This window comes from Fischerella muscicola PCC 7414, from assembly GCF_000317205.1.
Classification (GTDB): domain Bacteria; phylum Cyanobacteriota; class Cyanobacteriia; order Cyanobacteriales; family Nostocaceae; genus Fischerella; species Fischerella muscicola.
In genome coordinates this window covers 1-57,671 of record NZ_AJLK01000131.1, presented here as the reverse complement: position 1 = coordinate 57,671, position 57,671 = coordinate 1, and the positions used below count along the sequence as shown (strand labels likewise).

Sequence of the window (57,671 nt, the reverse complement as noted above, 5' to 3'; positions counted from 1 at the left end):
TCATCTCTTATCACAATACTCGGAAAATCATTGAAAATGAGCAGTGGGTAAGCCATACATACCAGGTTTTAACTGAATTGGAAAAAACCCTGTCAACTATAAAAGACGCAGAAACCGGACAGCGCGGTTATCTGTTGACAGGAAAAGAAAAATATTTAGAACCTTATCAAACAGCGATCGCTCATATCAATGAACAATTGGGTAGATTACGGCGACTGACTGCCGATAATCCCCAACAACAGGCACGAATTCAAGAATTAGAAAAGTTAATTGCTGTTAGACTGGCGATCTCGCAACGAACCATCGATTTGCGACGACAGCAGAGTTTGGCTGCTGCCTTGCGAGTAGTGGAAACCGACAAAGGCAAGCAAACGATGGATGAGATCCGGCAAAAAATAGCCCAGATGCAAGCCAAGGAAAATCAGCTTTTAAGCCAGAGGATAAAAGAATCTCAAGCCAGCATTCGCCGAACAGTATTCACTTTCACCATTGCTACCTGTGTCAGTTTACTGTTGTTGGCAGCCATATATTATTTGATCAGGCGAGATATATTTCAGCGTCAGCAAGAAGCAGACAAACAGAATCAACTGCTGATGCAGCTACAACAAGAACAGCAACAAATTAGGCAAAGCGAAGCCCGTTATCGTTCCTTAGTAACTGCCACCGCCCAAGCAGTTTGGACAACAAATGCCCAAGGAGAAATAGTTGAAGATATCCCCTCTTGGCGATCGCTCACAGGGCAAAATGAAGCAGAATTCAAAAACAGCGGCTTTTTGGGAGTCATTCACCCCGAAGAGCGAGAGCAAGCCTTACAATCGTGGCGAAATGCGATCGCCACCAAGAGTGTTTATGAAAATGAGCATCGCGTTCAGGTAGCCGATGGTTCCTATCGATACTTTAATGTCCGGGCTGTACCCGTTTTAGATGACAACGGGGAAATCCGCGAGTGGGTAGGCATCCATACTGATATTACACAACAAAAGCAGGCAGAATTAGTAATCCAACAAAGTGAAGAACGGTTCCGGCGTGCTGTACTTGATGCCCCATTGCCAATTATGCTTCATACCGAAGACGGAGAGGTATTACAAATAAATCACACTTGGGAAGAACTCACAGGCTACACTCATTCAGACATTTCCACAATTGAGGATTGGACAGAAAAAGCCTACGGTAATCGCAAAGTCCTAGTAAGAGACGACATTGAGCGATTGCACAAATTAGACAAAAGAATATCTGAAGGTGAGTACACAATTACCACAGCCACCGGCAAAACACGAATTTGGGAATTTTATTCTGCTCCTTTAGGTAAACTCTCTGATGGTAGAAGCTTAGTAATTAGTACAGCTATTGATATTACAGAACGCAAGCAAGCAGAAGCAGAAATTCTCCAACTTAACGCTACCCTAGAACAACGAGTAGCAGAACGCACAGCCCAGCTACAAGAAGCTAACGAGGAACTAGAAGGTTTTGCTTATTCTGTCGCTCATGATTTGCGTGCGCCCCTGCGGGGAATGCAGGGATTATCTGAGGCACTGTTAGAAGACTATGGCAATCAACTTGATGAACTTGGTCGGGAATATGCCCAACATATCATTAATTCAAGTGAACAATTAGAAGAACTGATCGAAGACTTACTAGCATACAGCCGCCTTAGTCGTGCCGAATTAAAGCTGCAACCTGTAGATTTAAACGCAGTCGTAGAAGAAGCCATTAGCCAAGTAGCAACCGAACCAAAATATCCACACGCTAACATCACAGTGCGATCGCCCCTGCCCTTGGTACAAGCTCATCGTACTACGCTCATACAAGTCATAACAAATTTACTCAGTAATGCCATAAAATTTGTTGCAGTCGGTGTAGAACCGCAAATTCAAATCTGGGCAGAAGCAGTGGAAGAGGACAGGTTGACAAGGGGACAAGGGGGACTAGGAGGACAAGGAAGACAAGGAGGACAAGGGAGAGGGGGGAGTGTGGGAAGTGGGCATTGGAAACAACTACATAGTCAACCATCAACAACCAACCACCAACTACTAACCACCAACCCTACCCTTACCTTAAGCCACTACGTGTCTACGGGTTCGCCAGTCCCCCTACCCTTACCTTAAGCCACTTCGTGTCTACGTGACGGAGACCGCCTTTTTGGGGGGCTGGTCTCACCAACAGCTAACAACCAACAATCAACAACCAACTAACACCCCTCCGTCGAAATTTATTCGCCTCTGGGTAGCCGACAACGGTATTGGCATTTCTCCAGAACATCAAAAACGTATTTTTCGCGTTTTTGAACGCTTACACGGAGTAGAAGCTTACCCAGGAACAGGGATTGGATTAGCAATTGTCTACAAAGGAGTCGAACGAATGGGAGGCCTAGTTGGAGTTGAATCTCAATTAGGAAAAGGTAGCCGATTTTGGATTCAGTTAAAAAGTGTTAGGTAGTTGGAGGAGGTGGGGTGATGGGGAGGTGGGGAGGTGGGGAGGTGGGGTGATGGGGAACTCGGGGTCCCCTCTGGGGATTAGGGGCGGTGGGGTGATGGGAGTGTGAGGAGTGTGAGGAGTGTGAGGAGTGTGAGGAGTGTGAGGAGTAAGTATTAAACAACTAACAACCAACCACTAACAAACAACAAACAACAAACAACAAACAACCACCAACCAATGACAAATGACAAACACAATTTTATTGATCGAAGACAATCCTACTGACATTTTGTTAATCCAACGAGCTTTTCGCAATGAAGAATTAGCACATATTTCACTGCAAATTGTTAAAGATGGAGATACAGCGGTTTCGTACCTGAGTGGGGCAGGGGAGTATGGCGATCGCACTCGTTACCCTCTACCAAGCATTATTTTACTGGACTTAAAATTACCCCGTCGTTCTGGGCATGAAGTTTTGGCATGGATTAAGCAGCAGCCAGAATTGAAACTTTTGCCTGTGATTATTCTGACTTCTTCTCGACAGAAAGTAGATGTAAATCAGGCTTATGAATTAGGAGTTAATTCATATTTGGTAAAGCCAGTCAAGTTTGCTGCACTGTCAGAGATGATCAAAAGTTTCAGCGACTATTGGCTAAGAATTAATGAGCCACCAGAACTTTTGTTGGAATTTTAATTTTTTGTTAATTTTACTACGAAATTAAAACGCTAATATGTATATTCGTGCTTTTATATCAAAATATATAATGAAAGCTAATATAACTTTTTTGCTTTTATAAATAACTTAGTATAGAACTTGTGCTACATATTCTCATTGTTGACGATAACCCAACTGATCGCCTGCTCGTTAGACGGGAACTAGAGCAAGAAATCCCAGAATTACAAGTTACAGAAGTTGCAGATCACAAAGAATTTTTTCATGCGATCGCCAACAAAAGTTTCGCTCTTGTCGTCACAGATTACCAGCTACGTTGGACTAATGGTTTAGAAATTCTCACAGCCATTAAATCTCGTTACCCAGATTGCCCTGTAATTATGTTTACCAACTCTGGTAACGAAGAAATTGCTGTAGGCAGCGATGAAAGCTGGACTGGATGACTACATCGTCAAATCGCCTCGACACTTTGTTCGCTTACGAGTCGCGGTTCAGGGTGCTTTGGAACGAGTAGCTGCTCGACGTCAGGTAGCACGGTTAGAAAATAGGTTACAATTATTACTTGAAAATCTTAACGTTGGGGTTTTTTCCTCGACTCTTGATGGTTATTTGTTAGAAAGTAACCAAGCTTTTTTGAATTTACTAAGTGTAAATAATTTAACAGAAGCGCAAGCAGTAAATTTGCGCCAACTATGTTCCCAGCTTTCTCCGCCTGGAACACCTCTACTTACCAGCACCGAAGTCAGCAGAGGGAAGTCACAAAAAGCACAAGAAATCCGCATCCCCCAAACTGATGGGCAATCCAAATGGGTACTCTTGACGCAATACTTAAATACTAACGACGATGAAGGTGTTATTGATGCCATAGTTGAAGATATCACCGCTCTTAAGCAAGCAGAATTAGCTCTGCGTCAACTCAATGAAACTCTTGAATTACGAGTTCAACAACGTACAGGCGAATTAGAAGATGTCAATTCCCAGCTAGAGGCATTTGCTTACTCAGTTTCTCACGATTTGCGTGCGCCTTTGCGAGCAATTGAATCATTTGCTCAGATTTTGTTGGATAGTTACAGAACTCAATTGGATGCTAGTGGACAGAATTACTTAGACCGTATCCGCCGTGCTGCGGTGCTAATGAATACCTTAATTGAAAACTTACTCGACTACAGCCGCATCACCCCACCTCCCCATCACCCCATCACCCCACCTTCCCACTCCCCACCACCCCATCACCCCATCACCCCACCTTCCCACTCCCCCCTCCCAATTTATTCGCCTGTGGATAGAAGACAACGGTATTGGAATTCCTGAAAAATATCAACAGCAAATTTTTGGTGTTTTTGAGCGTTTACACGGAGAAGAAACCTATCCTGGCACTGGTATAGGTTTGGCGATTGTCAATAAAGGAGTAGAACGTATGGGTGGTCGAGTCGGTGTCGAGTCTCGCTTAAATCAAGGCAGTCGATTTTGGATACAATTAAGCAAAGCTTAAGGGCAAAACTCGATTAATGCTACATATTCTCCTCGTAGATGACAATCCTAATGATCGCCTCATCGTCATGCAGGAACTGAGGCGGAGTTTTGCCGATCTCGAAGTTGTCTGTGTGTTCGATGCTGATTCGCTTCAACAAGCATTGACCACAGGTGGTTTTGATATAGTAATCACTGACTATCAACTGCGTTGGACTAATGGCTTGCAAGTGTTAGCAGCAGTGAAAGCCATCTACCCAGACTGTCCAGTGATTATGTTTACCGATAGTGGTAGCGAAGAAATAGCAGTGCAAGGCATGAAAGCGGGTTTGAGTGACTACGTACTCAAGAAGCGAAATCATATACACCGTTTAACTATTGCCGTGCGTGAAAGTTTGGAAAAGCAAAGATTACGGCAAGAGTATGCCAATGCTATTGAAAAAGTGAGAGTTTCAGAGGAAAACTTACGCTTTGCCTTAGAAGCTGGCAATATCATTGCCTTTAACTGGAATATTCAAACAGGAGAAGTACGCCGATCGCTCAATGCAGATCAAATCATCGGTTTAAAGCCAGAGGAAAGTTATACTACCTCATTTCAAGCAACTCTAAATTTAGTTCACCCAGAAGATCGCGATCGCTTTCAAGAAAATATCAGAACTGCCCTAGAACAAGGCACACCCTACGAGTAAGAATATCGGATGTTGCGCCCGGATGGCTCGATTGTATGGTTGTATGACAAAGGCCAAGTCAGTTTTGATGCATCTGGTCAGCCATTGCAGATGTCTGGCGTTGCAATGGATATTACTGCCCGTAAACAAGCAGAAGCAAGAGAACGCAGATATCTCAATCGCCTCAAACAACTAACAGCAGCCTCGCCTTTGATTAATTCCACCCTATCTCTTGATAATTTGCTACAGTTGATTGCAGACAAATCTAGGGAAATTATCGAAGCACATATGGCGATCGTACATATTACCCTAGATGGGAACTGGACAAGTGCCAATAGTAAGATTTCTCTCTCAAAAAAATACGCTCAATGGCGCGACTACCAAGCATCTCTGGATGGTTCTGGTATCTATCACATCGTCTGCCAAAACCAACAACCCATGAGGTTGACACAAGCACAACTAGAAGCCCATCCTGCTTGGCATTCTTTTGGCAAAGCCGCAAGCAAACACCCTCCTCTGCGAGGCTGGCTAGCCGCACCAGTTACTTTTGTGAATGGTAAAAGCTTGGGAATTATCCAGCTTTCTGATAAGTACGAGGGTGAATTTACGGAAGAAGACGAAAACATTTTGGCGCAACTAGGACACATGGTAGGAGCAGCCATTGATAACGCCCGGCTTTACGAAGAATCTCAACAAGCCAATCGCGTCAAAGATGAGTTTCTCGCCATCCTCTCCCATGAATTGCGATCGCCTCTCAACGCGATTCTAGGTTGGTCAAAATTGTTACTGTCTCGCCAGTTAGAACCAGCAGCAACCAGGCGAGCCTTAGAAACAATCGAGCGCAATGCCCGTTTGCAAACTCAACTCATTGGAGACTTACTAGATGTTTCCCGCATTCTCCAAGGCAAGTTACGTCTGAATGTTTGTCCAGTTAACCTCACTGTATCAATAGAAGCAGCAATTGATACGATGTCCTTAGCTGCTCAATCAAAATCAATTCAAATCAAATCAGTATTAGACCCGACTGTAGGCTTAGTATTAGGTGATGCCAGCCGCCTCCAGCAAGTAGTTTGGAATTTACTTGCCAACGCCATCAAATTTACCCCCAATGGCGGTAGGGTGGAAGTGCGCCTAGAAGTAGTCAACGATTGGCAGATGGGGAGATGGGAAACTCGGGGTCCCCATTCCGCCAAGGGAGTGGAGATTAGGGGCAATGGGGAGAAAGTAGAATCAAACTCTCCCCACCACCCCACCACCCCATCGCTCGATCACAAAAACCGCTACGCCCAAATCACAGTCAAAGATACAGGCATTGGCATCAAACCGCAGTTTCTCCCCCACGTATTTGATTATTTTCGCCAAGCTGATGGCTCGATTACCAGAAATCATGGTGGATTAGGTTTAGGTTTGGCAATCACGCGCCATATAGTAGAACTACACGGTGGGACAGTCAGTGCAGAAAGTCCAGGAGAAGGACAGGGAGCCACGTTTACAGTCAGACTACCTCTGCTTCCTACTGCCCCATCTCCCCATTGCCCCATCACCCAATCACCCCATCACCCCATCTCCCAATTTCCTCTGGCTGGCTTACGAGTACTTGTTGTTGATGATGAGTTAGATAGCCGGGAATTTTTGGTTTTTGCTCTAGAAGAATATGGAGCAGTGCCAATGGCGGTTTCTTCAGCCGAGCAAGCACTGCAAGCACTGCATACCTTTAAACCAGATGTTTTGCTTAGTGATATAGGTACGCCAGAAACAGACGGTTACACATTAGTCCGGAAAATTCGCCAGATGAAGCAAGAACAGGGAGGAAAAATTCCAGCGATCGCTCTGACTGCTTATGCTAGAGAAGAAGATAAAAACCGAGCAATCAGCGCAGGCTTTGAGCCATATTGCCAAACCAGTAGAACCAACCGAGTTAGTTACAGTGATTCTAGAGTTAATGGAGAGCAAGGATTTAGGCGTAACACACTGATCAGGCGATCATTAATCTACAGTAACCTAACGACGACTATCAGCTATTCTTCTCTCTAAAGCCGCAATCCGTTCCCGTGGGTTTGGGTGAGTACTAAAAAACTCTGGTGGAGAAGGACGAGACGCTAATTTCTTTAAGAAAGCAGGCATAGCATTAGGATCATAACCAGCCTGTTGCAGATACTGCAATCCCTTAGCATCAGCGTTAAACTCAGCCTCGCGGCTGTTAGGTAAGTCTATAGCCAACTGATAAGCTATGGCAGCTAACTTACTTCTATCCAAACCAGCAAGAGAAGCTGCACCTTGAGCTAACTGCGTTTGTCTAAGTCTTTTCACCAAATCGTCATTACAAATGTGAGCGATTTCGTGTGCGATTACCGACGCCAACTGATCTTCATTATCCGCGGCATTGATCAAACCAGTGTGGACATAAACATAACCACCAGTAGTGGCAAAAGCATTAATGCTTGGATCTTGAACTACATAAAATTTAAAAGGAGTTTGAGAACAGCTACTAACTCGTGCTAATCTTTGACCAATTCTAGTAACAGTTGCATTCGTACCAACTCTATAATTTCCACGTACCTGTTGATGTATATTACTGCCCAATTCAACCTTTTGCTTGGTTGATAAATTAGAAAGTTGAAAATATTGGATTCCCGGAACAATTAAATCCTGAAATGGAAGCGCTTCCGCAGGTTTCGGAGCAGATAATCCTACACTTGCAGCGCTTCCTAAACCCAGTATCAAAGAAAGACCTTTATTTAATTTCTTAGGCAAACGAGAAAAATCTTCCTTCCTTTGTGTACTTTGTGTACTTTGTGGTTTGTGAAAGAGGTTCATTTCTCCAACTCGAATAATATAACCGTATATCATTTTTTACTAATTATATGATAAACAATTAAAACCGTGAAAAATCCTCTATCTTGGGTTGGGAATTTTATATATTGCTGAGTATTTCATAAAATAGTTAACCAATAATTAATTCCAGCAATCACTTTATTTTACAACCCCAAATCACCCAACTTATCTGAGGGATAACCGACATCAGCCCAATGGAGTACATGATCATTTCACAGTCCAAAACCAAGCATTTGGATTTCAAACTTTGATACTTTTATATTTAGATGCACTAGTAAGGGCAATTGTTACCAAAATTTTGCTCTAGTGAAATTACGCAAAGTGTCTTTTAACTAGTATCAAAAATGCTATGGCAAGAAAAACAATATCCCCGACTTTTGAGAAAAGTCGGGGATCTGGGCGATGTGATTGTTTACAACTCAGCACATTGTTAACTTAGATTTTGCACCTACTTTTTCGTCCGCTAAGAAATAAATGTCTTGGCTCAAAGCTCAAGTAAGCTAAAGTTTACTGGATATACATTTGAGTCCGTTTTAACGGACTTGGGCTATAAGCCTTGAACTAAAGTTCAAGGCATACTCAGGGCGAGGTGCAAGTTAGGAGTTAAGTAAATATTGAGTTGCTTGTGGTGATTGTCAAGATTCCTCCTTGATCCGGATAAATTCAGCCAGAGCATTCCCTAACAGCAGGCTGAGGAGTGCCAAAAAAGCACTACCAAGCCAGTAAACCAAATCAACTTCTAAGCTTTGTTCTTGGAACAACTTGGCTGTATCTAACTCATAAGTTGAGAAAGTAGTATAAGATCCTAAAAATCCTGTGGTCACTAATAGCCGGATATCAGGATGAATCGCGATGAATCGTCCCAGTGTCAGCGTCGTAAAAAAACCCATGACAAAACATCCACTAACATTAATAATCAGTGTGCTGTAGGGAAACTCTGTACCAAAAAGCTTAGTAAACCACAAACCGAGATAATAACGCGAGAGCGCGCCAGCAATTGCACCGATACTGATACCAACAGGGGTACGAACCGCAGGATTTTGCAGCATGGTAAGTAGTTCAAGGAAATTAGGTTATTTACGGATACGCCCATCTTCAACTAAGATGACGGGAATTGGACTTGATTCCAGGACTGCTTGGGAAACTGAACCCACTAAAACCTCATCCCAAGGTTGATGTCCTCGCTTGCCAATGACAATATCAGCAACTCGATATTCCTGAGCAACACGAACTATTTCCTCTGGAACCGAGCCTGTGATGGTAATGAACTTATGGCGAATGTCTGCTAGAAGTCGTTGAGATTTTTCTCGCAAATGCTCTACTCCCCTGGGATCATTTGTGCGGATAACGTGTAATACAATCACCTCACCATCACTACGACGAGCAAGATCAGCAGCTTTAGTCAACACCTGACTAGCTAAAGGGGAGGTATCAACGGCGGCTAGCAGCACAAGGCGACGAGCGATCGCTACCTTGGTTGGATCAACTTCGCCTCGCTCTAGCAATTTGGGTGCAAAGGTAGGGATTGCCCAGGCTCCCAAAGGCGCAGTGACTAAGATAGATAAGGCAGCGATCGCTAGAATCGTCTCTCCACCCTGAATACCCTGTGTCAAGGGAATCGCCCCAATTGCTGCTTGAACAGTGGCTTTAGCAGAGTTCCCTGGTAGCAAAAACAGCCGCTCTCGCCAATTCCAGTTACTCCCCAATGTAGATAAATACCATCCGAGAGCGCGTCCAATCAGCGTCCCAATTACCAGAATCACCAATCCTGGAAGCAGAGTTTTTTCTAACACTTGTAGTTGAATACTTGCCCCTAGCAACACAAACAAAACGATTTCTGCTACAGTCCACAAGCTGTCGAAGCCAGAACGCAACCGTCGTGCTAAAGGAGCATCCAACTCAATCAAGAAAAATCCCGTCGCCATCACTGCTAGATAGCCAGAGAAGAAGGGGAACTTCTCTGCTAGCACCACCAGCAACAACGCCAAACTTGCTGCAACCAAAGTATCCTGCACTGCATTTTGAGTCCAGTTCTGCTTCGCCAGCAATAAAACCACAAGACGCGCTGTCGCGAAACCCAGCACAACTCCAAAAACAATCTGACAAACAATCTGAATCGGAAGCAGTTGAACCACACTGAAGCTGAAGCCAAAAGGCAATGTCACCCCGGAAGTTGCCCCCTGTACTAAAAAGCTCAGCAACAAACTAAACACTAGCAGTAGTAACACATCTGACAAAGCGCTGCCAGTAAGAATTGCATCAGGAATCCCCTTAGTAACTCCCCAACCCAAGCTTTTTAGCCGCAGCATTCCCGGTACAATTACTGCGGGTGACTCTGCCCCAATAATGCAACCTAACAACAGTCCCGTAGGAAAATCAAACTTGAAAATCCACATAGCAGCTAGGGCAATGAGCAAAGCTTCACACGCCGCAGGCAAAAAGCCTAATCGTAATGCTACTGTTCCTTGCTGTATCAATTTTTCTCGGTCTAACCCCAACCCAGCCTTCATCAAAATTACCATGACAGCGATCGCTCGTAAGGGAGCAGACGCAGCCAGTACATTAGGGCTAATAGCATCGGCAACTTGAGGCCCCAGTATAATTCCCACCAAAACCATACCTACCAGTGCAGGGGCTTGCAACCGCCGGGCAATCTGCCCCACGAAAAAGCCCATCAGCAAGATCCACAGAATACTTTCTAACATCACGCAGCTTGAGAACAATATCAAGAGCAAGCGTGACTTGCTGACGGAAGATAAAGACAAACAGCCCTACTCTTCCGTAGCAAGCCGGAGAAGTAGGAGCCATCAGCCTTTTAATTAAGTGTTAAATATCACTAAAAGGCGGTTATGGCGAGCTCCATCGCCTTATTATTACTTTACCAGGACTTACGCAAAATACCTCTCCAACTCTTATTCCTCCGTGTCCTCTGTGCCTCTGTGGTTTTATTCTTCCGTGATTAGTGCGTAAGTCTTATTTACATTTTTTTCACCCACCTTGAAGGGGCTGGTTTTGCAGGAGAATTTTTGAGCGATGATCGTCAAATATGGCTAATGGCTATGAACAATCAACAATCAACTATTAACAACTATGCTCAAACGCTTAAGTGTGACAATTACTGCTACTACTGCTTTGTGGTTATTTGGCACTTCCTTAACTATGGCGGCTACTAAAAAGCCTCAACCACCAGATGAGTTTCCGCCATCACCCTTAGAAATTACCACACCCGATCCACTGTTGCCACGGAATCCAGACAAAGACAAACAGCCGTTATCTGTAAGTGAACAGCAACAGTTGGAGGTGGAGTTGGATAAGTTGAATCAACAAGCTACGGCGAAATTGCAAGCAGGTGATGAGGTGGGAGCATTTGATATCTGGAACCGGGAACTGCGGTTGCGTCGATATTTGGGTGCTGTGAAAGAGGTGCAAGCACTAGGAAGGGTGGGTGCTGTAGCTTATCAAAAAAGCAATCGCCCAGAGGTACAATACATTACTCAGCGATTACAAGCAATTCAAAAGCAGGTACAGTCTCAAAAAACTAATGATTTAGAGTTATTGCAAGCACTAGGATTAGCTTACCGACAAGTGCGCTCGCCTCAAAATGCAGTGGAAGTTTATGAGCAAGTTTTAGCTGCGGCGCGACAGCAGCAAGATACAGCTAAAGAAGTACAAATTTTACAGACTATCGGGGAAGTACATCTGAGTTGGTTTGATTACAGCAAAGCAGGAGCAACTTATCGGGAGTTGTTAAAATTAGCTACTGCTAGGGGTGATAGTGTCAATGAGCTAGTATACTTGCAAAAATTAGCCTACATTTACGAACAAGGGAAACAACCCCAGCAAGCAATAGAAATACACAACCGACTCACAGAAATATACCAAAGACAGAATAATCCGACTCAACTACCAGCTTTAAAACTAGCGATCGGTTCAGATTATGAATCCTTGGCAAAGGAAAATCCTAATCTTCTCCAAGAAGCTTTCAATAACTATCAACAAGCTTACACAATTGCTTGGCAATCACAACAATATGTGCGTGCAGGTGAAGCTTTGCAAAAATTAATCGCGCTCTACCGTTCCCAAGGACAAATACAAGAGGCGTTACAAGCTAGCGAAATTCTTGTACAGACTCAACAATTAGCCTCGAATTTTTATGGTTTGATGAATGCTTATGATCTAATCGGAAAAATGCACTTGGAACGCAAAGAGTATCCGCAAGCACTAAATGCTTTCCAAAAAGGGTTGGAAGTAGCCCAACAATTAAAGTACGAAGAAGATTACTTTTCTGGACAAATTCAAAAACTTTCGGGACAAATTCCACAATAACTTTGTAGTAAGGGTTTTAGCCTTTTTTTGAGGACTAAAGTCCTCACTACAAATCTTTATATCATGTTTGCTTGAATACTTATACTGTCGCGTAGGCTGGTAATAGGTAATTGGTAATTGGTAATAGGTAATGGGAAAAACCAATGACCAAAAGCGAAGTATAATATCGTAATCAATTAGCCGAAATTGATATTAATTATTTATGCTGTCCTACTATACCTAGTCACTCTCTCTTTTTACCGATGCAGTTTGCTGTCAAGTTTGCTATCTTTATTTAACTTATTTTTTGTCAAGAATTAATGATTAATTTAAGTAATTTAAAAGGTATATAAACCTTAAATTGATGCCTTTTTTTATCTATATATATGGAATTTTTCATAATTTAAAATATTGCATAAAAAAGTGTAAAAATAATGAGACTTGTGTTTTAATTAAATTAAATTAGCAATTAATAGCCAGAAGAGTGTCAACTTCAAAAAGTGTGCTGAGAGCGTTTAGGGGAAGTAAGCGTAATAAGACACTAAATTTGTTGTTAATTGCATATGCTCTCAGAGTATAGATAATTATTGATGATGAATGTTCTACTGAAGTGAAGTAGGGCAGAGTTATTTCTTGTCTTTTGTTGGCATAGATTTGAGTCCACTTGAGTGAACTTGAACTCTGAGCCAAGAAATTTATTTATTGGCGGAAGATTAGGTTGGTGCAAGATTTCAAGATAAAAACAACCAACAACCAACCATCAACAATCAACAATTATCAACTAATCATGAAAAATCTTGCAGGTAAGACAGTAGTTTTAACTGGTGCTGCGGGTGGTATAGGAGCATTTATTGCTCGGGCGCTAGCGAAAGAAAAAGCAACTGTAGTTGGTGTTTCTCGTTCCCAAGAAAAATTAGAAAATATCCGTGCTGAAGTAGAAGTTGCTGGTGGTACATACATTAGCATTCCCTTTGATATCAGCAAATTAGAAGAATTACCATTACTTGTCCAGCAAATTAATCAAAATGCAGGTCGAATTGATGTTTTGATTAATAATGCTGCAATTGAAAAATACCGACCTTTTCAAAATTACTCTCTCCAAGATATCCAGTCAATACTAATAACTAATCTGCTAGCAGGAATGGAATTAACTCGGTTAGTATTGCCGAATATGTTAGAACGTAATAGTGGTCACATTGTCAATATTTCCTCTGGTTCTGGAAAAAAGGGAGCCCCTTATAACAGCATTTATTCTGCCAGTAAAGCTGGTTTAATTATGTGGACAGACGCGATGCGGCAGGAATTAATTGATACTAACGTAGGCGTTTCTGTGATTTGTCCAGGATATACAAAAGCAGGGATGTATTTGAAATTTGGCTTACCAGCACCCAAATTAGCGCGTGTTTCTGAACCAAAAACCGTAGCGATCGCAGTTATAGATGCCATCAAAAACAACAAAGCAGAAGTAATCCTTGACGGGTTACTCACAAGACTTCTATTTTCTAATGTACAACTTTTTCCAGAATTTGGAGATGCTATTTACCGTTGGATTGGTTTAACCAATCTCAATCAAACCTGTGCAGAAAATCAAATGCTAGCCGAAAGACGTTCACATCAGTAGTATTCTTTTACACCAACTTTCAATTGTTTGTAGTAAGCACTTTAGTGCTTACTACAAACCCTTATACCAATTCAATTAATGATAGCAACACATCCTTGGATAAAGACGCGATGAATCGCGTCTCTACAAGATGGCCCATCTGTCGCATTCTTTTGGCGAATTGGTATTACATACATTTGATATCAAGTTTTTAATGTCTTGAGCAGCGTATTTAATAAAAGTTGAATAAAAATCATATTTTTTACATTAAAACTGCAAAATTCCTCACTGAAAATTCTGATTATTTGATTTTTTATAAATTTACTTCTCTTGATAGATTACACTTGACAAACATAATTAGCAGTATGTCATCTTTATAAAGATGCTGAAATAACTCATATGGCTGCTATTTATACTTGTCATCATGTTTTTTATTTAGCGTTGTTTATTATTATTCTCTTCTCTCCTCACACCTGATGCATTACCACGAACTCAACCGACGGAGAAAAAATGGCTGATAGTCATTATGATGTCATCATCATTGGTACGGGTGCTGGTGGTGGAACGCTAGCATATAAATTAGCAGCAAGTGGAAAGAAAATTTTGCTGCTAGAAAGAGGCTCTTTCGTACCTAAAGAAAAAGCAAATTGGGATTCTCGGCTAATTTTTCAAAAAGAATGTTATCGCCCCCAGGAAGTTTGGTACGACAAACATGGTAAAGTAATTCGTCCAGTCACACACTACTATGTTGGTGGTAACACTAAATTTTATGGTGGAGCATTATTTAGATTTCGTGAACACGACTTTAATAGAGTTTTTCATCAAGATGGTATCTCTCCCGAATGGCCATTAAAATATCAAGATTTTGCCCCATATTATACAGAAGCTGAAAAACTATACGAAGTACATGGTCAACGACATCTAGATCCTACCGAACCTCAAATCAGTGAAGACTATCCCTTTCCTCCTATTAGCCACGAACCATACATTCAAGAAATTAATAATGGTTTAAAAGACAAAGGCTTACATCCGTTTTATCTACCCCTTGGTATTAAGCTCAATGAAACTAATCGTTTTTTAAGTACTTGTATTCGTTGTGATACTTGTGATGGTTTTCCATGTTTTATAAATGCTAAAGCTGATGCTGATATTAACTGTGTGCGTCCAGCCATAGCTAATCAAAAAGTGACTTTAATTACTCAAGCCAAAGTCTTACGTCTGCATACAAGTGCATCAGGTCGAGAAGTTAACGGAGTAGTAGCAGAAATTGCAGGTAAACGACATATTTTTTCGGGAGATATTGTTGTTCTCGCTTGTGGTGCAGTCAACTCAGCAGTATTATTACTGCAATCTGCCAATGATCGACATCCCAATGGATTAGCCAATAGCTCTAATCTAGTAGGGCGAAATTACATGGCTCATAAATTTGGGGTAGTCATGGCCTTATCTACAAAATTTAATCCTACAGTTTTTCCCAAAACAATAGCTGTCAATGACTTTTATTGGGGTGAAAAAGGTTTCCCTTTCCCTATGGGAAGCGTCCAATTGCTAGGGAATGTCACTACAAATAGAGTTGCTGCTTATGCACCACCTTTAACACCCAAATTTATTGCCCAAGCAGTAGCAACCCATTCTATTTCTTGGTTGCTAATTACTGAAGATTTACCAAATCCTAATAACCGTGTATATGTTAAAGGTGAGCAAATTTATATTGATTATACCAAGAATAATGAACAAACCTTTAATCGTTTCATGAAACGCTGGGTTGCAGTTTTACAATCAATAAAACTACCATCTCATCAAGGACATATTTCTGTTGTCTTCCCTCAAAAAATGACTTTGAAAGAAGTTGGACATCAATGTGGGACTTGTCGTTTTGGTGAACACCCTAGAAATTCTGTACTTGATCTTAATTGTCGCACCCACGATGTCGATAATCTTTATGTTGTTGATAGTAGCTTTTTCCCCTCAAGTTCTGCTGTGAATCCATCACTGACGATTATGGCAAATGCATTACGAGTCGGTAAGCATTTGTTGGAAAGGATGGGTTAGTGGTTAGTAGTAAGCACTTTAGTGCTTGAAGATTTAAGGACTAAAGTCCTTACTACGAACCTGTATTTCTACGGACATTTTTAATAGGCACTCCACCAGTCAAAGCAAAGGGAATACTGCCACAGTTCATTGACCCCATGCTTCATAATTGAGGTAACGTGTGAACCATTGACTCGCCAGTCGCGCTACTTCTTCAAGTGCGCCTGGTTCTCCAAATAAATGGGTGGCTTTGGGAATAATCTCCAACCGTTTTGGCGATCGCAGCGGTGCAATTCTCTAAATTCCAATGCTGTAAAGCTGAAACCCTTTTCCATTGGGTTAATTTTTTTGTTCAATTTAGCTTTAGCTAACTTGAAATAGGTGTTGCTGCTAAATTATTTGATTTTTCCACTATCTGATATAGTCTCTGTTCAAACTTTTGCATACATACAGACCAATCATATTCGAGAACGGAAAAGCGAGCGTGGAGAGACATTTCTTCTTTGAGGTCGGGATTTTCTAAAATTCTAATTACTTTGTTGGCAAAATCCCAAGGACTATTCGGTTGAGCTAAAAAGCCGTTGCGCCCAGGGACTACTTGTTCTGAGGTTGAGGGTGCTTTGACTGCAACTACGGGAGTTCCCGAGGCTAAGGCTTCGTTGGTGGAGGTGCAGAAGTTTTCGGTAGCGGATGGATTGACAAAAACATCGGCTCGTGCATACCATCCCAATAGTTCTGTACCGTGGGATTCTCCCCAAACAGTTACACCTTTGCCAAATTTAGCTGCACGTTGACGGATTTCTTCTTGCTGGGGGCCACTACCGACGATCACTAGATGGGCATCAGGTATTTTAGCAGCGACGATTGGGTATATATCTAGAAGTTGAATGACACTCTTTTCGGGAGCAATGCGTCCAACGAACAAAAGGGTGGGACGATTATCGTTGGGGATGGGATTGTAGCTGATATTGGCAGGATTAAATTTTTGGCAATCTATGCCTTGATAAGGTAAGTATTCGCTGCGTTGGGATTTCAAGTTTTTGTATTTCTCAAGCTGTTCCCGGGAAGGAAAGAAGTTATAGTCGTAAGCTTCACTGAATTGCTTGATTAACATGGGTAACATGGGACGAATAAAGCTAAAAAATTGATTGCCCATGTAATAGCGAATATAAGCAACGATATCGGTGTGGAATAGGGATATGATTGGTGTGCCAGTTTTTTTAGCGTATTCAATACCTACAGGGCGACCGTAACCTTGTAAATAAAGTGAGTAAAATCCTCGCATTTGTGGTGCTTCTTCAACTACCACGATATCTGGTTTAAAGTTCTCCAATAATTTGGTATCGCTCCAATGGCGATAATGTAATGGTTGGGGAAGAGATTTATAAAATATCAGTGGTTGGGTGGGAAATGCATAGGAAGAAAATTTGGGGAAAGATTGGAGTTCTTTGAGTCCCGCCATCGGACGACTACCAACCTCTTCAGGATACTGGTCGTTGATTTCTGGGTGGATAAGAAATACTTCGTGTCCTTGTTGTAGTAACCAGCGCACCCGTTGGTGTACGGCGATGGAAACCCCTGTCAAAAATGGCGCATACAATCCTGTAATGAGTGCAATGCGAAGAGGTTGTTTTTTCATAGTTAAGGGAGTATTTGGAGGGATGGGGAGATGGGGAACTCGGGGCCCCCTCTGGGGATTAGGGGCTGTGGGGTGATGGGGTGATGGGGAGATGGGGAGATGGGGAGATGGGGAGATGGGGAGGTGGGGAGGTGGGGAGTAAGTAGTTTAAAGAATAGGTAACAACTAACAACTAACCACTAACGACTAACCAGTTAGATGTTCAAAGAGATACTTTGCTATCAATGGGTTGATCTAATTTTTGATAGGGGCGGTATTGAATGAGGCGGATGTGCCAAGGCCCTTTAATTTGGTAGGTGACGCCGCGCCAGGTAACTTTTGGCATCCAAAAAGACAATATTAATGCCAACCCATAAAACCAGTGTGTTAGAGGTATGCCAAATAGCATTCTGATGATCGTGGCTGGTGATAGTTTGGTTTTGACCTTGGCGTTGTGCTGAATTATAGGTTTTGCGCCAATTTCGAGAGCGATCGCCAACAACATCAATGCTACTATATAGCCACTATAGCTAGCAAAAGCTAGAGTAGCAGCATCCCATTGTTGCGTCCATAATGCAGCTACAGACAACACCAACAGCAGATTTGGAAGTAGTACTGTTTGCAATGCGTCAGCAATTACCGCCCACCATTGAGGATGATACAGGCGCGAAGATAACATTTGACGTTTCATCCAGTCAAATAGTCTTGGTAAGTCGCACTCTTCACGATTGAGAATCAACAGAGATGGTACAAACTTTACCTGGAATCCATAATTTGCCAGAACTGTGCGGATTATAGTATCGTCAGCATATGATCTTGCCCATCTTTCTAGTAGTTCGGTTTCGCGAATCACTTCTGTTTTCAGTGCCAAACTACCCCCCCAAGGAATGTGGTAGAGACTCATTTGCACCACAGCAGAGGAATTCCAGAAATACCGCAACAGCGAACCCCAATATTTACCTGTGGGTAAGTACCAGCGATTACCAGTAGTTGCCCCTACTTTTGGATCAGCTAGAGGACTGACTAATTCGCGTAACCAGTTGGGATGAACCACTGCATCGGCATCTACTAATGCAACTACTTTGTAGGATTCATCCAATTCTGAGACAGCTTGCACTATAGAACTGCATTTGAGGCTACAGTTATATCGTCTGATACTCAAAGGGCTAATTTGGACGTTGGTTGCACCTAGCGCAGCTATCGTCTCGCTGGCAATTTTCCAAGCTGGATCTTCACGGTTATCAATAACTATGTTTAAATCATATCTTGGATAATTTTGTTGCAGAAGTGATTCTAAACAATTGGCTAGAAAAGGATCGCCTCCCCGTAGACAAAGAATAACTGCTGTTTTGGGAAGTTGTTCATCTGGCAAGGAATTTCTGCGATGGGTTTTTAATGTCCATAAAAAAGCTAGTGCAACCAATGTTTGAATGACCAGCCAACTTAGCAACATTCTAGACAGAGATATCGCCAATTCTTTCATTTGTGAGGAGTGGGGGGGTGTGAGGAGTGGGGGGAGTGTGAGGAGTGGGGGGGGTGTGAGGAGTCGAGGAATTACTACTAACTACTAACCACTAACTAACAACAAATATTTTATGGATCTAGTCCATACTTCATTTCGATGTTGATAGTTGTATTTTTCTGCAATGGAAAACTCGCCTTATTAAATTTTGGTGTACCAGTTATGACTGATATAGTTGGATTATTGGAAAGCCCAAAACCTTCCTGGGGAATGCCTAAAAAATCTCGGTTAAGTTTGTAATCTCCATTTTGATCATCAACTACAGCAACTGCATAATTTCCCGGTTTCAAACCAAAAAATTGTTTTTTTACAGAACTTCCTGTGATTTTGATACAGCCACTTTGTATTCCGCTAGTTTCACTGAGAGGAAATCCTTTTTCATTGGCATATACTTTCAGGCAAATCTGACCTTTTTGGTGTTTGATACCATTTACTACTACAGTCAGTGTAGTTGTAGGTTCTGCCCGTACTATATTAGATAGACTAATACTTACCAAACTTGGAAGTAAAAATGTCAAAACTTTAGAGGCTTTCGCTAACATTGTTTTTGCCATGATAAATATATTGTTCGTAATGACTGTTAGTGGTTAGTGGTTAGTGGTTAGTGGTTAGGCTGTAGAGACGCTTCAAACAGCGCTTCTCTACAGAGTTTAAATGTCAATAGATTTGTTTTATTCGCGCCAGATCTATGTGCAAGATCTAAGCCGACCACTAGCGGCGTTCGCGTAGCGTGCCGCAAAATATAGAAAAAACACAATTTTTCTCTTACACCCTTACACCCCTATACCCCCTGTGTTTCTTAAGAGTTTCACTGCTAACCACTAACTACTAACTATTAACCATTTTCTTAAGGTCTGTTTTTCTCAGCCATTCTTGGGTTAAACACATTCCTTCTTCTAAGTTAATTTTGGGTTCATAGCTTAGTTTTTTGCGCGCTTTTTCAATTGAATAAGCATAGGGACGAGTCATAAAATCTACAGCTTCTGGTAAAATATCAGCCTGTTTGCGAAAGAGTTTCTGTCCCTGGTAGCGTAGCTTGAGAAATAGTTTGAGTTCGTCTTTTGGTAGTGAGAAAGGTGCAGGTAAACCTGCCATTTCTGCTAGGCGAGTAAAATATTCTTTCCAAGTAGTTTCTTGCCCGTCGGTGATGTTAAAGATTTCGCCGTGGGTTTCTTTTTCTATTGCCAAAAATATGGCTGTGACTAGGTTATCAATATATACGTGATTGATTACTCCCATGCCATCACCTGCATAGGCAAATAATTTTTGCCGCATCATTAGTAATGGTCGGACTATCCAAGGAATACTACCTGGGCCGTAAACATCACCTGCTCTCAGAATAATGGTGCCAAAATCGGGTGGATTATTCAGTTCCAAAAGTGCTTTTTCAGCTTCTATTTTTGTCTGACAATAAGGATTATTGTCGCCTGAGAGTGGCCCTTCTTCTGTGATGTTTTTCGGATAATTAAAGCCATAAACTAAGGCACTGGAGATATAAACAAAGGTCTTGACACCAGCACTTTTGGCTGCTTTAGCTATGTTGAGAGTACCATCAACATTTACTTTGCGAAATTCTTCTAGTGAACCACCTTCTTTAGCAATTTCATCTGTGTGTACAACTATATCTACTCCCTGGCAAGCTAATTCAGCACTAGCCGAATCGGTGATATTACCAATGATGACTTTAGCGCCTAAATTCTGTGCTTTTTTAGCTTTATCTGCGGAACTTTGCATTCCACAGACTTTCATTTCTTTCGCGATCGCTAATTGAGCAGTACGCAAACCAATAAATTCACCAATTCCTGTGATGAGGATAGTTTTATGCTTGAGATCCATGTTAATCCTGTGAATGTTGTCAATTTTGTGAATGCTGGTTATTGGTGGTTAATGATTTTTACCAATTACCAATTACCCATTACCCATTACCAATTTAAAAAATATCTGCTGGGTCTGTGGAGCGGAGTTTGTTAATAGCTAATGCACCAGATGTCATACACATTAATATTGTTGAAATGAAAACAATTACTGCATTTTGAGTACTCATCATAATGGGTAGTTTAGTTGCTTCCATAGCAAAATCATATAAGAAGATGGAGATAAAAAACCCTGGAATATAACCCAGTACTGATAATATGAAAGCTTGTTGAAATACAACATTCAATAAGTAATTATTTTCATAGCCGATGGCTTTTAATGTTGCATAAGCGACGAGTTGAGTGGAGATATTACTGTAAAGAATTTGATAAACAATCACAATACCAACAACTGAAGCCATTGAAAGCATAAGATTGAGGATGAAACCAATTGGTGTTCTTGTCGCCCAATATTCTTTCTCGAAATCAATAAACTCTTGGTGAGTAAAAAGTTTCACGTCGTCAGGTAAATTACTTCGCAATTCTGCTTTTACCTTTTGGGGATTAGCACCTGGTTGCAGTGAAATCACACCTACATCAATCATTTCTGAGGGACGGCTGTTAGGAAATATCCTCAAAAAAGTTGTGTCACTGACTATCAAGTTTCCATCCACACCGAAGGATGGACCTAAACCGAATAAGCCACCAACTCTAACTCTATAACCTCTTAATGAATCAAAGGGAAATATTTCTAGTATCTGTTCGGTATTTTCCTGAACAAATTTCTGGGCAACTGGCCCAAATTCTGGGCGGGAATTACGGTCAAAAAGTACAACGTCAGGCACTTTAATTTTATCGATATTCTTCTCCACCTCTGGCATGTTCATGATTGGTCTTCCTGGTTCAAAACCAATCACATAAATTGAATATTTCTCACCGTTTTCGGGGTTTTTAAATTTAGCAAATCCCAAGTATATGGGGCTAACTGACTCTACACCATCAAAACCCAAAGCTTGATACAATCTAGTCCGAAAGAAGCTTTGGATTGCTGTCAAAGATTTATATTGAGAGCTGACTAAAAATAAATCGCCTTGGAGATTACGATGCACTTGGGTAGCACTGGAGTAAAGAGCATCTTGAAATCCAAGCTGCATAAACATCAAAATCACAATAAAACCAATGCCAGCCACAGCTACTAGAGAACGAATTCTGTTTCTGACTAGTTGCAACCATGCCAGAGGAATTTTAAACACCATGATTTGGTAATTGGTAATTGGTAATTGGTAGTTAGTGGTTAGTGGTCGGTAGTAAAAAACCAGCTTAGCTACTTTGTTTTTTGGGTGATTTAACTGCTGGGAGTAGCTAAATTTTAATAGCCACATCTACCTGTAAGTTAGTTAAACCAGAGACTAGTTGACTATCTGCTGGGTTATCAATGCGAATTTTTACTTGCACGACTCTGCGGTCTGTATCTGCGCCTGGATTAATACTTAAGATATTTTGTCTGTCAACAAGTAAACCGATTTCGCTAACGGTTCCTTGCAATTTTTTACCAGGGAAGGCGGTGCTGGTAATGGTCGCTTTTTGACCTATACGTACTTTCTGAATATCTGTTTGGTAAACTTCTGCGATCGCGCACATTTGAGAAGTTTTGCCTATCTCTACAATACCGCTAGTGGCGACTACTTCTCCTGATTTGGCGTGAGTTTTCAAAACTTTACCACTTACAGGAGATTTTACGTAAGTTAGTTCATGTTGGGCTTGTGCTTGTTTCACAGCAGACATTGCACTCTTGAGTTCGGCTTCTGCTAATCGTACGTCTGTGGGACGTACCTCTTTTATACTTCCTAGTCTGGCTTTAGATTCTCTTAGTTGTTCTTGGAGAGTATCAACAGTGCGGGTTAGGGCTGCTTTACCTTCAGCTAGTTGTTGTTGCAATGTTTTGAGTTGTAAAGCTTTGCTCTCTGCTGTAGACGCGGAAATAGCACCTTCTCTATATAGTTGTTGATAGCGATTATTTTCGGTTTCAGCATTTTGTACTTGGGCTTGAAGACTAGCGATCGCTGCTTGCTGAGTGTTGACTTCTCCTTGTAATTGCCATTCTACTTGAGCGATCGCTGCTTTTTGGGCATCAATATCACCTGTTTTCGCCCCAGCTTTTACCTGTGCTAGCTTAGCTTGAGCAACCGTTACACTGTCTAAGGCTTGTTGTACAGCTACAAGAGTACGGGTGTATCCTTCCAGCAATGCTATTACTTGACCTGCTTTTACTTGATCTCCTTCTTTCACTAACAGTTTTTCTACTCGTACACCAGTTAATGAACTCGGAGCAGACAGTTGAGTGATTTCGCCATCAGGTACTATCCGCCCTAAAGCAGTCACTGCAACTCTTGCGGGCGCAGCCTTAGTAAGCTTTTGTGGTTCAGTTTGAACTTGAGAACGAAGCAAGAACAAACTGAAGAAAGACACTAAGCCAGTAGCAAAAGCAATAGAAACCGTCAAAAAAATTCCCCACATAGTTACAGGTTTTGCGAAGAACAAGTTTTTCTTGTCTACTGTCATATTTTTGTTGGTTGATAGTTAATAGTTGATGGTAGTTAGTAGTTAGTAGAGACGAGAGGAACATCGCGTCTGTACATTAGTAGTTAGTAGTTAGTAGTTAGTAGGTAGTTCTTTAACACTAACCATTAACCACTATCCATTAACAATGACTGCGAGAAATATCAGTTATTAGTTATTGATCACTGTTCACTGAATTAATTGAGAAACCCAACAATACAAGAATACTGTTTTGGTATAAATGTAATTGTTTGCACAATCAACAGCAGCTTTACACCAAAATTTTCTCAATTTTACTCTTGCTAGACAACAGGTAAAGTAACCCCTGAACAATATAAAACTAAACTAAAAAACTTTAAGTCCAAACAGAAACTGAAATTAAAACGAAGCGGCAATGGTATGGGCATCAAAAAACTTGCCTCCCAATATGGCAAAAAAGTTTGATTTTGTCAAGCTAGTAATTGGGGATTGAGAATCGGGGAAGGGGACAGGGGAGACAAGGAGGACAAGGAGAATTAGTTACTATATTACTCTCCCCACACTCCCAGACGCGATTCATCGCGTCTCTACATTACTCTCCACACTCTCCATCTCCCCACACCTCATTATCAATTTTCTTTATTAACTAAAAGTTCCTATGGGGAACTTTTTTCGGATTATTGGCTTCAATAAGGTCGTAGGAAGAAGGATACAACCCCCAAATTTATCTGTGGAATCAATCCAAAATCAAATGTCCATGAATCATAAGACATCCTCATCAGAGTTCTTACAAAATTTATGTTTGTGATCACACTAGTGGAATAAAATCAGGTTTATCGTCTTGCGGGTATTCTCACTGACGACTTAGAAAAACAGCAATTATGCCTAAAATACCTATAGCAAAAATCAAAATTGGTGTGAATCGTCGTCCATTAAATGGCGAAAAAGTTAAGGATTTAAAAGAATCGATTCAGGCAAATGGGCTTTTAAACCCAATCACAGTAGATCAAAATCATAACTTGATTGCTGGGCTGCACCGTTTGACGGCGTGCCAGATGCTGGGTTTAGAGGAAATTGAGTGCAATGTTGTTAATTATGAAGATGCGGAACAATCTCGTCTAGCGGAAATAGACGAAAATTTGATTCGCAATGAGCTAGAACCTTTAGAACGTAATGAGTTGTGGTTAGAACGGGAACAGATTCTCCAGCGTATGGGACTGAGGGCGAAACCAGGAGATAATCAATATACCCTCAAAGGTAGTGCAACCATTTCACCACCAGCCAAAACTACCCGGGACATCGCAAAACAAACAGGTTTCTCTGAACGTACTTTGCAGCAAGGTTTACAAATCGCTAAGGCGATTCATCCAGAGGTAAAACAGCTTATTAAAGACACACCATTGGCTAAAAGTACTACAGCACAGCTAGAAATAGCCAGAACTGCCACTGCTGAACGTACCTTAGCAGAAAAAGCGGAAGAAGCTGCACTATTAGCCAAAGCCAAGGGAGAAGAACAAGAAGCCGAACGACAAGCACAATTAGCAGCGCAAGCACGAGCCAAGCAAAAAGAGTTACAATTATTAGCTTTCAAAAGTGCGATCGCCCAAAAACAAGCGAAGTCAGCTGTGAAAAAAGTGCCAAATCGGGTAGAACAGATAGATCACAAAGCAAACATTATTCTTAAAGAACCGGAAGTAAAAGTTGGTGATGAATTCATACTGGGTAGACATTTAGTTTATTGTGGCGATACCAGTAGTCAAGGTTTTAGACAACTATTACCCTCAAATGCAGCTTTAGCGATCGCTACTCTATCACCTACTTGGAACCATGATTACTTGGTCGATGAAGCAAGAATTGTGGCGGTGATACGTTCCCAAGATAACATTTATGAGTTTTGCAGCCAAACTCGAATGCCATATCAGTATGAATTGATCATTAGTAACATGTATATTGGCATCTTTTCTCATCAATCAATATCAAAGCCACAAACACCAATTCATATTGAAGGTATAGAGGGAATAATCAATTACCTCATCAATCTTTATACAAGTCACAAAGATCAATTTGTCATTGCGCCATTTATGGGAAATGGTGAAATTCTAAATGCTTGTGAAAGGATGGGGCGTATCTGTTTTATCGGAGATCAAAACCCAGAATTAGTCAGTCGCGAAATTATCCGTTGGGAAAAGTGGACTGGGAAAAAAGCCAGCAGAGGTGGGGTAATGGGGTGATGGGGTGATGGGGAAGGAAGACAAGGGGGACAAGGTGGAGTGTGAGGAGTAGTAACGCAATAACTACTAACCACTAACTACTAACCACTAACTACTAACAACCAACAACTAACCACTAACCAATCCCAATAATGTAAATAAATATTGACTTAAATAACCTCTTAATATGTCTAGTTGATTTTTATTAAAAAAACAGCATCATGTCTAGCTGAATCATCAGCTTGTCATGAAAAATATACTGATGTTCATCACCTACAAAAAATAATTAATAACCTTGTTAATTTAATTTCCAAACCAATAGTTATTGAGGAAATTTATAAATTTAATCACCAAATTTATCTCTAACTCATAATAGCTTTCTACTTCCTCTTTTCTTCAATAGTAATAAATGCTACTTTTTGATAATTTTTCAAGTTTAGATGAGATTTTTTGCAAAATTGCCTTCTACGAACAATCCAGTTCATGCTGCTTATGCTAATCTTGGTATTAATTGTCATTCTTTTAGGCAATAAAGCTTATTAGTGAGTTAATAATTAATTTATTGAGAGTAAATAACTAATCACTAAAAAAGCTCCAATGCCATCATTAATGATTCAGTAAGTGGACATAATTAAACGTAAAATGCCAACTATTGAAATCAAATCAAGAAGCAGCTTTTTTCTTCTGTCTTCTGACTTCAAAGTAACCTCACCCCGTATCGGACACCCCTCTCCTTAGCCAGGAGAGGGGCTGGAGGTGAGGTTTTTGTTCATGCCTGGCGGTGAAACTTGTTTCAGAGATACTGCCTTCTACTTAGTTCAATCATTTGTACAAGTGGCTTATGAATTTAGATGAAAAGAGGTGTTTTTCTGTAACAAATTTGTCAAATAATGTTTGACAAAATTCATAGAATATATTATCTTGGAAGTCGAAACTGCTATGGCATTCATCAAGATTCAGAACGTTATTATTAACACAAATTACATTGCCGCAGTTAAGCTAGATAATCAAACTGGCTCAGAAGTAAAAAGCGTTTCTGTCCTCTTAGTTACTCCTAAGTTTCCACTATTCCAGTGTGAGAGCATCTCCCCCAATCTCCATAATTACGAATGGATAGAGTTCACAGGTCAGGCTGCTAACGCGCTACAAGACTACTTTACTAGTTACAACAACGTCATCGACTTATTACCACAATCTCAGGAGTCGAGCGTTGTGTAATATTTTGGTTTTAATTGCAACAGACGCAAGCAAAATTATTTTCATTTAACGAACCGATTTGAGATTTTAGATTTGCGATTTTAGAATTGATGTTCCGAAAACTATTAATCCAAAATCCAAAATCCAAAATCCAAAATTCTCAGGGTGACATTTGCTATTGGGTGCTGATGTCCATACAAGTATTTAGCTCTTGTGCATAGGATAACTGCTGCATTAATTCGCTACAGAAATTGTAGCAGTTCTATCATCCACATTACCAAAAATTAATCTATCTTCTATGTCTGCTCATTCAATTGAGATTGCCTTAGCGCAATTGGAAGAACAGATAAACAATTGCGAAAAGGCAGTGACGAGGTTTCTTGAGGTCAAAAAAAGGATGTCGGATAATTCTATGGGAATCGAAAAAATAAACAGAAAATTGCAGCATAATCCTATTGCTATTATTGGTATGGCTTCTTTGTTTCCCCAAGCTAAAAACTTGCGGGAATATTGGCAAAATATTGTTAATAAATTTGACTGTATAACCGACATTCCACCCACACACTGGAGTGTGGAAGATTACTACGACCCAAACCCCAGAACACCAGAAGACAAAACCTATTGCAAAAGAGGCGGATTTCTCCCCCATGTTGATTTTAACCCAATGGATTTTGGGATTCCGCCAAATATCTTGGAAGTTACAGATGTTTCGCAACTATTGAGCTTGCTAGTTGCCAAACAAGCAATGGAAGATGCTGGCTACAGCGAAAGCCGGGAATTTAGTCGCGAGACTGTTGGCGTTATTTTAGGATCAGCAGCCCTCAAATTAGGAATTCCTCTTTCTGCCCGTCTACAATATCCAATTTGGAAAAAAGCCCTCAAAAGCAGTGGCTTATCTGATGAAGATACCCAAAAAGTGATTGAGAAAATCAAAAGTGCTTACGTCAAGTGGGATGAAAACGCTTTCCCCGGTATGTTAGCGAACGTCATATCCGGACGTATTGCCAACCGTTTGAATTTAGGCGGGATAAATTGTACAGTTGACGCTGCTTGTGCTAGTTCCTTCGCCGCCTTAAAAATGGCAATTAGCGAGTTAGTTGAGCATCGCTGTGACATGATGCTGACTGGCGGTGTTGACACTGATAACTCTATCACAGCTTATATCAGTTTTAGCAAAACCCCGGCGGTGACTCCCAGTGGGACTGTGAGACCTTTCGATGCTCAATCCGATGGCATGATGTTGGGTGAAGGTATCGGTATAGTTGTTCTCAAACGCTTAGAAGATGCAGTCCGAGACAACGATAAAATCTATGCAGTCATCAAGGGCATTGGTACATCCAGCGATGGACGCTATAAAAGTATTTACGCTCCTCGCCAGGAAGGGCAAGTACAAGCATTGCGTCGTGCTTATGAAGATGCAGGGTTTCCGCCAGAAACTGTCGGTTTAATTGAAGCCCACGGTACAGGGACTATGGCGGGTGACCCAACCGAATTTAGCTCTTTACGAGAATTTTTTACCGAAAACAACTCTAAAAGACATCACATCGCCCTTGGTACAGTCAAATCCCAAATTGGGCATACAAAAGCAGCGGCTGGTGCGGCGAGTTTAATCAAAACAGCTTTGGCACTCCACCACAAGATTCTACCAGCCACAATTAATGTCACTGAACCCAACCCCAAACTTAACATCAAGAATTCCCCCTTTTATTTGAACACGGAAACAAGACCATGGATTCGCTCAGAAGGGGAAGCGCCAAGACGGGCGGGTGTCAGTTCCTTTGGCTTTGGTGGTACAAACTACCATGTCGTCTTGGAAGAATACGAAGGCGAACACAACCAAGCTTATCGCTTGCACACTGCGCCTAGTGAAGTAGTCCTGTTTGCTCAAACTCCGGAGGAGTTATTAAGCAGTTGTCAGGAAACTTTAGCTCAATTGCAGTCTGAGGTGGGTAATAAGAATTATGTAGAATTGGTCGAAGCTTGCAAAACCAAAGAAATTCCCCAAGGTGCTGCTAGGGTTGGTTTTGTAGCTGAGAATAGTGCTGAAGCCTGCAAGTTACTGCAAATTAGTATTGACTTGCTGAAAAACAAACCGACTGCAACATCCTGGGAACATCCCCAAGGTGTTTACTACCGCGCTTCTGGTATGGAATTAGCCGGAAAAGTAGTAGCTTTATTTTCCGGGCAGGGTTCACAATACTTAAATATGGGTCGGGAATTAGTCATGAATTTCCCGGAAATGCGGAATCTCTATGGCTACATGGATAGCTTGTTACGCAAAGATAACTTACAGCCACTATCTGAGATCGTTTTTCCCCATCCCGTATTTGAAGAGACAGAAAAGAATGCCCAAGTTGCGGCATTACAACGGACACAATATGCTCAACCTGCAATTGGGATGTTGAGTGCAGGGATGTATAAAATTCTGCAACAATCTGGATTTAAGGCAGATTTCGTTGCTGGACACAGTTTTGGTGAACTGACAGCATTGTGGGCGGCGGGAGTGTTGAGTGATGCAGATTACTGTTTCCTTGTGAAAGCACGGGGACAAGCAATGGCAGCACCCCAAGATCCCAATTATGATACAGGAGCGATGCTGGCGGTCAAAGAAGACCTGAGTAAGGTAGAAGCTGTAATCAGGAATTATCCCCAGGTAGCGATCGCTAACTTTAATTCACCCCGCCAAGTCGTATTAGCAGGCCCCACCAATGCCATTACCCAAGTGCGGGATGCATTACACAAACAAGGATATGCAGCCGTTTCCCTACCAGTATCCGCAGCATTCCATACACCGTTAATTGCCTTTGCTCAAAAATCCTTTGCGATCGCCATTAAAAACGTTAACTTCCAAATACCCCAAATCCCTGTTTACACCAACGTCACAGGTAAGGAATATCCCAAAGAACCAGCATTAATTCAAAAAACCCTCGAAACCCACCTCTCTAACTCCGTACTATTCAAGCAAGAGATCGAAAATATCTACGCAGCTGGGGGTTACTGCTTTGTGGAATTTGGCCCCAGAAACATTCTCACCAACCTCATCAAAGACATATTAGGCGATCGCCCCCATATGGCGATCGCACTCAACCCCAGCGCCCAAAAGAACAGCGATCGTTCTGTGCGCGAAGCCGCCGTACAACTTCGCGTTGCGGGTATGTCTCTGAAAAACCTCGACCCCTACCAACTACCACCAGTAATTGCTGAACCGCCGAAAAACAAAGCTTTGAACGTTAAATTATGCGGTAGTAACTACGTATCAGACAAAACGAAAATGGCATTTGAGCAAGCTTTGCAGAATGGGCAAACAGTGAAATTGCAACCCAGTGAAACAACCATAACTGTACATTCTACTCCTGTTCCCACTCCTGCGATCGCATTACCACAAACTAACGGCACTAACGGACACAGCAAACAACCGCACTCAGTAAAAGACACAGTTCAGATGGTTAAAGGGAAAGAAATAAAAAGTAACGGTAACGGTAATTCCCAATCTCTAATCCCTACCTCCCACACTCCCCATCTCCCCATTCCCGAGTTCCCCGCTTCCCGATCCCCAATGCAGCCAGAAATCCCAGACAAACTTGTAAATTACCAAAAAGTTTTAGAAAGCTTAGAATACGTCCTGACACAATTTCAACAAAATCAAAGCGAGAATTTACAAGTTCATTCCCACTATCTCAGTCATCAGGTGGAATATGCCAAAACCTTTTTCCAACTGATGCAGCAGCAGAATTTCCTGCTTGCTAACGGCAAACATTCACCAGATGCAGCCCAGTTGAAACCAAGCATCATCGAAAGCTTAGACCGTAGTATGATGCAGTTTCACGCCCAACAAGGTGAAACCCTACGCATTCATGAACAATATCTCAAAGATCAGGTAGAATACACCAAAAACTTTTTCCAACTCCTTCAGCAAGAATACTCCCAACTCATCAACGAAGGTGCAACTACTCAACCAGTAATTTCTACAAATGGGAAAATAGGGACACCAGAAGAAGTTAAAATTATCAAAGAAGTCACACAAGTAACAGAAGTCAAACCAGTCAAAGAAACAACACAAGAAAACACCTCTCTATCTTCCCCCACCCCTCACACTCCCCCCACCTCTCCAACACCGACCGTCAGCACACCACCAGCAACACCAGCACCAACCATTGATCTATCTGATTTAGATCAAACTCTGCTAGCCATCACCAGTGAAAAAACTGGTTATCCCATCGAGATGTTAGAACTCGATATGGACATGGAAGCAGACTTGGGAATTGACTCGATCAAACGAGTAGAAATCATGGGTGCGTTGCAAGAAAAATACCCCGACTTACCCAAGCCAAGTAATGTAGAAGAACTGGCCGAACTACGTACCATCGGTCAAATCGTCCAGTATCTACAATCGTTAGTTTTTACCCCCGCGTTAGTGGAGGACAAGGGAGACAAGGGGGACAAGGGAGACAAGGAAGACAAGGGAGATTACATAGAAAGTATTTTTACCTCCCTTACCCCTCACACCCCTCCCACTCCCCCCACTCCCCCCACCTCCCCATCTCCCCACCTCCCCACCTCCCTATCCCCCCACACCCGACCTCTCCTCTGGTGTACCTGAATTCAGTAACGACTCCACCGCAGTTAGCGAAAGTGTCGCAGTCGCCGCCGAACCAATCATCAGCGTTACCGAAACAGCAACTTCCACAGCAGAGGTTGACTTAAGTAACTTAGCTGAAACTCTGTTAGCTATTACTAGCGAAAAAACAGGTTATCCAGTCGAGATGTTAGAACTCGACATGGACATGGAAGCAGACTTGGGAATTGACTCAATCAAACGGGTAGAAATCATGGGGGCGTTACAAGAAAAATACCCCGATCTACCGAAACCAAGTAATGTAGAAGAACTAGCAGAACTACGCACCATCGGTCAAATAGTTGAGTACCTCCAGAAACTAGCTGGGGCTGAAAAAAAAAAGCAGCAGCATGAATCTATTAACCAGCTAGACGAGTCAGTACCCAACGTCCAACGTCGTCCAGCCAAGCTACAAATTCTGCCTCCACCCGACTTTTGGGAATTCCCCATACCAGAGGGACACATCGCCCTCATCACCGACGATGGTTCCCTCACCACCACCAAAGTTGCAGAATTACTGAGTCAACGGGGATGGAAAGTAGTAGTCTTAAACTTACCTCCGTCCCTCGTTCCCGAAAAATCACCCTTACCAGCAGGTGTAAATCGCGTTACCTTACAAGATGCAACCGAGGAACATCTACAACAACAATTAGCAGCGATCGCTACTCATTACGGTAACGTCGGCGCATTTATTCACATTCACCCCGTCTTCCAGGCGAACCATAATAGTAGTGTTGCCTATTTCCCAGAAGAAAAAGCGATTATTAAGCAAGTCTTCTTCATAGCCAAACACCTGAAAAAAATCTCTCAATGCAGCAGCCAATCACGGACGCAGTTGTTTCTGTACCGTAGCACGTTTAGATGGGGCTTTTGGAGTAGAACACAAAGTTAACTTCGGGGCGATTGGTGCAGGTTTATTTGGATTAACCAAAACCATGATTTGGGAATGGCCAAAAGTATATTGTCGGGCAATAGACCTTAGTCCTGATCTTAGCGCCGAAACATCAGCACAGCACATCGTTGCTGAACTTCACGACCCCAATCGTTATCTTACCGAAGTAGCCTATGGTTCCCAGGGAAGAGTAACTCTGGTTAGCATACCCGATAGATAAGACATGGGGTGTGAGAGGTGTGTAGACACGCAAGTGGCTTCCCGTAGGGTGGGGTATGAGAGGTATGAGAATTACAAGGATAAAATATTTCTCTTACTCCTCACACTTCCCCCACTCCCCCCACTCCTCACACTCCCCCACTCCCCCACTCCCACTAAAGATATGTCCAAGCATCAAACAATTACCTATCTTGGCCGTGTTCTTGACCAAAAAAAACAAGCCCCAATTAGTAGGGCAAAAGTTTTATTAACCTATGAAGGTAATACCGTGATTACCTACACAGATTTAGAAGGAATATATCGATTAATTGTTAACTTTAATAACAGTAATTCATTGCAGGCTCAATTATCTATTCAAGCCAATGGTTATAAAAATTATAACTCTTTCATGAAATTATCACCAAAACAAAAAGACCTTGGTGATATTAGGTTGGTTGATATTAATTCTAATTTGAGTTCATCTTCTAATCTCAAATCAAGTGAGACTGTAAGCTCAAGTTTGACTTCCAAATCTCCAGAGAATAGTTTTGTTCCTTTACCAATAATCATAGCGATCATGATGGTGATGTTTTTCATGATGGCGATCGCTTTTAAACCTTCACCTCAAAAAAGCCCAGTTAATAGGCGTAATACGGTTAGTCATATCTATTAGCATTTAAATTTTTGATGTTATGCGAACACCGATGCACACTCATGGAACACAGATATTTGACCAGTGTTATTAGATTGTTGATTGGTAAGTAGTTGAGATGCAATTTTTACTATTCAATAATTTCTAATTCATAATTCATAATTTTTAATTGGTTAATCTCTGCGAGAGGATAATTTATGATTACAGCAACTCAGATTCGCCCTGCATCTGTTTTTATTGTTAGTGGTGGTGCTAAAGGAATTACAGCTAAGTGTGTCATTAAATTAGCACAGCAGCATCCTTGTAAGTTTATTTTGCTGGGACGTTCGGAACTTTTAGAAACAGAACCTGATTTTGCTCAAAATTGTTTTGATGAAGCAACATTAAAAAAACGCATCATGGAATATCTTCTTTCCACTGGAGAGAAACCCACACCTATGAGTGTACAAAAAATATATAATCAACTAGCATCAAGTCGAGAAATTAAAGAAACATTAGCAGCAATTCACCAAGCAGGTAGACAAGCTGAATATATTAGTGTAGATGTCACTGATACTTTAGCTTTGAATCAAAAACTTACTGCTACTGTTGAACGCATGGGTGAAATTACAGGCATAATTCATGGTGCTGGTAATTTGGCCGATAAATTGATTGAAAAGAAAACAGAACAGGATTTTGAAAAAGTTTACACAGCCAAAGTTCAAGGGCTAGAAAATATTTTAGCTTGTGTCAAACCTAGCCAGATAGAACATTTAGTTTTGTTCTCTTCCGTAACTGGTTTTTACGGTAACATCGGACAATCTGATTACGCGATCGCTAACGAAATTCTCAACAAATCAGCCCACTTATTCAAGCAAAAATATCCCCAATGTCACGTCGTCGCCATCAATTGGGGAGGTTGGGATAGCGGTATGGTGACACCAGAATTGAAAAAAGAATTTGCGCGTCGGGGAATCGATATTATTCCAGTAGAAGCAGGGACACAAATGTTAGTTAGAGAACTGCATCCTGCTCATCACAATACCACACAACTTGTGATCGGCAGCCCCATGCCCACACCTGCTGCGCCTCTAGATTCTGAACTTCGTACCTATCGCATCCGTCGTAAACTGACACTTGCAGCCAATCCCTTTTTACAGGATCATGTCATCGCTGGAAATCCGGTTTTACCAGCAACCTGTGCAGTGTCATGGATGTCCGATGTTTGTGAAAAATTATATCCAGGATACAAAGCATTCAGTAGCACAGATTTCCGCATCTTCAAAGGAATTACCTTTAACGAAACCTTAGCTGATGAATACATTCTCGACTTACAAGAAACATCCAAAAATATCGATCATCACGAAATAAACTTCCTATGTAAAATCTGGAGTAAAACACCAGAAAGTAAAACCATATATCACTTCAGTACCCAAGTGAAACTCCTGCGTGATATTCCTCCCGCCCCCATCTACGAAAAACTGAACTTGACTGAAGATAACATCATCACCACCACAGGTAAAGACTTTTATCAAACAGGAGAATCAGCATTATTTCATGGCCCAGCTTTTCAACAACTCAAAAGAGTCATCAATATTACTCCTGAAAAAATCACCGTCGAATGTTTTTGGCAAGAAATCGACAAAACCAAACAAGGTCAATTTCCAGCCTATTGGATAAATGGATTCACAACCGATCTGAGTACCCATCCCTTATGGATTTGGCTACATCATTACTATCAAGAAATTTGCTTACCAGGACAACAAGAAAAATACGAACAATTTGCCAAAATACCCTATAACCAACCCTTCTACGTCTCCTGTGAAGTTAAAAGTAAAACCCAAACAGGCGTCATTGCCGATTTCTTCGTACACGACAAACAAGGAAAAATCTACTCACAACTTCTCGGAGGCAAAGGCATCATCTTCCCAGCCAAATTAATGCAACCGAAGGCATAAAAACTCTGCGTACCCACCGAAGCTTTGATCGCCGGAAACCGGCGCTCAAACTTCTCTCTGCGCCAACCTCTGCGTACCTCTGCGTTTAAAGCATTAAATCTTAGGAGTTTCCCCGTGGAAAAAATCGCCATCATCGGATTCTCATGCCTATTTCCCGACGCCAAAAATCCTGAAGAATTCTGGCAAAATCTTATCCAAAAAAAAGACTCCACATCATCCATAACTTCTGAAGAACTAGGGGTAGATCCAAAAATATTTTACGAACCAACCAAAGGCAAACCAGATAAAGTCTACTCCCTCAAAGGTGGATTTATCCGTGATTTCCAATTTGATTCTACAGGTTACAAACTACCAGCAGAATTACTAGAAAAACTAGATAATACTTTTAAATGGTCATTGCATGTTGCCAAACAAGCTTTGCAACATAGCGGTTACTTAAATCAAGAATCTATTCTCTCTCAATGTGGAGTCATATTAGGTACACTCTCCCTTCCTACCAAAGCATCTAATCAACTATTTGCACCCATTTATCGGCAAATTCTCACACCAGCAATCAGAGAACTCATCCAACAGCAAGATTTCGATTTAGCTACTTTAAATTCATCTGATCAAGCCTCATTCTATAATGCGATGATATCAGGCTTACCCGCAGCAATCATCGCTCAAGCTTTCTCACTATCAAATATACATTTTTGTATCGATGCTGCCTGTTCATCGCCACAGTATGCTATCAGGCTGGCATCCCACTATCTGTGGACACACAAAGCTGATTTGATGTTAGCAGGTGGTATCAGCTGTGCAGATCCATTATTCATACGCATGTTATTTTCCGGTATTCAAGGATACCCCGAAAATAATGATATCAGTCGTCCCTTAGATAAATTATCGCGGGGGATGCTGACTGCGGAAGGTGTAGGGATGGTTGTGCTGAAGCGATATAGTGATGCCAAAAGAGATGGCGATCGCATTTATGCTACCATCACAGGCAATGGTCTTTCTAATGATGGCCGGGGTAAACACCTACTTAGTCCCAATTCTAAAGGACAAACTCTTGCTTTTGAACGCGCCTACCAAGAAGCACAAATCAGTCCTAACAACATTGATTACATGGAGTGCCATGCTACGGGGACATTGTTAGGCGATACCACCGAGTTCCAATCTATAGAAACTTTCTTCGGTAAATACCAAGCCACACCTTTACTCGGTTCTGTGAAATCTAACGTCGGTCACTTGCTCACAGCTGCCGGCAGCGTTAGCTTAATTAAAGTGCTGATGAGCATGTCTAATGGTGTGATTCCAGCCACAATCAATATTACAGAACCGATGGGTGCCGGCAACAGTGTTGTCTCACCGCAACAAATTGTCACCAGCACCACCAATTGGCCGGGAAATAAACCAGTAAAACGCGCTGCTATCAGTGCGTTTGGTTTGGGTGGAACTAATGCCCACATGATTTTAGAACAAGGAAATACAACAGAACCAGTTATACCAGAAGAAGCCTTACACCCAGCCAAGCTTGCAATTGTCGGGATGGATGCCTTTTTTGGTGGCTGCGATGGTTTAGATGCTTTTGAACGCAGTATTTACGAAGGTAGACAACATTTTATTCCTCTACCTCCTCAGAGATGGTATGGGGTAGAAAAGCAAACAGAGTTATTGAAAAAATACGGTTTAGCTGACGGCAAACCACCATTAGGCGCATACATTACAGACTTTGAAATTGATACAGTTTCCAGTAAGATTCCACCGAATGAACTCGAAAAACTCAATCAACAACAATTATTATTATTGAAAGTTGCCGAACGTGCCTTAAAAGATGCAGGCATTAAAGAAGGTACAAATGTAGCAGTAATCATTGCCGCAGAAACGGAATTTTCTGCACATCATTTACAGCAAAGATGGAATTTAGATTGGCAGATAAAAGAAGGCTTAATTGCTGGAGAAATTTCTCTACCAACTGATAAAGTTGACCAATTAGAAACCATCGTTAAAGATGGTATTCACCATCCCGTTGAAAGCAGCGAATATGTAAGTTACATCGCCAATATTATGGCGAGTCGCATTTCTTCACTGTGGGATTTCACTGCACCTGTTTTTACTATCACTGCGGGCGAAAATTCCACTTTCAAAGTTTTAGAAGTCGCCCAACATTTACTTACAACCGGGGAAGCAGATGCTGTACTTGTGGGTGCAATTGATTTAGCTGGCGGGATGGAAAATGTATTGTTGCGAAATCAAAGAACAGCAATTAATTCTGGTGCAAATACTCTCAGCTACGACCAAAAAGTCAATGGCTGGATGGTTGGAGAAGGCGCAGGCGCAGTAGTATTAAAGTTACATGAAACTGCTAAAAAAGCAAGCGGTCGCATTTACGCAGCCGTTGATGCCATCAGTTTTGTCCAAGATAGTTTGGGTAAAAGTAATGCCAAAGCTGTTCATCAAGTTTGTCAGCAAGCTTTGTTAATGGCGGGTATTAAACCATCTGAGGTCAATTATTTAGAAGTTTACGGCAGTGGCAACAAAGAAGAAGATGCAGCCGAAATTGCAGGTTTGCTTCAGGCTTATCCAGGAAATGCCAATGATTTAAACTGTGCAATTGGCAGTATCAAAGCCAATATCGGTCATACATACACCGCATCGGGAATTGCTAGTTTAATCAAAACAGCCCTGTGTCTTTATTACAGATATATTCCAGCTACACCCAATTGGACTGGAGTCAAAGGTAAAGAACTTTGGCAAAGCAGAGAACTCATCTCCCCATCTCCCCATCTCCCCATTGCCCCTAATCCCCACTCCCTGTCGGTCGTGGGGGCCCCGAGTTCCCCATCTCCCTTCTATGTTGCGACAGAATCAAGACCTTGGTTTCTCGACAAACAAGCTACAAAAAGAATTGCTGCTATCAATAGCATTGGAATAGATGGTACTTACGCCCACGTCATCTTATCAGAAGAACCAGAACAACAAGAACGCAGCAGCAGATTTTTACAGCAAACTCCATTCTATTTATTCCCGATCACCGGACGCGATCGCACTGATTTACTCACCCAACTTGATACCCTTGAAAACACCGTAAATAACGGTACTTCCCTTGCCAACGCTGCTAACTTAGCTTTTGCTAACTATAAACTCGATGCCAGTGCCAACTACATCTTAGTAATTCTGGCACACAACCAAAACGAACTTACCAGAGAAATCGCAGCCGCGAGAAAAGGTATAGACAACGCCTTTGCCAAACAAGAAGATTGGCAAACACCACTAGGCAGTTACTTCACAGCCAAACCCCTCGGTAAACGCAGCGGAGTAGCTTACGTCTACCCAGCAGCAGTCAACTCCTATCTAGGTATCGCCCGTAACCTCTTCCGCTTATTCCCCAACATCCTCGACGACATCGCCATTAAAGAACTACAAAACCTCGTCGCCGATATCTCCCGCGTCGTCTTCCCCAGAAGCTTAAACAAACTTTCATCCCGTCAACTCGAAACCCTCGAACAGCAATTTCTCGATGATCCTCTAGCCATCTTCGATGTAGATATGCTGTTCACCAGATTCATCACCCAAATTATCCGTGATCAATTCCAAGTCAAACCCGAATTCGTCTTTGGTTATAGCTTGGGCGAAACCAGTATGATGTCTGCTATCGGTGTCTGGGATAACTTCACCCAAGGAATCCGCGCCCTCCACGCCTCCCCCCTATTCGCCGACAGATTATCTGGTGCAAAAAACGCCGTCCGCGAGTATTGGCAACTACCACCAACCCAAGACAATAACCTCTGGGCGAACTACGTCCTCATGACAACCCCATCCCAAGTCAGAGAATACCTCAAACATGAGAAGCGCGCCTTCCTCACCCAAATCAACACACCAGAAGAAGTCGTCATTGCCGGTCAACCAGCAGCTTGTGAAAGAATCATTCAAATTCTAGGTTGCAACGCCTTCCGCGCCCCCTTCGATCACGTCATTCACTGCGAGGCGATGGGTTCCGAATACAACGAAATCGCCAGAGTCAACACCCTACCCATCCAGAAAAACCTACCAAATGTTACTCTCTACTCTGCTGCTGAGTACGGTCCCGTGAAAATAGAGAGTGGGGCGATCGCTAACAGTATCGCCACAGGTTTATCCCAACAACTAGATTTTCCCCGCCTAGTCAACCGAGTCTACGACGATGGGGCAAGAATCTTTATCGAAACTGGTGCAGGTAACATTTGTTCACGTTGGATAGATAAAAATCTTGCCAATAAAGAACACATTACCATATCCCTCAATCGCAGAGGTTTAGACGACCATTCTGGTATCGTCAAAGCACTAGCAAAACTCGTCAGCCATCAAGTATCAGTTGACCTCTCACCACTCTACACCCAAGTAACAGAAACTAATAAAAAATCCAAACTCACCCCCAAAAAAGTCACCTTGGGTGGACAAAGCATCACCGACAAAATTTTAACCCAAGAAAACAAACAACTCTTCCGCAACATCTCCACAACTACCAAAAAATCCGAACCCATTAATCCTCCTGCGACTCAACCAGAAGAAATGCCAATACAAAATATCATGGATAACAGCTTAGAGCCAAAAGCAGAAGTACAATTTGTTGAGTCAACCCAACCCATTACCATCCTCAGTCAGTCTCATTACCAACAACTGAACGCCAATAACTTCCGAGTTCATAAAACCCATGACGCCTTCTTACAATCTCGTCAAGAATTTAGCAAACAAATCAGCGAACTAATTCAACTACAACTCGCTTGTGCTGAAAATTTGTTGAATGAGTAAAAAACCGCAGAGGCGCAGAGAACACAGAGAGAGGAATTATAACAACGAAATTATTCCATATCTACTCCCTCTCCCCTCTTTCCTCTGCGTACTCTGCGTACTCTGCGGTTAATTCAAAAATACTCTCAACTAGGATTGCAATATAAATCAACTACTAATAACTATTTCGAGGAATCACTACGGTGAAAACAGTAGATGTAGTAATAGAGAACGGTCTTGAATTTTATGGTTCTCCTTGCAACTTCAATCAAGTATGGAAAGGTTCCTTAGATTGCGTAGCCTTTGAAGCCAGCAGAATTAAAGAAAAACTCCTGACATTAGATCAACCTTGTTATATCGTTAAAGTTAACGGCAAAATTGGTGTAACAAACGACGGTTATTTGTCTCCTCTTGATAATGTAAAAACAGGACAAATTGAACTTTTGATGGTGATTCCACCCATAAGACTGCAACAATTGGGAGATCCCAATTTTCTCGCTTTTCATGGTACTAAATATGCCTATACTACCGGCGCGATGGCTGGTGGTATCGCTTCAGAAGAAATGATCATTGCTTTAGGAAAAGAGGGAATTTTGGGTTCCTTTGGTGCAGGTGGTTTACCGCTAAATCGCTTGGAGATAGCTATTAACCGTATCCAATACGCCTTGCCTAATGGGCCTTATGCTTTCAATTTAATTCACAGTCCTAATGAACCTGCGCTTGAACGCGGCGCAGTAGATTTATACCTCAAATATGGGGTAAGAACTATAGAAGCTTCGGCATTTTTAGATATTACTCCCAACATTGTTTATTATCGTGCAGCAGGATTGGGTTTAAATTCAGCGAATGAAATTGAAATAAAAAACAAAATCATTGCTAAAATTTCCCGCCGTGAAGTTGCTAGTAAATTCATGCAACCAGCACCGAAAAAAATGCTGCAAGAATTGGTTGCACAAGAATTAATCAGTGAATTACAAGCAAATTTAGCAACCAAAATTCCTCTTGCTGATGATATTACAGCAGAAGCAGATTCTGGTGGTCATACTGATAATCGTCCTTTGGTTTGTTTGTTACCTTCAATTGTTGCTTTACGGGATGAAATTCAAGCACAGTGCAACTACGAAAAACCGATTCGAGTTGGAGTTGCAGGTGGAATTGCTACACCACAATCTGCACTAGCTGCTTTTATGATGGGTGCTGCATATGTGGTAACTGGTTCAATTAATCAATCATGTATTGAAGCCGGAAGTTGTCAGCATACTAAGCAATTGTTAGCACAAGCAGATATGGCTGATGTGATGATGGCCCCAGCCGCAGATATGTTTGAAATGGGAGTCAAACTGCAAGTCCTCAAACGCGGTACAATGTTTCCTCTGCGCGCCCAAAAATTATATGAAATTTACAGGAATTATAATTCAATTGACGAGATTCCTAGTCAGGAAAGAGAGAAGCTAGAAAAACAAATTTTTCGCAAGCCGCTTGCTCAAGTTTGGGAAGAAACAGTCACATATTTATCCCAAAAAAATCCTGAAAAATTGGGGAAGGCTGTCAATAATCCCAAATTGAAAATGGCGTTAATTTTTCGCTGGTATTTAGGGTTATCTTCTCGTTGGTCTCATTCTGGAGAAAAAGGTCGAGAAGTTGATTACCAAATTTGGTGTGGACCAGCAATCGGTAGCTTTAATGACTGGGTACGTGGATCCTATCTAGCAGATCCAAATAATCGTCGTGTCGTGGATGTTGCTAACCACATCATGATCGGAACTGCCTACTTATACCGAATTCAAACTTTGAAAAATCAAGGGCTACAAATTCCAAATTACTACAGTCAATATACTCCTGTTAATTCTACATTGGAAGTTTAAATATGATGATATCAAAAAAATCTTTAACAGCACCAGAAATTCAAGCTTGGTTGCTATCTAATCTTGCTGAAGTTATCAAAACAGAACCAAGTCAAATTGATGTAGAACAACCATTAGATACCTATGGTTTAGATTCTACTCAGGCGATGCTACTTGTCACCAAAGCAGAAAAAATGCTCGGATTTAAAGTAGCTCCGACACTATTATGGCATTATCCAACTATTGCATCGTTATCACAGCGTTTAGCTGAAGAATCACAAGAATTAGCAGCAGATTTAGAAGACACTGTAGCGGTTAAAAATACTACTCCTGTTTTAGATTTAAGTGCTGAAGCAGTTCTCGACTCAAATATTTGCCCTACATCTAGTTCTTTTGTGTTTACAACTGAACCAAAGAACGTATTTTTAACTGGTGGAACAGGCTTTTTAGGAGCTTTTTTAATCTATGAACTTCTACAACAAACCAATGCTGATATTTATTGTTTAGTACGTGCTTCTCATCCAGAAGAAGGTAAGCAAAAACTCAAGAAAAACTTACAAAGTTATGGACTTTGGAATGAAGTTTTCCGTCCCAGAATTATCCCAGTTATCGGTGATTTATCTCAACCACTATTAGGAATTAGCAAAGAAGCCTTTGAAATGCTAGCTGCTAATCTTGATAGTATTTATCACAGTGCGGCAACACTAAACTATGTATATCCCTATTCTGCACTCAAAACACCGAATGTTTTAGGAACACAAGAAGTATTACGCTTGGCATGTCTTTTTAAAGTCAAACCAGTGCATTATGTTTCCAGTGTCGCAGTATTTGAATCGCCATTTTATGCTGGCAAAGTTGTCAAAGAAGATGATAGCTTTGAGCATTGGCAAGGCATTTTTCTGGGTTATTCTCAAACGAAATGGGTAGCAGAAAAATTAGTCACAATTGCGCGTGACAGAGGTCTTCCCGTAACTATCCACAGACCACCTTTAATTGCAGGAGATAGCAAAACAGGTGCTTGCAATACAGATGATTTTATTAACTTAGTCATTAAAGGTTGTATCCAGATGGGATACTTCCCAGACGTAGATTATAGATTGGATGCATCACCTGTTGATTATGTCAGTAAAGCTATTGTTTATTTATCCAAACAAAAAGAATCTCTAGGCAAAGCTTTTCACCTCCAGCATCCCGCATCTGTTCCCTTATCTAATTTACTTGACTGGATGCATTCTCTTGGTTTTGCTATTGAAGCAATTCCTTATCAAGAATGGCAAGCTAAGTTAATTAATGATATCTCTTCAGCAGAAAATCCTTTATATACCCTACGGCCTTTCTTATTAGAACGTTGGTCAGAAGAACAAATCACAATCCCCGATTTGTACCTGCAAAGTAGAAGACCAATCATTAATTGTGAAGCAACACTAAATGCACTAGCTGGTAGTGGTATTGTTTGCCCACCAATGGATACACAATTGTTTATGACCTATTCTACTTACTTGCTTCAGAATGGCTTCCTGAATGTAGCATAACAAATCTACAAATGCATACAGATAATCTATCTGCGTCTATCAGTGTTTATCTGTGTGCATCTGTGTTCGATTTCAAAAACAATGATTTTGCTCATAGTTTTATTAATATTTCAAACCCGCTTCAACGGGTTTTTATATTTAGCTAATTAATAAAAATATGTGAATTTAAATACTTATTAAAATCAATAAAATGTTCTCGTGAGCATATTTTCTAAAAACCTATTCAAGAGATATGCCACCTGACAGATTGCATTAATTTGAGGTCTCTTTAACATGAGTAGGAGGACAAAAAAATTTCACTTCTACTCAAATTTTACGTGTCTCATTCCCTGCAAAAAAATACTTAGAAATTGACATCTAGAATATTTGTTCATGAGATTAAGAACAAATACTCTCTTTTTTCACAAAGGATATCTAAATTTATGAACCTCACAAATAAAACCATCCTGATCACAGGAATAGGTGGATTTATTGGCTTGCGAACTACAGAACTCGCGATCGCACGAGGAATGCATGTTAGAGGAATAGAAAATGATCCTGATAACGCCAAAATAGCCGAGAGTCTAGGCGCAACAGTGATTGTTGGTAGCATCTGTGATCCGGTTGTCGCACAGGAGGCTTGTCAAGGAGTAGATATTATTCTGCATACAGCCGCCCTTGTCAAAGAAGGAGGATCGCTCGAGGAGTTTCGTAATGTCAATGTTGGTGGTACTCTTAATATAGCCAGAGCAGCCATAAACGCTGGTGTCAAGACTTTTGTCCATCTTTCAAGCGTCATAGTATATGGCTTCACCTATGCCAATCAAATTACAGAAGAAGGGCCACTCCGCAGCGAAAATAATCCTTATTCTTTGACGAAAATAGAAAGTGAAGCAGAAATCTTGAAGCTGAACGCACCACCAGATTTTGGGGTGATCATTATCAGACCGACGGCTGTTTATGGGCCAAGAAGCAACCCTTGGGTTGTCCGTCCCCTTTCACTAATGCGCCAAAAAAGATTTGTCATACCAGATGCTGGAGGGGGAGTTATGAATCATTTATATATAGATAATTTAATCGACGGAATCTTCCTTGCTATAGAAAAAGAGGCGTACGGAGATGCTTTCAATATTTCTGATGGACAGGAAACTTCTTGGAAAGAATACTACACACGTTTGGCTAAAGCTGGAAATGTACCCCCGCCATTGTCTCTACCAGCACCAATTGTCAAATCTCTAATTCGCTTAGAGTGGTTAAGAATGAGAATTTTGGGTAAACAACCTGTTATTTTTCCAGCAGCTGTAGATTTTTCCACCAGTCCTCATGCTTACTCCATCAAAAAAGCACAAACCCAGCTAGGATATGAACCGAAAATAACACTAGAAGAAGGTATGGAATCTATACGGGAATGGCTAGAAGACACGGATAACCAGACCTCAAATAACTAAAAGGAAATATAGCATTCCTAAATCATTCGTAAAAGACAAGATCCCTGACTTCTGATGAGAAGTCGGGGATCTGGGTCTTAATAACTGATAACTGTTCACTGATCACTGTTCACTGATTTATCAACGGTGTCACTCTTGCCACCCCAATGGGGGTTCAACAATCGTTTGTTCTGCCTTCCCAGCACTAACGCCGGGTTTGTCAACTATCTTCACCGTGCTGGCTTGGGGTCCTTCTTCACCGAGTTCCACAAAGCAATGCACACCCGTACCAATTTCTAAACGGTCAAAGTCATCATGAAGTACACTATTACGGTGGAAGTAGACTTCCTCACCATCCAAGGTTTTGAGGAAGCCGTAACCCTGTTCTGGAAATAACTTGATGACAAGTGCCGTTGTTTGTTGGGCGCTATCGTTGGTTCTGGATTTATCACTTTCACGCTGTTGCCTAGCGAGTTCTCGCAACTGGCGAGTAGCTGCATGAAAAGCATCTCGAATTACCGACTCCAAAGGTGGATACTGGTTAACATCTGGTGGATTGCTTTCCGCTACAAGTTCATGACCGGGGGGTACTGTCATATCAATTCGCACTCGGTACGGCGATCCAGAACGGGGGCGATCGTGAATTTTTTCAATTACGATGTGACAGCTACTGATGTAATCACAAACTTGTTCCAGCTTGCCTATTTTTTCATTAACTAGAGCATCAAGAGCATCTGTTTTATCTACGTTGCGATAAGTAATTTCTGGTGGAACCTTCATATCGGATTTTACAAATGTACTGTTTCAGAAAGCGATTAGTAGTTAAATGCATGAGTGTCTTCACCGATCCTAGAAAGCCCAAAATTGCCTTACCTCTGGCTAATGGAAGGTGATGTTAAATTTAGGGATCTGCTCAATGAAAGAGTTAATTTGACCTTTTTTCCATACTTTCCTTAGTTGTGGCAAGAGTTCCCAATTTTACCAATACCTGAACATGTGCTGAAGAGTTGACATTTAAGCAATTGCTTATATATTATAGAAATAGTTAAGCGTTTGCTTAAATATATGGTTAATCTGAATGAGTAGACCTGCTGCTAGTGCCGATGTATTTGTGGCGATCGCAGATCCCACACGCAGGGCGCTATTGGATCTGTTACGTACTGGCGAGCAACCAGTAAAACAACTGGCTGAGCCATTTGCGATGAGCTTGCCAGCCATTTCTCAGCACTTGCAGGTTCTTTGCGAAGCAGGCTTAGTACAAATGCGAAAAGCAGGGCGACAGCGCCTGTATCGGCTGAACCCGGAGCCACTGAAGCAGATATCTGACTGGATCGCTACTTACGAGCAGTTCTGGCAAGAAAAACTAGATGCCCTTGGCAACTATTTGGAGGAAAATCAATGCTCCGAGACTTGAAAAAGGAAGTTTTCTATCCCTATCCTCCCCAACGAGTTTGGCAGGTACTCACCAACCGCCACACTCTTGCTGCATGGCTGATGGAAAACGACTTTGAGCCACGTGTGGGACATAAATTTCGATTTCTGTACCCATCACTAGCAGGACTAGGTGAAAGCATTGATTGTGAGGTGATTGAACTCGATGAACCAAAGCGCCTTTCCTTCACTTGGCAGGATAGTATGATGCATCGGCCTTCAATTGTGATTTGGACATTAAAACCTGTAGATGGAGGTACTCAACTGCAACTTGAGCATAAAGGATTGAGCCAAGAACCTAACCAGACGCGCCATGGCGCGTCTGGTCATGAACAAATGGGCCTTTCTCAACCTTGGCAAGGTCGTTTTATGCATGAGTCTACAGCAGGAACTACTCACACTACCGTGTTATCGCCTATACCTGTTGGCAGGTATGAAGCATTTGATAGTGTAATTCTCAGTTCCTTTCTCAATGGTGGGTGGGACTATAGGCTAAATGAAACAATGCCAAAGGTCTTAGTTAGTCTTGTTAGTAACAATAAATAGCAGATTTACTGAAAGAGAAAAATGAACGACGCCAGCAAACAACTGCTTGCTTTGGCGCGCAGCAACGCAGTTAGCTACCTAGTTAATCCGAAAGTTAGGGCTATTGGTATCGCTGGTTCTGTTGCTCGTGGACAAGCTGATACCTACTCAGATATTGACATGAGCATTTATTACTGGGAACTACCATCTGATGAAGAACTGAAAGCAGCGTATGAATACAACCAGGGGTCAGATTATAGACTTCATGCTAGCGATCGCCAAGCAGGATACATTGTCGAACAATACTTTGTTCAAGGCGTCAAGTGTGATTTTGGTCATATCACCATCGAGTTGGTGATCGCTCCTAAAAATCTCTCATTTCGTCTCAAGCAGATTTTTTGTGAAGAACCTCAGTTAGCGGTTAACCAGCTGGGTGAATTGATAGAGGAAACATTTGCCCTAGTGGAAAAGCATATGCCAGAGGTGGATACAACAGAAGCTTGGCAGTATTACAAACTCTGGTCAGATAAATTTCATACTTAGGAAATCAAATATGGTCGAACAAAATTTTATTGATACAAACAATAAACACTGGCTATAAGTTGAGCAATTTCCGGGAACACAAATACTGCCACTAGCAGTAATACTCTTCCTCCGCGTTCTCTGTGTTCTCTGTGGTTTATTAAAAATCAAATCTTACCTTTTGGAGATAGTAGCTATGAAATCTTCTTCTCAAATCGGCTTTGCAACTATTATTCAACCATCTCAACAAGGAGAAATGCCGCTTGATATTTATTCCCGATTGTTGGCAGAAAGAATTATCTTTATACGTGGGGAATTAACAGAAGAAATAGCGAATTTAATCGTGGCACAAATGCTATTTCTTGATGCGAAAGACCCAGAGCAAGATATTACATTGTATATCAATAGTTCTGGAGGTTCCTTAACAGCAGCCTTGGCTATATATGACACTATGACTCAGCTGCGTACAGACATGTGTACTGTATGCATTGGTACTGCGGCTGCTACAGCAGCATTCTTGCTTTCTTCTGGTACTAAAGGAAAAAGACATGCTCTTCCAAACGCGCGAATTACAATTCGCCAACCATCAGGAAGCACCGAGGGAAAAGCAACTGAAATTGAGGTAGCAGCTAGAGAAATTGTGTATCTCAGAGAAACTATGAATAGGATAATAGCTGCTAACACTGGTCAACCGGAAGAGAGAATTAAACTCGATTCTGAAAGAGATTTTGTTATGAGTGCTGAAGAAGCAAAAGCCTACGGTTTAGTTGACAACATCATCCAAAAAACACCTGCTTCTTCCCACTAACAAATTTTAATACTGCCAGCACTTTAAATGTAAGTTTTGACCTGCTACGGCAACTGCACCAACATAATTACTAGCAGGTAATAGTTCAATTAAACTCCACTTTTCGTCAGTCATTAGTTTTGCTGGTTGTTCTGGAGTTAAAGAAATCTCTACTTTTTCTAATTGAACTAGTCCTACTCCTATTGCTTTTAAATAAGCTTCTTTACAAGTCCAGTAGCGGAAAAATACTTGCTTTTGTTGTTCTGGGGGAAGCGATCGCACCACTGCATATTCTCTGGGTGCAAAGAACCTTTCGGCAAGGGCTTCGACATCACTCACTGACCGCATGTGTTCTATATCTATACCAACCTGACGGTTACTACTGACAGCACATAAAGCCAAATCCTGAGAATGGGACAAGTTAAACGACAGACTACTATAACTGTATGTATCAGCTAATACTGGTTTTCCCCGAGGTTCATATGTAAATTGTACCGCTTGCGGTTCCACACCCAAGTAACGACCCAAGATGGTGCGGAGGATACCCCGACCTGTAATAAAACGCTGTCGATGTTGCTCAAAGTAAAACCTTTGAGCGCGAGCAATTTCATCACTCGAGAGGGTTGTTTGTAAAGCTTGCAATTCTGGTGCTGGTCGCGCCAGTTCAATTCGCCAGATATGCATTTCATCAGGCAACAAGGTTAAATTGGTTGGTGCGGTTAACCACAAATGATTAGTCTCAGACCCCATCTTAATACCCTAACAGGATTTTGGATTGGGAAACCAGAGGTTGAGTATAAGTTCTGTAAATTTATCGATCACCATCATTTTTCCAATAGTGGATGAAATTGCGGGTTGGTTGCTTTGTTGCCGATACCATTCTAATGCGATTGGCTCAATCTGTTTAATCCACTCGTTTTTGCTGTCATTGGTTGACGTGCAAAGCAAAAGCTACTTCACTTTGTGCTTTTCTACTTTCATGTTTGTACAATGGCGCAGCACCTCTTCAATCATCGCCGCCACCTCGCTGAAGGAACAAGTTTTGAGTTGGGAGTAAATGCATAGCTTGCTATAAACTATTAACGTAAGTTGCTAGTTATAGGGATGTATTCTGAGTTCTAACAACTGAGTTCTTTTTAACAATCAGTACTTGGAATGACATTTGCACTTGGCATGATTGAAGTTTATGGCGTTCCCGCTGCACTAGAAGCGGGAGACGCCATGTGTAAAGCAGCCCGCGTCACTCTTGTCGGGTATGAAAATACTGATTTGGGACGCATTACCGTGCTGATCCGGGGTAATGTGGGAGAGGTGAATGTCGCTGTAGCAGCAGGATTAGAGGCGGTATCGCGAGTTAATGGCGGCCAAGTACTTTCTTATCACATTATCCCCCGTCCCCATGAAAATTTAGAATATGCTTTACCAATTCATCGCAGCACCAATGTTGAGCATTTCAGTGCGGATATTTGCTTTCCTCCACCCCTATCGGCGTAAGGAGAGGACAGGGTAGAACAATAAGGATTGGTGATTTTTAGTATGTCATATGAAACCACCCGGGGTTTTACAGATAAATCATTGGTTTAGCCAAGATACCACTTGATTGGTTTGTAGTAAGCACCAAGCGTGCTTGAAGATTTGAGGACTAAAGTCCACCCTAAGGGAAGCCGCTCTTAAGAGCGTCTACACTACAAACGCATTTACTCAGTAAACAAAACTATCAATAATATTACTGAACTCACTAAGATAAATACGAGTGTAAAATTTTTTTAGATTCTGCGAATTTCACTGATGATTTATTCCAAGCTTTTTAAGGAGCGTTACTTTGCTCAGCTAGTAGCGCTGTTGTTACTGCTACTCATATTGGTAATAGGGGCAGTTCCTGGATACCTCAAGGGAAACTGGCAATGGCAACAACCCGCACCTATCACTAATCTGAAAAAGTTGAAACAGATACGTCAGACAGGATTAGCTATTCCTGGTTGGCAAACAATTGAACAAACAGAACAACCGATTGGCGAACAAAAATGGTCTTTGCAGATACTTAAAAAACAAGATAACAATAAAGAAGCTGTGTTACTGTTATTACCACAGAATGGCCCAAGAAAGCAGCCACAAGTAGAATGGACAGAGATTAATAGTTGGGGTCGGTCACGCTGGGGACAGTGGAATATTGCTCAAAACCGCTTAGTGGAATTTACTGTCAAGCAACCGCCAGCAAAGGTAAAAGCTGTGTTTTTTCGCGCTGCTACAACAGAACAAACTTTTGCTGTTCTGCAATGGTACGCTTGGCGCTATGGTGGCAATCCCTCAACTTTACAGTGGTTGTTAGCAGATCAGCTAGCCCAATTACAAAAGCAACGTGCTGCCTGGATTGCTGTTAGTATCCTTTTACCGATGGAACCCTTGGGAAAAATTGATACACTTTGGTCTGAGGTCAGGTCTATTGGTGAAACAGTACAGGCTACTTTAATGACAAGTGTTTTATGAATGAGGCCTAATGTGAATTAATACTATGGCAATAATCCTTTTTAAATAAAATACATTACACATACAATTACGTATATCTTAAGTTAAAATAGCCGCTTGCAGCTTTGCAGCCAGACAATGGCTACACAGCTTCAATTTAATTGTTGATAATTTCTACTGTTTATATGCGTGCATTCAGCACATTGTACTTATTTAGTTTTCAAGTCAGTATTTTTTTAGCAACACCTGCAATGCCTGTTGTTGCTCAAGCGCCACCTCCTGCTTCCGCGACAGATATTGAATTTAATCAGTTGGGTGTTGGTAGCAATGAAATATCACCTCAACTGAATCGCTATATTTTGGGTTCGGGAGATATCATCACTCTTCAAGTTCAACGTCCTCCTGGGCCGTACCGTTTAGGGCCAGGAGATGTAATTAGCGTTGCGATCGAGCGTTTTCCAGATTTAGGTTTTCAAGCTTCTGTCAATCCCGAAGGAAAGATTACTGTTCCTCTTTTAGGAACTGTATCACTACAAAATTTAACTTTAGCAGAGGCACAAAATAAGATTCGCTCGTTATTCAATACTTATGTTATCGATCCTATAGTGACTTTTTCGCTGGTGTCGCAGCGACCGGAGTTAAATGTTTCACTCGCAATCAATCCAGAAGGTAATGTTGTTTTACCTCAAGTTGGCACAGTATCTTTAAAAGGCTTGAGCTTAGAAGAAGCTCAAGAAAAAATCCGCTTATTACTCGATCGCATTACACCAGGTCAAGTTGTTGCTGTATCATTAGCATCACCTCGGACAGTACAAATAACTATTAGTGGTGAAGTACCAAGACCAGGAATTTATCCTATAAGTTCGCCAACGCCTCGTGTTGCTGATGCTCTCCTACTAGCAGGCGGTTCCACAATGATGGCAGACCTGCGACAAGTACAATTGCGGCGCAAGTTAATTGATGGTTCAATAATTACCCAAAATATAGACTTGTATAGTCCTTTACTCAATGGTGAGGCCGCACCTAACATCCGCTTGCAAGATGGAGATGCGATCGTTGTCATGCGTCGCGACTTTGCTAATGATGACAATTATGATCGCAATCTTATAGCTCGTTCTTCTTTAGCTCAACCCCAGATTCGAGTCCGGGTGTTAAACTATGCCACCGGGGGACTAGTAACGCAAACATTGCCGAATGGTAGTAATTTTGTTGATGTTTTGTCAGGAGTCAACCCTAATTTTACCAATATCCGGGACATTGCCCTGGTTCGCTTTGACCCAGAACAAGGTAAAGCCATCACTCAGAGATTAAACGGCAAAAAGGCCCTGGCCGGAGATGCGACTCAAAACGTGCCACTTCAAGATAATGATGTTATCGTTATTGGTCGAAACCTGATTGGTAAACTTACTAACCTCATAAATACTCTTACTCAACCCTTCTTCAGTATTCAAAATTTTCTCAACTTCTTTGAGACTTTTGGTAGTAGCAGTGGAGGGAAGTAGAGGTGGAGATGGGGAGATGGGGAGATGGGGAGATGGGGAGGTGGGGAGATGGGGAGGTGGGGAGATGGGGAGTGTGAGGGGTGTGAGGAGTAGTAAACCACTAACTACTAACCACTGTACAGACGTGCCATGGCACGTCTGTACAACCACTAACTACTAACCACCAACCAACAACCACCAAACAACAACCAACAACCAACAACCAACCAACATAGTCATGACGCCACCGATTGTTAAACGCTACCTAATAGCTTTTGAAAAGTATAAATGGATGGGCTTAGCCAGTTTCACTTTGGTTGTAGTCGGTTCAACGGTGGTGGCTATGCAACCAGAACCACCCGCCAGTTACATTGCAGAAGCCGCACTCACCTACTCTAGTCCTCCGGTTTTATTTTCTGTGACTGGGGGTGAAATTCAACAGCAAGGTCAAGAATTAACTCAAGAAACTTTGCTATCAGACCAAATCATTGAAGTTGTGGCGGCAAAAGTCAATGTCAAACCCAAACAAATTGGTCAAAATGTGGCTCTGAGTGTGCCTGAAAAAAGCAAGACAGGAGAGGAACCAGCATCCACACTTATTGAAATTAAATATAAAGATTCTAATGAAAAGCGTGCTAAGGAAATAGTGCAGTTATTGATGGAAGCCATGATTAAGTTGAGTGGCGAAATCAATACCAGACGATTAAATGCAATTATCAAGAAAATCAACGAACGCTCTCCCGAGATAAAACAAGATTTACAATTAGCAGAGAAGAAATTAGAACAATACGATCGCATCGAAGGCCCAGCATTACTTGCTGCGGAAAATGGCAGTTTGCTGACTGCAATTACCAGTAGTCAAAGTCAACAACGACAAATTCAATTGACGCTTTCTGGAGTAGATGCCCAAATTCGCAGTTTACAGAAAAAGTTGGGGTTGAATGGTAACGAAGCTTATATCTCTTCAGCTTTAAGTGCTGACCCTATTATTGCTAACTTGCGATCGCAAATCTATCAAGTCGAAAGCCAAATGGGAGTCCTCGCCAAACAAGGCGCACGTCCGGAATTACCCCAAATGGTACAATTGCAGCGTCAAAAAGATGCTTATGAGCAATTATTACAACAACGAGCTATTGAAGTAGTCGGTGGTGGGGGTGCGGCTGCTCCTCTGGCTGGTTCAGTTATAGATATTCGTTCCCAAAGTAACTTAGACCCCGCTCGTCAACAACTTGCCAACCAGTTAGTAGCTTTACAAACTCAATACGAGACATTGCGACAACAGCTAGTTTCCTTGACGCAAGACGAAGAACGATTACGGCAAATGTACGCTTTGATACCTAACAAGCAACTAGAGCGATCGCGTTTAGAACAAGAGGTATTACTTCAGAAAGGCATCTACGACAAAATGCAGGCAAAGCTGATTGATGCTCAAGCAGCAGAAGCAGAAACCGTCAGTAGCCTCAGTGTAGCAAAAATACCTGTAGTTATTGCTGATGTTAAACCTCCTAAGAGTGTGCCAACTACCCTTGCAGTTGGTGGTTTTTTGGGATTAATAGTTGGTGGTGGGGTGATATTTTTATTAGGCTCCCTAGAAGGTACTTTCAAAACCAAAGAAGATATCCGCAACAGTCTTAAACAGCGAGAAGTCGCCTTATTGGGAGAGTTGCCTTTAATGCCAGTAGAGGATTTGTCCACAGACGAAGTGCCAACAATACTTTCTGTATATTCCCCGTATTTGGAGTACTACGAAAAGTTTCGGAGTAATCTACGTCGCCTGGGTGGCAAAAATTTAAAGGTAATATTAATTACTAGTGTAAGTAGCAGCGAAGGTAAAACTGTGAGTGCTTATAACCTGGGCATAGCTTCCGCTCGGGCTGGCAAACGTACCTTAATTATTGAAACAGATTTGCGATCGCCTTCTCGCAGTACATCGCTAAAAGTGACGATTGACCCCAATGCTAATATAGAACCCCTGCGTTATTACGGTAGTTTGAGTGAGTGTATCCGCTTGGTTCCTGATGTAGAAAATTTATACGTAGTTCCTAGTGCTGGCCCAGTAGAGCAGCCTGCTGCTATCCTTGAATCTAGTGAATTGCGCCGCTTAATCGAAGATGCCCGCGAACGTTATGATTTAGTAATTATAGATACTAATCCTATTAGTTTATCCAACGATGCCTTATTAATCCAGCCTTATAGTGATGGCATCATTCTAGTCACCCGACCACACTATACACAGGAAAACATGCTCTGTGAAGTTGTAGATGAATTGGTTGAATCAGAATTAGGGTTAGTAGGAGCGATTATCAATGGTGCTGATATCTCTGTTCCTCAGCTTGTAGAATCAGTCTCTGCATCTGGGGAAGAATCAGGAGAAAAAGCAGAGGTGTCTGCTGGGACTGTGCAAAATTAACTGGCGTTTTTAAACGCAGAGGATCCCAAAGGAAGGCGCAAAGGGCCGCAGAGTTTTGCTACAGGAATTTCGCTATGAATTAATACAATTTTGTACTAAGTTACAGCCTGATGTGAATTGAATAGAGATGGGATGAACAAGCGCGTCTGGTACAAAAATCATTTTTTGAGAAATCGACCACCGATACACACAGATGAACACAGATGACACAGATGGATTTTCTCTGTGTGTATCCATGTGCATCTCATCTGTATACCCTCCGGGAAGCCGATGAGCGTGTCTAAGATAACTACCATCCCTGCAACCTTACCACAATCTTGCTAAACATCGGTGTTCATCTGTGTTCATCTGTGTTCGATTTCTAAAACATAAATTTTGTCACAGCATAAATTCATAATTAGAGAAAACAGCAGCTTGACCACAATACCGATCATTCTCATCCAATAAATTCCAAAGAATACCATCTTTAATATAAAAACGTTTACCAGTGCTGCTAATCCGAACACCAGAATAATTGCTAAAGCCTTTGCTTGTCGTTTCCGCTAACAATCGACTACGTTCCTCTTGTACAACCTCTTCAGTAGTTTTCCGTGAAGGCATTCTAGTAAAATCGTGCCACGAAAGTTCCCATAGTTCCAAGGCTTTGCGATTACCATAGTTAAAAATTGGGTCTGGTTCAGTACCGTGAGAAACTAAAACAAAAGGCGCTGCAAACAGTGCTTGGGCTATTTCTTGTGCAGAACCATTAACATCTAGTAAAGAACGTCCTGTCCAATACTCAAAACTACGTAATAGACGTAAGCTGTGGCAAATCACAGTTTCTTGCTGCCAAGGAAGTTGGATGTTATTGGTCATAGATATTACAGTTGCACAATTGCCTGATTATTTCGCAATTTATATATAGATAGTAATACGGCTACTTAACCCTAGCTTCTAGTTCCTCACTCTTATCCCCTAAATATGAATCCAACTATATTTCATCTTGCTTTTCCTGTTTCTGATATTGCCCAAGCAAAAGCATACTACGTTAATGGTTTAGGCTGTATTCCTGGTCGAGAAAATCGCCATGCTCTCATTCTCAATCTTTACGGTCATCAATTGGTGGCTCATGTTACCAAGGAACCCCTCACACCCCAACGTGGTATTTATCCGAGACATTTCGGATTAATTTTTACCTCGGAAGACGATTGGCAATATTTACTGTTGAGAGCGCAACAGTATCAGCTACCGTTTAGAGAAGAAGCTAAACATCGTTTTGTTGGTACTCCCCTGGAACATTCCACTTTCTTTTTAGAAGATCCGTTTTATAACTTAATGGAATTTAAGTATTACCGTGATTATGAAGCGATTTTTGGGAATGCGGAGTATCAACAAATTGGCGATCGCACCTAGAAAACCAGTTGAGTATTCATAAATTCCTAGTAGGGAAAGACAAAGAAGAGAGGGAAGACAAGGGAGAAAAATTGCTTTCTTGTCCTCCTCTGTTAATAACAGTTATCTTTTGACAACCTAGTTGAGGTGGAACTTTCAGTCCAATGCCTCAATTTACACCAGTAGCGATCGCATTCAAGAAACAGTGTTGTTATATTCGAGTAATTACGCTCGACAAATCCATGCATCCAAAGTACTGAAAGACTTTGGTGCTAGTGCCGAGGCGATGTTAGATAGTGGTGGTAGTACTGGAATAATTGTAGATGGCAAACCTTTGATTTCTACGAATCGTCCCATACCTCATGTGATCGCAGTCTATGCTGGCAAGTAAAGTAGTTGCTGTTTGGGCGATCGCATTTCTATTAAACTAAAAAATGACCGTCAAACCATCAGACTCCCATGCAGCTACTGAAAACAACCGACCAAAATTTTTCCACCCAATTCCAAGCATTTGTCAACGAACGCAGGGAAGCAACGGTTGATGTCAGTGGCACTGTCAGAGAAATCATTGCTGATGTCAAAGCGCGTGGTGATGCAGCAGTTAAGGAATATACTACTCGTTTTGACCGCTACAGCCCTGAGTCTTTTCGTCTGAGTGATACTTTTGTTACTCAGCAAGCTGCCAAATGTCTCCAGGAAGTCAGGGCGGCGTTGGAAGTTGCTGCTGAGAGAATTACTGCTTTTCATCAAAAACAGCTACCACAAAATATAGCTTACACCGATGAAGTTGGGGTGAAACTAGGCTTAAATTGGGTAGCTTTAACAACAGTTGGAATTTACGTACCTGGGGGAAGGGCAAGTTATCCAAGTTCGCTGCTGATGAATGCACTGCCTGCTAAAATAGCTGGCGTGGAGAGAATTGTGATGACAGTGCCAATGCCTGGCGGCGAAATTAATCCAGCAGTATTGGCGGCGGCTCAAGTAGCAGGTGTTACAGAAATATATAGTATTGGTGGAGCGCAGGCAATCGCAGCTCTCGCTTATGGTACAGAAAGCCTTGCCCCTGTTGATAAAATTGTCGGGCCTGGCAATGCCTACGTTGCAGAAGCAAAACGTCAGGTATTCGGCAGAGTTGGTATTGACAGTATTGCTGGCCCATCTGAAATTTTGGTAGTAGCAGATGATCAGAATCATCCAGAATGGATTGCTTGGGATTTGCTATCACAAGCAGAACACGACCCTAGCGCTCAATCTATATTAATTACTGACTCAGAAACTTTTGCCCAAGCTGTAATAACGGCGGTTGAACAAATTCTTAAAACCCTATCTACTCAATCTGTTGCTAGTAAAAGTTGGGAAAATCATGGTGCGGTGATTGTTGTCAGTGATTTAGCCGAAAGCATTCCTCTACTGAATCAATTAGCACCAGAACATGTGGAATTATGCGTAGATGAACCACAACAGCTTGCCGACCAGATTCGCTGTGCTGGTAGCATGTTTTTAGGACGCCATACTCCAGAGGCGATTGGTGATTACGTCGGTGGCCCCAATCACGTCTTACCAACAGCACGTTCAGCCCGCTTTGCTTCTGGCTTGAGTGTCTACGATTTTATGAAGCGGATTACTTTTTTGCAATGCGATGAACAAGCATTACAAACCATAGGCAAAGCAGCAATTAGCCTCGCCCAAGCCGAAGGTTTACCAGCCCATGCAGGTAGTGTGGCGGTAAGGTTAGGTTGAAGGGTTAGTGGTTGTACCAGACGTGCCATGGCACGTCTGTACAGTGGTTAGTGGTTAGTTGTTAGTGGTTAGTTGTTAGTTGTTACCTATTCTTTAAACTACTTACTCCCCATCTCCCCACCTCCCCACTGCCCCTAATCCCCACTCCCTTGGGGGAGTGGGGGCCGGTGAGTTC

At 41.7% G+C, this 57,671-nt stretch carries 44 protein-coding genes, 2 pseudogenes and 1 riboswitch (1 of these 47 running past the window's edge); of the genes and pseudogenes, 34 read left to right on the top strand and 12 right to left on the bottom strand.

Annotated features, from left to right (window positions below; translation table 11 throughout):
- From UYI_RS34195 to UYI_RS33090, 8 genes and pseudogenes are all read left to right on the top strand, one after another.
- Positions 1-2,105: the 3' portion of a sensor histidine kinase gene (locus tag UYI_RS34195; protein WP_016868773.1), read on the top strand. Its footprint begins 73 nt before the window's first position; only the last 2,105 of its 2,178 coding nucleotides appear in the window; the start codon falls outside the window, past its left edge; it ends in the stop codon at positions 2,103-2,105.
- A gap of 100 nt (positions 2,106-2,205) precedes the next feature.
- Positions 2,206-2,436: pseudogene (locus UYI_RS0121645) on the top strand (sensor histidine kinase); the annotation flags it as partial.
- Positions 2,437-2,659: 223 nt separating this feature from the next.
- Positions 2,660-3,109: a response regulator gene (locus tag UYI_RS0121635; RefSeq protein WP_016868770.1), complete on the top strand. Its 450-nt coding sequence runs from the start codon at positions 2,660-2,662 to the stop codon at positions 3,107-3,109.
- A gap of 122 nt (positions 3,110-3,231) precedes the next feature.
- The gene (locus UYI_RS38380; protein WP_016868769.1) at positions 3,232-3,531 is read left to right on the top strand and encodes a response regulator; all 300 of its coding nucleotides are present in this window, start codon (positions 3,232-3,234) and stop codon (positions 3,529-3,531) included.
- Entirely contained in the window at positions 3,512-4,399 is an 888-nt protein-coding gene (locus tag UYI_RS33095; RefSeq protein WP_016868768.1) for a sensor histidine kinase, read from the top strand. The genes UYI_RS38380 and UYI_RS33095 overlap by 20 nt, the downstream gene beginning before the upstream one ends.
- The gene (locus UYI_RS38375; protein WP_102204996.1) at positions 4,317-4,580 is read left to right on the top strand and encodes a sensor histidine kinase; all 264 of its coding nucleotides are present in this window, start codon (positions 4,317-4,319) and stop codon (positions 4,578-4,580) included. Before UYI_RS33095 ends, UYI_RS38375 begins: the two co-directional genes overlap by 83 nt.
- Positions 4,581-4,596: 16 nt before the next feature.
- Positions 4,597-5,340: pseudogene (locus tag UYI_RS38370) on the top strand (PAS domain-containing protein); the annotation flags it as partial.
- Positions 5,338-7,260 carry a hybrid sensor histidine kinase/response regulator gene (locus tag UYI_RS33090; RefSeq protein WP_326930435.1) on the top strand — a complete coding sequence of 641 codons (1,923 nt, stop codon included), beginning with the start codon at positions 5,338-5,340 and terminating at the stop codon, positions 7,258-7,260. The pseudogene UYI_RS38370 and the gene UYI_RS33090, both read left to right, overlap by 3 nt.
- Here the strand turns inward: UYI_RS33090 and UYI_RS0121620 are convergent.
- The 3 genes from UYI_RS0121620 to UYI_RS0121610 all read right to left on the bottom strand — a co-directional run bounded on the left by UYI_RS0121620 (position 7,228) and on the right by UYI_RS0121610 (position 10,766).
- A complete protein-coding gene (locus tag UYI_RS0121620) occupies positions 7,228-8,043 on the bottom strand; it encodes a M48 family metallopeptidase (RefSeq protein ID WP_016868766.1) in 816 nt (271 codons plus the stop codon). The genes UYI_RS33090 and UYI_RS0121620 overlap by 33 nt on opposite strands.
- 653 nt (positions 8,044-8,696) lie before the next feature.
- Positions 8,697-9,110 carry a fluoride efflux transporter CrcB gene (crcB, locus tag UYI_RS0121615; RefSeq protein ID WP_016868765.1) on the bottom strand — a complete coding sequence of 138 codons (414 nt, stop codon included), beginning with the start codon at positions 9,108-9,110 and terminating at the stop codon, positions 8,697-8,699.
- Between the two features lie 24 nt (positions 9,111-9,134).
- Positions 9,135-10,766 carry a cation:proton antiporter gene (locus UYI_RS0121610; protein ID WP_016868764.1) on the bottom strand — a complete coding sequence of 544 codons (1,632 nt, stop codon included), beginning with the start codon at positions 10,764-10,766 and terminating at the stop codon, positions 9,135-9,137.
- Between the two features lie 86 nt (positions 10,767-10,852).
- Positions 10,853-10,937: riboswitch (Fluoride riboswitch) on the bottom strand.
- Positions 10,938-11,151: 214 nt separating this feature from the next.
- Between UYI_RS0121610 and UYI_RS0121605 the strand changes: the two genes are divergently transcribed.
- From UYI_RS0121605 to UYI_RS0121595, 3 genes are all read left to right on the top strand, one after another.
- Entirely contained in the window at positions 11,152-12,387 is a 1,236-nt protein-coding gene (locus tag UYI_RS0121605; RefSeq protein ID WP_016868763.1) for a tetratricopeptide repeat protein, read from the top strand.
- A gap of 766 nt (positions 12,388-13,153) precedes the next feature.
- On the top strand, positions 13,154-13,987 hold the full coding sequence (locus UYI_RS0121600; protein ID WP_026086094.1) for an SDR family NAD(P)-dependent oxidoreductase: 834 nt from the start codon (positions 13,154-13,156) through the stop codon (positions 13,985-13,987).
- Between the two features lie 489 nt (positions 13,988-14,476).
- The gene (locus tag UYI_RS0121595; RefSeq protein ID WP_016868761.1) at positions 14,477-16,018 is read left to right on the top strand and encodes a GMC oxidoreductase; all 1,542 of its coding nucleotides are present in this window, start codon (positions 14,477-14,479) and stop codon (positions 16,016-16,018) included.
- Positions 16,019-16,364: 346 nt separating this feature from the next.
- Here UYI_RS0121595 and UYI_RS0121585 read toward each other — a convergent pair whose 3' ends face one another.
- From UYI_RS0121585 to UYI_RS0121560, 6 genes are all read right to left on the bottom strand, one after another.
- Positions 16,365-17,636: a glycosyltransferase gene (locus UYI_RS0121585; protein WP_016868759.1), complete on the bottom strand. Its 1,272-nt coding sequence runs from the start codon at positions 17,634-17,636 to the stop codon at positions 16,365-16,367.
- Between the two features lie 202 nt (positions 17,637-17,838).
- Positions 17,839-19,098 (bottom strand): glycosyltransferase, encoded by a 1,260-nt coding sequence (locus UYI_RS0121580; protein WP_026086093.1) that lies wholly within the window; start codon positions 19,096-19,098, stop codon positions 17,839-17,841.
- A gap of 110 nt (positions 19,099-19,208) precedes the next feature.
- On the bottom strand, positions 19,209-19,691 hold the full coding sequence (locus tag UYI_RS0121575; RefSeq protein WP_016868756.1) for a DUF2141 domain-containing protein: 483 nt from the start codon (positions 19,689-19,691) through the stop codon (positions 19,209-19,211).
- 274 nt (positions 19,692-19,965) lie between these two features.
- Positions 19,966-20,973 carry an NAD-dependent epimerase/dehydratase family protein gene (locus tag UYI_RS0121570; protein WP_016868755.1) on the bottom strand — a complete coding sequence of 336 codons (1,008 nt, stop codon included), beginning with the start codon at positions 20,971-20,973 and terminating at the stop codon, positions 19,966-19,968.
- Between the two features lie 94 nt (positions 20,974-21,067).
- Entirely contained in the window at positions 21,068-22,246 is a 1,179-nt protein-coding gene (gene devC / locus UYI_RS0121565) for an ABC transporter permease DevC (protein WP_026086091.1), read from the bottom strand.
- Positions 22,247-22,352: 106 nt separating this feature from the next.
- Complete coding sequence (locus UYI_RS0121560; RefSeq protein ID WP_016868753.1) at positions 22,353-23,552, bottom strand: ABC exporter membrane fusion protein; 1,200 nt, start codon at positions 23,550-23,552, stop codon at positions 22,353-22,355.
- A gap of 857 nt (positions 23,553-24,409) precedes the next feature.
- Between UYI_RS0121560 and UYI_RS0121555 the strand changes: the two genes are divergently transcribed.
- The 11 genes from UYI_RS0121555 to UYI_RS0121515 all read left to right on the top strand — a co-directional run bounded on the left by UYI_RS0121555 (position 24,410) and on the right by UYI_RS0121515 (position 44,784).
- Complete coding sequence (locus tag UYI_RS0121555) at positions 24,410-25,759, top strand: ParB/RepB/Spo0J family partition protein (RefSeq protein ID WP_016868752.1); 1,350 nt, start codon at positions 24,410-24,412, stop codon at positions 25,757-25,759.
- A 918-nt stretch (positions 25,760-26,677) separates the two neighbouring features.
- Positions 26,678-26,956 (top strand): hypothetical protein, encoded by a 279-nt coding sequence (locus UYI_RS0121550; protein WP_026086090.1) that lies wholly within the window; start codon positions 26,678-26,680, stop codon positions 26,954-26,956.
- Between the two features lie 277 nt (positions 26,957-27,233).
- The gene (locus UYI_RS33085) at positions 27,234-31,535 is read left to right on the top strand and encodes a beta-ketoacyl synthase N-terminal-like domain-containing protein (RefSeq protein WP_407636596.1); all 4,302 of its coding nucleotides are present in this window, start codon (positions 27,234-27,236) and stop codon (positions 31,533-31,535) included.
- Between the two features lie 163 nt (positions 31,536-31,698).
- Positions 31,699-32,442 carry a phosphopantetheine-binding protein gene (locus UYI_RS40245; protein WP_035138913.1) on the top strand — a complete coding sequence of 248 codons (744 nt, stop codon included), beginning with the start codon at positions 31,699-31,701 and terminating at the stop codon, positions 32,440-32,442.
- 43 nt (positions 32,443-32,485) lie between these two features.
- Positions 32,486-32,662 carry a hypothetical protein gene (locus UYI_RS40240; RefSeq protein ID WP_407636595.1) on the top strand — a complete coding sequence of 59 codons (177 nt, stop codon included), beginning with the start codon at positions 32,486-32,488 and terminating at the stop codon, positions 32,660-32,662.
- Between the two features lie 162 nt (positions 32,663-32,824).
- The gene (locus tag UYI_RS0121540; protein ID WP_016868750.1) at positions 32,825-33,313 is read left to right on the top strand and encodes a hypothetical protein; all 489 of its coding nucleotides are present in this window, start codon (positions 32,825-32,827) and stop codon (positions 33,311-33,313) included.
- Positions 33,314-33,489: 176 nt separating this feature from the next.
- Positions 33,490-35,229, top strand: coding sequence for an SDR family NAD(P)-dependent oxidoreductase (locus UYI_RS0121535; RefSeq protein WP_016868749.1), 1,740 nt, complete (start codon positions 33,490-33,492; stop codon positions 35,227-35,229).
- Between the two features lie 114 nt (positions 35,230-35,343).
- Positions 35,344-40,002: a PfaB family protein gene (locus UYI_RS0121530; protein WP_016868748.1), complete on the top strand. Its 4,659-nt coding sequence runs from the start codon at positions 35,344-35,346 to the stop codon at positions 40,000-40,002.
- Between the two features lie 182 nt (positions 40,003-40,184).
- The gene (locus UYI_RS0121525; protein ID WP_016868747.1) at positions 40,185-41,846 is read left to right on the top strand and encodes a PfaD family polyunsaturated fatty acid/polyketide biosynthesis protein; all 1,662 of its coding nucleotides are present in this window, start codon (positions 40,185-40,187) and stop codon (positions 41,844-41,846) included.
- Positions 41,847-41,851: 5 nt separating this feature from the next.
- On the top strand, positions 41,852-43,357 hold the full coding sequence (locus UYI_RS0121520) for a thioester reductase domain-containing protein (protein ID WP_026086089.1): 1,506 nt from the start codon (positions 41,852-41,854) through the stop codon (positions 43,355-43,357).
- A 422-nt stretch (positions 43,358-43,779) separates the two neighbouring features.
- A complete protein-coding gene (locus UYI_RS0121515; protein WP_016868745.1) occupies positions 43,780-44,784 on the top strand; it encodes an NAD-dependent epimerase/dehydratase family protein in 1,005 nt (334 codons plus the stop codon).
- Positions 44,785-44,913: 129 nt separating this feature from the next.
- On the opposite strand, the gene UYI_RS0121510 is transcribed toward UYI_RS0121515, so the two are convergent.
- A complete protein-coding gene (locus UYI_RS0121510; RefSeq protein ID WP_016868744.1) occupies positions 44,914-45,543 on the bottom strand; it encodes an HPF/RaiA family ribosome-associated protein in 630 nt (209 codons plus the stop codon).
- Between the two features lie 298 nt (positions 45,544-45,841).
- On the opposite strand from UYI_RS0121510, the gene UYI_RS0121505 reads away from it, so the two are divergent.
- The 4 genes from UYI_RS0121505 to UYI_RS0121490 all read left to right on the top strand — a co-directional run bounded on the left by UYI_RS0121505 (position 45,842) and on the right by UYI_RS0121490 (position 48,049).
- Positions 45,842-46,177, top strand: coding sequence for an ArsR/SmtB family transcription factor (locus tag UYI_RS0121505; protein ID WP_016868743.1), 336 nt, complete (start codon positions 45,842-45,844; stop codon positions 46,175-46,177).
- Complete coding sequence (locus UYI_RS0121500; protein WP_016868742.1) at positions 46,162-46,740, top strand: SRPBCC family protein; 579 nt, start codon at positions 46,162-46,164, stop codon at positions 46,738-46,740. The genes UYI_RS0121505 and UYI_RS0121500 overlap by 16 nt, the downstream gene beginning before the upstream one ends.
- 21 nt (positions 46,741-46,761) lie before the next feature.
- On the top strand, positions 46,762-47,262 hold the full coding sequence (locus UYI_RS0121495) for a nucleotidyltransferase domain-containing protein (protein ID WP_016868741.1): 501 nt from the start codon (positions 46,762-46,764) through the stop codon (positions 47,260-47,262).
- A 175-nt stretch (positions 47,263-47,437) separates the two neighbouring features.
- On the top strand, positions 47,438-48,049 hold the full coding sequence (locus UYI_RS0121490; RefSeq protein WP_016868740.1) for an ATP-dependent Clp protease proteolytic subunit: 612 nt from the start codon (positions 47,438-47,440) through the stop codon (positions 48,047-48,049).
- A 6-nt stretch (positions 48,050-48,055) separates the two neighbouring features.
- Here UYI_RS0121490 and hetI read toward each other — a convergent pair whose 3' ends face one another.
- On the bottom strand, positions 48,056-48,778 hold the full coding sequence (gene hetI / locus UYI_RS0121485) for a 4'-phosphopantetheinyl transferase HetI (RefSeq protein ID WP_016868739.1): 723 nt from the start codon (positions 48,776-48,778) through the stop codon (positions 48,056-48,058).
- 405 nt (positions 48,779-49,183) lie between these two features.
- On the opposite strand from hetI, the gene UYI_RS0121480 reads away from it, so the two are divergent.
- The 5 genes from UYI_RS0121480 (at position 49,184) to UYI_RS0121465 (ending at position 54,385) form a co-directional block, all read left to right on the top strand.
- Positions 49,184-49,522, top strand: a complete 339-nt coding sequence (locus UYI_RS0121480; RefSeq protein WP_016868738.1) for a carbon dioxide-concentrating mechanism protein CcmK — start codon at positions 49,184-49,186, stop codon at positions 49,520-49,522.
- 294 nt (positions 49,523-49,816) lie between these two features.
- Entirely contained in the window at positions 49,817-50,515 is a 699-nt protein-coding gene (locus tag UYI_RS0121475; RefSeq protein ID WP_016868737.1) for a cyanoexosortase B system-associated protein, read from the top strand.
- Between the two features lie 164 nt (positions 50,516-50,679).
- The gene (locus tag UYI_RS0121470; RefSeq protein ID WP_016868736.1) at positions 50,680-51,996 is read left to right on the top strand and encodes a polysaccharide biosynthesis/export family protein; all 1,317 of its coding nucleotides are present in this window, start codon (positions 50,680-50,682) and stop codon (positions 51,994-51,996) included.
- Positions 51,971-52,156: a hypothetical protein gene (locus UYI_RS37050; protein WP_235147987.1), complete on the top strand. Its 186-nt coding sequence runs from the start codon at positions 51,971-51,973 to the stop codon at positions 52,154-52,156. Before UYI_RS0121470 ends, UYI_RS37050 begins: the two co-directional genes overlap by 26 nt.
- Before the next feature lie 57 nt (positions 52,157-52,213).
- On the top strand, positions 52,214-54,385 hold the full coding sequence (locus UYI_RS0121465) for a GumC family protein (RefSeq protein WP_016868735.1): 2,172 nt from the start codon (positions 52,214-52,216) through the stop codon (positions 54,383-54,385).
- Positions 54,386-54,763: 378 nt separating this feature from the next.
- Here UYI_RS0121465 and UYI_RS0121460 read toward each other — a convergent pair whose 3' ends face one another.
- On the bottom strand, positions 54,764-55,240 hold the full coding sequence (locus UYI_RS0121460; protein WP_016868734.1) for an MEKHLA domain-containing protein: 477 nt from the start codon (positions 55,238-55,240) through the stop codon (positions 54,764-54,766).
- Between the two features lie 105 nt (positions 55,241-55,345).
- Between UYI_RS0121460 and UYI_RS0121455 the strand changes: the two genes are divergently transcribed.
- The 3 genes from UYI_RS0121455 (at position 55,346) to hisD (ending at position 57,496) form a co-directional block, all read left to right on the top strand.
- Positions 55,346-55,777, top strand: a complete 432-nt coding sequence (locus tag UYI_RS0121455) for a VOC family protein (RefSeq protein ID WP_016868733.1) — start codon at positions 55,346-55,348, stop codon at positions 55,775-55,777.
- A gap of 121 nt (positions 55,778-55,898) precedes the next feature.
- Positions 55,899-56,147 carry a hypothetical protein gene (locus tag UYI_RS0121450; protein ID WP_016868732.1) on the top strand — a complete coding sequence of 83 codons (249 nt, stop codon included), beginning with the start codon at positions 55,899-55,901 and terminating at the stop codon, positions 56,145-56,147.
- A 68-nt stretch (positions 56,148-56,215) separates the two neighbouring features.
- On the top strand, positions 56,216-57,496 hold the full coding sequence (gene hisD / locus UYI_RS0121445) for a histidinol dehydrogenase (RefSeq protein WP_016868731.1): 1,281 nt from the start codon (positions 56,216-56,218) through the stop codon (positions 57,494-57,496).
- Positions 57,497-57,671 lie beyond the last annotated feature (175 nt).

Coding starts and splice junctions, on each gene's coding strand:
- UYI_RS0121635 (WP_016868770.1), top strand. CDS start 2,660: ATGACAAACACAATTTTATTGATCGAAGACAATCCTACTGACATTTTG.
- UYI_RS33095 (WP_016868768.1), top strand. CDS start 3,512: ATGAAAGCTGGACTGGATGACTACATCGTCAAATCGCCTCGACACTTT.
- UYI_RS33090 (WP_326930435.1), top strand. CDS start 5,338: ATGTCTGGCGTTGCAATGGATATTACTGCCCGTAAACAAGCAGAAGCA.
- UYI_RS0121620 (WP_016868766.1), bottom strand. CDS start 8,043: ATGAACCTCTTTCACAAACCACAAAGTACACAAAGTACACAAAGGAAG.
- crcB (WP_016868765.1), bottom strand. CDS start 9,110: ATGCTGCAAAATCCTGCGGTTCGTACCCCTGTTGGTATCAGTATCGGT.
- UYI_RS0121610 (WP_016868764.1), bottom strand. CDS start 10,766: ATGTTAGAAAGTATTCTGTGGATCTTGCTGATGGGCTTTTTCGTGGGG.
- UYI_RS0121605 (WP_016868763.1), top strand. CDS start 11,152: ATGCTCAAACGCTTAAGTGTGACAATTACTGCTACTACTGCTTTGTGG.
- UYI_RS0121600 (WP_026086094.1), top strand. CDS start 13,154: ATGAAAAATCTTGCAGGTAAGACAGTAGTTTTAACTGGTGCTGCGGGT.
- UYI_RS0121595 (WP_016868761.1), top strand. CDS start 14,477: ATGGCTGATAGTCATTATGATGTCATCATCATTGGTACGGGTGCTGGT.
- UYI_RS0121585 (WP_016868759.1), bottom strand. CDS start 17,636: ATGAAAAAACAACCTCTTCGCATTGCACTCATTACAGGATTGTATGCG.
- UYI_RS0121580 (WP_026086093.1), bottom strand. CDS start 19,098: ATGAAAGAATTGGCGATATCTCTGTCTAGAATGTTGCTAAGTTGGCTG.
- UYI_RS0121575 (WP_016868756.1), bottom strand. CDS start 19,691: ATGGCAAAAACAATGTTAGCGAAAGCCTCTAAAGTTTTGACATTTTTA.
- UYI_RS0121570 (WP_016868755.1), bottom strand. CDS start 20,973: ATGGATCTCAAGCATAAAACTATCCTCATCACAGGAATTGGTGAATTT.
- devC (WP_026086091.1), bottom strand. CDS start 22,246: ATGGTGTTTAAAATTCCTCTGGCATGGTTGCAACTAGTCAGAAACAGA.
- UYI_RS0121560 (WP_016868753.1), bottom strand. CDS start 23,552: ATGACAGTAGACAAGAAAAACTTGTTCTTCGCAAAACCTGTAACTATG.
- UYI_RS0121555 (WP_016868752.1), top strand. CDS start 24,410: ATGCCTAAAATACCTATAGCAAAAATCAAAATTGGTGTGAATCGTCGT.
- UYI_RS0121550 (WP_026086090.1), top strand. CDS start 26,678: ATGGCATTCATCAAGATTCAGAACGTTATTATTAACACAAATTACATT.
- UYI_RS33085 (WP_407636596.1), top strand. CDS start 27,234: ATGTCTGCTCATTCAATTGAGATTGCCTTAGCGCAATTGGAAGAACAG.
- UYI_RS40245 (WP_035138913.1), top strand. CDS start 31,699: ATGTTAGAACTCGACATGGACATGGAAGCAGACTTGGGAATTGACTCA.
- UYI_RS40240 (WP_407636595.1), top strand. CDS start 32,486: ATGATTTGGGAATGGCCAAAAGTATATTGTCGGGCAATAGACCTTAGT.
- UYI_RS0121540 (WP_016868750.1), top strand. CDS start 32,825: ATGTCCAAGCATCAAACAATTACCTATCTTGGCCGTGTTCTTGACCAA.
- UYI_RS0121535 (WP_016868749.1), top strand. CDS start 33,490: ATGATTACAGCAACTCAGATTCGCCCTGCATCTGTTTTTATTGTTAGT.
- UYI_RS0121520 (WP_026086089.1), top strand. CDS start 41,852: ATGATATCAAAAAAATCTTTAACAGCACCAGAAATTCAAGCTTGGTTG.
- UYI_RS0121515 (WP_016868745.1), top strand. CDS start 43,780: ATGAACCTCACAAATAAAACCATCCTGATCACAGGAATAGGTGGATTT.
- UYI_RS0121510 (WP_016868744.1), bottom strand. CDS start 45,543: ATGAAGGTTCCACCAGAAATTACTTATCGCAACGTAGATAAAACAGAT.
- UYI_RS0121505 (WP_016868743.1), top strand. CDS start 45,842: ATGAGTAGACCTGCTGCTAGTGCCGATGTATTTGTGGCGATCGCAGAT.
- UYI_RS0121500 (WP_016868742.1), top strand. CDS start 46,162: ATGCTCCGAGACTTGAAAAAGGAAGTTTTCTATCCCTATCCTCCCCAA.
- UYI_RS0121495 (WP_016868741.1), top strand. CDS start 46,762: ATGAACGACGCCAGCAAACAACTGCTTGCTTTGGCGCGCAGCAACGCA.
- UYI_RS0121490 (WP_016868740.1), top strand. CDS start 47,438: ATGAAATCTTCTTCTCAAATCGGCTTTGCAACTATTATTCAACCATCT.
- hetI (WP_016868739.1), bottom strand. CDS start 48,778: ATGGGGTCTGAGACTAATCATTTGTGGTTAACCGCACCAACCAATTTA.
- UYI_RS0121480 (WP_016868738.1), top strand. CDS start 49,184: ATGACATTTGCACTTGGCATGATTGAAGTTTATGGCGTTCCCGCTGCA.
- UYI_RS0121475 (WP_016868737.1), top strand. CDS start 49,817: ATGATTTATTCCAAGCTTTTTAAGGAGCGTTACTTTGCTCAGCTAGTA.
- UYI_RS0121470 (WP_016868736.1), top strand. CDS start 50,680: ATGCGTGCATTCAGCACATTGTACTTATTTAGTTTTCAAGTCAGTATT.
- UYI_RS0121465 (WP_016868735.1), top strand. CDS start 52,214: ATGACGCCACCGATTGTTAAACGCTACCTAATAGCTTTTGAAAAGTAT.
- UYI_RS0121460 (WP_016868734.1), bottom strand. CDS start 55,240: ATGACCAATAACATCCAACTTCCTTGGCAGCAAGAAACTGTGATTTGC.
- UYI_RS0121455 (WP_016868733.1), top strand. CDS start 55,346: ATGAATCCAACTATATTTCATCTTGCTTTTCCTGTTTCTGATATTGCC.
- hisD (WP_016868731.1), top strand. CDS start 56,216: ATGCAGCTACTGAAAACAACCGACCAAAATTTTTCCACCCAATTCCAA.